Here is a 56,554-nt window from a genome sequence, read left to right as displayed (position 1 = left end):
AAGCGCTTTCGTGCTGCCTGCCCAGATATCGAGTTGCATCTGGTCAACTCGGACCGCGACATCAGCCGGCTGGATACCCCATTCGATATCGCCATCCGGCGCGGGCCCGGCGACTGGCCCGGCCATATTGCCAAGCCTTTTCTGGACGAATGGGAGTTGCCCTTGTGCCATCCCGACCTGTTAGGCAGCCATGCTATCCACAGCCCGGCCGATCTGGCCCGCCACACCCTGCTTTATGCCGACACCCGTCCGACCGCCTGGCAGCGCTGGCTGACCCTTGCCGGCGTACCCGAGCTTAAAGCGGCCCATACCTTGCACTTCGACCGCTTTTCTTTTGCCCTGCAAGCGGCCGCAGAGGGCCTGGGCATTGTGCTTGGGCCACGCCCGATGGCCGAGCGGCTGATCGCGCAAGGCACGCTGATCGCCCCGCTTAATGGCCCCGCCGTACCTGTACGTGGTTACTGCTGGGTCGCTCCGCGCGCCGCCATCAGCGACATGGCCATCAACGCCTTCTGCCAGTGGCTGGAACAGGAAGCGCAAACACCAAGCCCCTGATCTTTGACGCAGCAGGCATTCTGGCGCTCTAGACTATGAGTCATAGCGTCCAGATCGACCGACCCCAGGAGCCTGCCATGCGCCACCCCTACGCTGCGACCCGCCAAACCCTGCCTCTGAGTGACGGGCGGGCTCTCGACTATTTCAGCCTGCTCTCACTGGAAGCTGCCGGCATCGGGCCGGTGTCCACCCTGCCAATTTCCATCCGCATCGTGTTGGAATCGGTACTGCGCCACTGCGACGGTCTGAAAGTCACGCCTGAACACGTCAGGGCGCTGGCCAACTGGCAGCCAGCGGCCGAGCGTCACGGCGAGATTCCGTTTACCGTGGCGCGCGTTATTTTGCAGGATTTTACCGGCGTGCCGCTTCTGGCAGATCTGGCCGCCATGCGTAGCGTCGCCACCGAAATGAGGCTAGACCCCAGGCGCATCGAGCCTTTGGTGCCGGTCGACCTGGTGGTGGATCATTCGGTGATGGTTGACGAGTTCGCCAGCCCCCAGGCGCTCAGACACAATATGGAACACGAGTTTGCCCGCAACCGCGAGCGCTACCAGTTTATGAAGTGGGGCATGCAGGCCTTCAATACCTTTAAGGTTGTGCCGCCGGGCATAGGCATCGTGCACCAGGTCAATCTGGAGTATCTGTTTCACGGTTTGCGCGAGCACGACGGCGTGGTCTTTCCCGACACGCTGGTCGGTACCGACAGCCATACCACCATGATCAATGGCGCGGGCGTAGTCGGCTGGGGCGTAGGCGGGATAGAGGCCGAAGCGGCCATGCTGGGACAACCGGTCTATTTATTGACACCCGACGTGGTCGGCGTCGAGCTTGATGGCCAGTTAGCCGAAGGCATCACTGCCACCGACCTGGTGCTCACACTGACCCAGATGCTGCGCCACGAAAAAGTCGTCGGCTGCTTTGTCGAGTTTTTTGGCGCGGGTAGCGCCAGCCTGTCGGTCACCGACCGTGCCACCATCGCCAATATGGCGCCGGAGTACGGCGCCACCATGGGCTTCTTTCCGGTAGACGACAATACGCTGACCTATATGCGCGGCACCGGTCGCCGCGAGGCCGACATTCTGGCTTTCGAAAGCTACTTCAAGGCACAAGGGCTATTCGGCATGCCAAAATCCGGGGATATCGCTTACAGCCGCACCCTGCAGCTGGATCTGGCAAGCGTCACACCCAGCCTTGCCGGCCCCAAGCGCCCGCAAGACCGTATCGGCCTTGCCGCGATGAGGGACAATTTCACCCACTTGTTTTCTACACCAACAGCGGAAAACGGCTTTAACAAAGCACCAGCCGATCTCGCCAGACGCTACCCGCTGTCACTACACGGAAATGGACAAAGCGCAGACAGTAGCCAGCGCCTGCAAGGCAAAAGCCTGGCGCGCGATGTTGTGGAAATGGTCGACAACCGCCCGACCCCGGACCATACCCCCTACACAAACGGACAAGACGATCTGGGGCACGGCGACATTCTGATTGCCGCCATCACCAGCTGCACCAACACCTCCAACCCCGGCGTAATGCTGGCCGCCGGCTTGTTGGCGCAAAAAGCGGTGACCAAGGGCCTGCAGGTCAATCCGCGCATCAAGACCAGTCTGGCACCGGGCTCGCGCGTCGTCACCGCCTATCTGGAAGCTGCCGGCCTGCTTGCACCCTTGGCCAAGCTGGGCTTTGCGCTGGCGGCCTATGGCTGCACTACCTGCATAGGCAACGCCGGGGACCTTTCCCCCGAACTCAACAACACCATCAGCCGGTATGATCTGGTATGCGCGGCGGTATTGTCCGGCAACCGCAATTTTGAAGCGCGCATCCACCCCAATTTGCGTGCCAACTATCTGGCCTCGCCGCCCCTGGTGGTCGCTTTCGCCATCGCCGGGCGCGTCAATATCGACCTCACACGCGAACCCTTGGGCACAGGCAAGGACAGCCAGCCGGTTTACCTCAGGGACATCTGGCCGGAATCTGGCGAAATTGCGGCATTGATGGCTACCGCCTTCGACCCGGACACCTTCCGCCGGCTTTACGCCGATTTCACCCGCGACCACGACCTATGGAATGAAATCAGCGCGCCGCAAGGCGAAACCTATCCCTGGCCTGCCAGCAGCTATATCGCCCGCCCGCCTTTTTTCGACGGCTTTTCCATGCAGGAAAAACCCGTCACCGACATCCGCAACGCCCGCGCCCTGCTGCTGCTGGGCGACTCGGTCACCACCGACCATATCTCGCCGGCCGGTTCATTCGGCGAAACCACACCCGCCGGGCAATACCTATTGTCTCTGGGTCTTAAGCGTGCCGACTTCAATAGCTACGGCAGCCGGCGCGGCAACCATGAAGTGATGCTGCGCGGCACCTTTGCCAATGTACGCATCAAAAACATGATGCTGCCGGCCAAAGACGACGGCAGCCGGACCGAGGGCGGCTACACCTTGCTGGATGGCATGCAAACCAGCGTCTACGAGGCAGCCATGGCCTGGCAGCAACGCGGCATCGCAACCCTGGTTTTTGCCGGCGAAGAATACGGCACCGGTTCCAGCCGCGACTGGGCGGCCAAGGGCAGCCAGCTTCTGGGCATACGCGCCGTCATTGCCCGCAGTTTCGAGCGCATACACCGCAGCAATCTGGTCGGCATGGGAGTACTGCCCTTGCAGTTTACCGGTGACGACAGCTGGCAAAGCCTGGGGATACAGGGCGATGAAAGCTTTACCATTGAGGGCATTGCCCAAGGCCTCGCGCCGCAACAGATGCTCAGCCTGATCATGACCCGGCCAGACGGCAGCAGCGCCCATATTCCGCTACGCTGCCGCATCGACACGCCTATCGAAGTGGATTACTACCGCGCAGGCGGCATTCTGCCCTTTGTGCTCAGGGGCTTGCTGAGCAACTGATGCACGCGCCGCGCCCGGACATCCGGCGCGGCTTCACTGCAAGACAGCCATCATCCCGCACGGGTATAATCTCACGCAAAGCTAACCTGTCATCGTTAAAACACCCGAGGTTTTCATGAGCCGCACCTCCCTTTCCCGCTTCCTGATCGAACAACAACGCAAGGCCGGCACGCTGCCGCCGGATCTCAGGCACCTGATAGAAACCGTCGCCCGCGCCTGCAAGGCGATCTCGCATTCGGTCAACAAGGGTGCACTGGCCGGCATCCTGGGCGAAGCCGGCACCGGCAATGTGCAGGGCGAGGCGCAGAAAAAGCTGGATGTGATCGCAAATGATGTCTTGCTCGAAGCCAATGAATGGGGCGGCAATCTGGCAGCGATGGCCTCCGAAGAGATGGAGTTGCCGTATTCGATTCCGGACGGTCTGCCGCGCGGACGCTATCTGATGCTGTTTGACCCGCTGGATGGCTCATCCAATATCGACGTCAATATCTCGGTCGGCACCATCTTCTCGGTACTGGAATGCGACGAATCGGTCACCGGCCACCCGACCGAAGCCGACTTCCTGCAACCGGGCACGCGTCAGGTTGCGGCCGGCTACACCGTCTACGGCCCGCAGACCATGCTGGTGCTGACCTTCGGTAACGGCGTATACGGCTTTACCCTGGACAGGGAAAACGGCAGCTTCGTATTGACCCATCCCGAGATGAAAATCCCGGAGAGCACAGGCGAGTTCGCCATCAATATGTCGAACATGCGCCACTGGGAAGCGCCGGTGCAACGCTATGTGGGCGAACTCTTGGCCGGCAAGACCGGGCCTTTGGCCAAGGATTACAATATGCGCTGGGTTGCGTCCATGGTGGCTGAAGTTCACCGCATTCTGGTTCGCGGCGGCGTGTTTATGTATCCGAAAGATGCGCGCAACCCAGCCAAGCCGGGCAAGCTGCGCCTGATGTATGAAGGCAACCCGATGGCCTTTATCGTCGAGCAAGCCGGCGGCATGGCAACCAATGGCCACCAGCGTATTCTGGACATTCAGCCGGCCGCCCTGCATGAACGCGTCGCAGTATTCTTAGGCTCGAAAGAAGAAGTCGCACGCGTTACCGCTTATCACAACTAAGCCCGCCCATACAAAGCCCCGTACGCCTTGCAGCGTACGGGGCTTTGTTGTTTCTGCGCTTAAGTCTTAGCCGCGCTTGAGTTTGGCGTTGGCCGCGATACGCATCCGCAGTGCATTCAGACGAATGAAACCGGCTGCATCGGCGTGATTGTAAGCACCGCCGTCTTCATCGAAAGTCGCGATATTCGGGTCGAATAAGGAGTCGGTCTTGGACTCGCGCCCGACCACCATCACATTGCCCTTGTACAGTTTCAGGCGTACCCAGCCGTTTACCGTCGCCTGCGACGCATCGATCATGGTTTGCATCATCGCGCGCTCAGGACTCCACCAGTAGCCGGTGTAAATCAGCTTGGCGTACTTGGGCATCAGCTCGTCCTTCAGATGCGCCACTTCACGATCCAGCGTGATCGACTCGATGGCGCGGTGCGCCTTGAGCATGATGGTGCCGCCCGGGGTTTCATAGCAGCCACGCGACTTCATGCCGACATAGCGGTTTTCGACAATGTCCAGACGGCCGATGCCGTGCTTGCCACCGATCTGGTTCAGCATAGTCAGCACCTGAGCCGGGCTCATGGCGACGCCGTTAATCGCGACGATATCGCCGTGCTGGTATTCAAGCTCCAGATATTCTGCCTGATCCGGTGCGCTCTCCGGCGAGTTGGACCACAGCCACATATCTTCTTCCGGCTCGGCAGCCGGATTTTCCAGCGCCAGGCCCTCATAGGAGATGTGCAGCAAGTTGGCATCCATCGAGTAGGGGCTGGCACCGCTCTTGCGCTTGCTGATATCGATACCGTGGGTTTCGGCATAGGCCAGCAGCTTTTCACGCGAGAGCAGATCCCATTCGCGCCATGGGGCGATCACATGGATATTGGGCTGCAACGCGTAGTAGCCCAGTTCGAAACGCACCTGATCATTACCCTTGCCGGTGGCGCCATGGCTGACCGAATCGGCCCCCACCGCACGCGCAATTTCGATCTGGCGTTTGGCGATCAGCGGGCGGGCTATAGACGTGCCCAGCAGATACTCGCCTTCATAGACGGTATTGGCACGGAACATCGGGAACACGAAATCGCGTACGAATTCTTCGCGCAGATCATCGATATAGATGTTTTCCGGCTTGATCCCCAGCGCAATGGCTTTCTGGCGCGCCGGTTCAACTTCCTCGCCCTGGCCGATATCGGCGGTAAAGGTCACGACTTCACACTGGTAAGTGTCCTGCAGCCATTTCAGGATAACGGACGTATCCAGGCCGCCGGAGTAAGCGAGTACCACTTTTTTGATGCTGTTCATTGTCTTGTCTTTCAGAAGTCTTGGCTGTTTGCGCCTTGTGCGGCAGGCAAACAAAACCCGGTTGGATGAAGCTATTCCCTGTGTCCCGGCAGGCGCATAGGCGACTTACCGGTCACGCAAGGTGTCAGGCCGAATTTTTGCCGAATACCATGGGCGCACCCTGACCCGGCAGCGGACGATAGAGTTCGCCCGCGATGCTTCGTCGTCGCAGTAGCCCGACCCGTTCGCAAGCACCAAGGCCTGCGGCAGATAAAGGGGTACTGGATTTCAGGTACTGCCATGGTTCTTTCATCAGATCTTCCAAAAAACGGCAGTCGTGCCAGCACGCGGCAGGTCACGACGGCACTTTGCGATACGCAAGATTCAAGTTGTTCACGTCCAAATGCCGACAACCCCAAACAATGCATTGGCATGTTTTATAGAATTGCGACAGTTATATATGTATCCCAATTCATAAGGCGTGGCAAGCACTCATGACATATTTATATTGCAGTGCACCCTGGAAAGATCTTCCTCACCGAGCACCCGGATGGCCATTTCCCCTTGCAAATCAGCGAGTCCATGCATCTCTATCCCTTTTTGCGCCTTCATCAGGCGCGCAAGGTAGGTCAGCACGCTTTCATCTATCAGCTGGCCGGGCACCAGCACCGGTATACCCGGCGGATAAGGCACGATCTGATCGCAGGCAACACGACCGATCAAGGCACTATTCGGACGCCCCTCGTCGTCAAACAGCGCCAGACGCTCTCCGGCTTCGTAATAGGCATCGCGCGGCAAGCAGGCCAGACGGGTAAAGCGCGGTATCTCGGGCAGACGCACCAGCGGGCGCGGCGGTTTTTGAGCACGCGCCAGACGCAGCATGGCATCCATCAGGCGCGACACCTTGCTCTTGGTCGTCCCTATGGTCAGCAAGAGCGTCAGGGTGTTGAACGTCGACTTTTCAACCTGAATATTGAAACGCTCGAATAATTCGCGCTGCAATTCCCCGGCACCATAACCCGAGCGCGAGATATCGATGGTCAGCTTGGTCGGATCCAGCCGGACACCATCACCCTTCACCTCCTCCGGCAGCAACTCGTCCAGCCCCAGCACCCGGAACACACCCGTGGCATCAATTTTAAGGCGCAGCTCCTCCGCCAGCTTCAGCGTACGCGCCAGCAGGCGGTAACCCTCCATCTGTGCCTGCTTACGCGCCACATCCAGACTGGCAATCAGGTTGTACTGCGGGCTGGTCGAGGCGTGCATATTGAAGTTTTCGCGAAACAGATGCGCATCAAAGTCCGGGTCGTTGACATGGATCATGCTGGCCTGCGAAAACGCCGACAGGACCTTGTGCGTACTTTGCGTCGCGTAATCGGCACCCGCCTCCATCGCGGTCGGACGCAAAGCGGGGTGAAAACGCGCATGTCCGTACCAGGCTTCATCGATAATCACCTTGATACCGGCCGCGTGTGCGGCCTCGATGATGGGTGCCAGGTCATAACGCAGACCGTCGTAGGTACATGAAGTCAGGATCAGTACCCGCGCATCCGGATTGTCAGCCAACGCCTGAAAAATGGTGGCCTTGGGCACGGGCCCGAAGATGCCGTACTGGCGATTGACTGAAGAATCGAGATAAACCGGTCGTGCGCCGGACAGGATGACGCCGTGGTGTACCGATTTGTGGCAGTTACGGTCCAGCAGCAGTTTGTCACCCGGTGCCAGCAACGTCTGGAAGATGACCTTATTCGAAGTCGACGTGCCGTTGGTGGCAAAATAGGTTTCGCGCGCACCAAACGCCTTGGCCGCCAGCGCTTGCGCTTCGGCAATCACCCCGGTCGGGTGCATCAGCGAGTCCAGCATGGGCACCGACACCGACAAATCGGCACGCAGCATGTTTTCGCCGACAAACTCGTGAAAATCTCCGACCCACGGACTGCCGCGCAAGGATTCACCGCCACAGTGGCCCGGCGTATGCCAGGAGTCCTTGGCCATGGAAACATAGCGCCGTAAAGCGTCGTAAAAAGGCGTAGCCGATTTTTCGGCAAGCTCGGCACTCAGGATGCGAAACCACCCCGGATAATCTGCCTCGTCCCGATAGAAATAGCCGCTCAGCGCATGACTGGCCAGCTCGTCTATCTGCAGCTTTTCGTCCTCGTCCCCCAGCAAGACATAACACGACAACTCCGGGCGGTACTCGCCGATCGCATTAAGCAGCGCCACCACATCACCATAGGAGCCGCCGCTCTGCAGATAACGGTCAACCAAAACCATCTGCAGCTCGCCATCCGCAGCAATATCCGCCAGCGCATTTTGTGGCGACGCCGCCGTGGAAAAACACAGGCCAAAAGGGTTGGAAAGCGTCTGTGCGGCCAGTTGCAGCCCCTTGCTCATGGCGCGGGCCAGCACCGCATCGTGACTGACGATCAACACGCGACTTACGGGATTCATTCCGCTTCTCCTGCGAACGTAGGCGGCAGCAGCCGCACCATCTCGTCCGGCTTCATTATTGTGACAATCAATGCCGTTTGGCTATCGTATCCAGTTGTGGGCGCGCCGTCATTTTGCGACCGCACATAGCCCCCATACGTTACAATCGCGCCATGCTTACCGATGCCGAAAAAGACGCGATCCGCGACCACTACAAAACCCTGTCCGACAACCTGCCCGGATTCCGTCCACGCGCTGCCCAGCGCCGCATGCTGGCTGAAATTGCCAACGCTTTCTCGCGTAGCAAAAGCATAGAAGACGGGGAGTTGCCGGAGCGCAAAGGGGAAAGCATCGTCGTGGTCGAGGGGCCGACCGGTGTCGGCAAGAGTCTGGCCTATTTGCTGGCCGGCGGCGTCATGGCGAAGATGCGCGGCAAAAAACTGGTGGTCACCAGTGCCACCATTACCCTGCAGGAGCAACTAGTTAACCGCGACCTGCCTTTTGTCATCGAGAACAGCGGGCTGCCGCTCACTTTTGCGCTGGCCAAGGGGCGTGGCCGCTACCTGTGCCCGTACCGGCTATATGGTCTGACGGCCGAACACGCACAGGATGCGCTGTTTGCGCCCGACCCTGCGTTGGCGCTATGGGACAAAAAACCGGAACAGGCGGAACTGGACACGCTCAACATCCTGTCTTCGGCCTTTCATCAGCGCCAGTGGAATGGCGACCGTGACAGCTGGCCGACCATCATCGACGACAACCTGTGGTTTCGCGTCACCAACGACAGGCATGGCTGCCTCAAAACCAGTTGCCCCAACCGTGCCGAATGCCCGTTCTACCTGGCCCGCGACACACTGGAAAACGTCGATGTAGTGGTGGCCAACCACGACCTGATGCTGGCCGACATCGCCATGGGCGGCGGCGTGATTTTGCCGGCACCGGACGACAGTTTTTACTGCATAGACGAAGCGCACCATCTGGCCAAAAAAGCGGTCAATCAATTCGCAGCCGAACACAGCCTGGCGCAAGCCATGGGCTGGCTGGAAAAAGTCGCTGCACTATCGGCGCGTATCGAGACCCATATTGCCAAGCCCGAGCTATGCAATGACGCGATCGAAGCAGCGGCGGCCTGCATGGAGACACTGACCGAATGGCTGTGGCTCTTGGGCGGCGAGCCTGCTCTGTCGGCCTCGGACGGCAACCCCGAGCCGACCTGGCTATTGGAAGACGGCTGCCTGCCCGAGCACCTGAAGCAGCCGGCCGGCAATATGGCACTGGCAGCACGCATGCTGTACAAGCACATTTCCGGCATGAGCGACGCATTGGCCGAAGTGCGGCGCGACAAACCGCAAGAAGCGCCCGCACTGGACAAGGCTTCAACCGATCTGGGCTTTATCGTTGCGCGTAGCGAGCAGCTCAACGCGGTATGGGATTTGTTCGAAAAGGAAAGCGACGAAAATGCGCCACCGATTGCCAAGTGGGTGTCGCGCAAGCTCGACGGCAAGGGCGACTACCAGTTCTGCGCCTCGCCAGTCAGCGCTGCCGCCAGTCTGGCCGCCACCTTGTGGCGCCGCGCCGCCGCCGCGCTATTGACCTCGGCGACCTTGCGCTCCCTGGGCGAGTTTGAGCTATTGCTGTCGCAAACCGGCCTGAAGTGGCTGCCTGAAGTAAGCTGCATTGCACTGGATTCGCCATTCAATTTCAACGAACAAGGCGAACTCTATCTGCCACCGCTGTCGGCCAGCCCCAAAGACCCGGCGGCACATACGCGCGAAATCGCCGACTGGCTACCCAAGCTGATAGATGAAACCCAGGCAGTCGGCACGCTGGTGCTGTTTTCTTCGCGCCGCCAGATGCAGGAAGTCGCCAGCGCCCTGCCCGACACCTTGCGCGCCACGGTACAGGTACAGGGCGAGCTACCCAAAAGCAGGTTGCTGGAAAACCATTACCAGCGCATCAAGGATGGCAAGGCCAGCGTGATTTTCGGGCTGGACTCATTCTCGGAAGGACTGGATCTGCCGGGCGAAGCCTGCGTACACGTCATCATCGCCAAACTGCCGTTTGCCATGCCGGATGATCCGGTAGGCAAAACACTGGCGCGCTGGATAGAAAAGCGTGGAGGCAACCCGTTTATCGAAGTCACGGTCCCCGAAGCATCAATCAAGCTGATTCAGGCAGTAGGACGCCTGATCCGCACCGAGCAGGACTGGGGGCGGGTCACCATACTCGACAACCGCATCACCCGTCAGCGCTATGGAAAAAAGCTGCTGTCTTCACTCCCCCCATTCAAGCGCATCTGAAACTAGGATAGAATGGCGGAATAACTCTCCGGCATGCTGCGACCACCCGCGCAGCATGCCGGATATAAGAGACAACCACCCTGCAAGGCAAGCGCCGCCATCATGATCTGCAATCCCTACGAAATCGTTATCCAAGGCATTACCGAGGAAGGCCGCACCTTCCGCCCCAGCGACTGGGCCGAACGACTGTCCGGCATCATGTCCTCCTTCGGCGAGGACCAGAAACTGGCTTACCACCAGTTTGTCCGTCCCATGCTGCTCGATGGCGTACGCTGCGTCGCCATCGACAAGAAGCTGGAAAAAATCCATCCGTCCATCTTCACCTTCCTGATGGACTTCGCCCGCGACAACCAGTTGCGCATTGTCGACTGCCGAACCCTGATCGACGAGATCTATCCCAACAAATTTTTGGCGTAAAAACAACACCTAGGGTTAACCCTAGGTGGTTTTTTACCCATTTTGCAACATAAGCGCAACGTTTCGTTGCTAAATTAGCACACGCAACGCGCCGCCACAGAAGCGGCCGGTATGCCTAAATAATTTAGCCCTCTCGAAACGGAGCACTGCAAGCATGCAAAAGAAAACCCTCGCCATCGCCCTGGCCACCCTGTTCGCCCTGCCGGTTGTCGCCCACGCCGACGTCGTAATCTATGGTTTCATGGCTGGCAGCGTTGAATCGGCCAAGGCCAGCGGCGGTGACAAACCAGTTGCCAGCACCACCCGTGTCAATTCCGACAATGCGCGCATCGGCTTCAAGGGTAACGAAGATCTGGGTAACGGCCTGAAGGCCGTTTGGCAGGTTGAAAACTCGCTGGACCGCTATGACGTTGGCGGCACCGACGGCACCCGCACCAATACCTGGGCACAGCGCAACAGCTTCGTTGGTCTGTCCGACGCGACCCTCGGCACCATACTACTGGGTCAATACGACTCCGCCTACAAGCGCCTGACCGATACCGGCCAGGACCTGATGGTCAACACCACCGCCGGCAACCAAGGTGCCAGCCAGATCTTCAGCCGTGGTGAAGCCCGTTACAAGAACAGCATCAGCTATACCACCAGCAATCTGAGCGGCCTGGTTCTGGGCGCATCCTTTGCAGCAGATGAAGCCAGCACCAGCAACAACCGCTGGTCGGTCGCAGCCCAGTACACGCTGGACGGCCTGAAAATCGGTGCCGGTTACGACCAGCAAAAAAACCCGGAAGCAGGCACCGACAAAAAAGAATTCTACAAGCTGAGCGCCTCCTACAAGATCGCCGATACCCTGCTGATCGGCGGCTACGAATGGGCACGCGCAGACCAGGCAGTCGGCAACGACCTGAAGCAGAACGACTGGACTCTGGGCGTACAGCAGAACATCGGCGCAGGCTCGGTTCGTCTGTCCTACGGCGCGCTGGGCAAGGCGGATGGCAAGTCCAACGCTGACGACTACAAGGCTTCGCAGTGGATTCTGGGCGGCACTTACAACCTGTCCAAACTGACTCAGGCTTACGCTTACGCCACCAAGATCAACAACAATGCCAAACAAAAAGCCAGCTTCGCGATCAACCCGCTGACCGGCCTGGAAGCTGGCAGCGATCCGCAAGCTATCGGTGCAGGCATTCGCGTCAACTTCTGATCGGCTTTAACACTTTGAAACGCAACGGGTACCTTAGGGTGCCCGTTTTTGTTACCATGGCGTGTTATCACACTCTTTGCGACACCGCCATGAGCATCGTCATCAAGACTCCGCAGGACATCGAAAAAATGCGTATCGCTGGACGCCTGGCGTCCGAGGTGCTGGATTACATCACGCCCTTTGTTAAACCCGGCGTCACCACCGAAGAACTGGACCGCCTGTGCCACGACTACATGGTCAACGTACAGGGCACCATTCCGGCACCGCTCAACTACGCGCCTGATGGCGGCACGCCCTACCCCAAATCCATCTGCAGTTCGGTTGGCCCGGTCATCTGCCACGGCATTCCCAACGACAAGCCGCTCAAAAACGGCGAGATCGTCAACCTCGACATTACAGTCATCAAGGACGGTTACCACGGCGACAGCAGCCGCATGTATTACGTCGGCGAAGTCGGCGAGCACGCCCGCCGCCTGTGCCGCGTGACTTACGAGTGCATGTGGAAAGGGATAGAAAAGGTCAAGCCGGGCGCGCGCCTGGGTGATATCGGTTACGCCATCCAGCAGCATGCGGAAAAAGCGGGTTATAGCGTGGTGCAGGAATTCTGCGGCCACGGCATCGGCACCAAATTCCACGAAGAGCCACAGGTGTTGCACTACGGCCGCCCGGGTACCGGCGTCGAAATTCAGGCCGGCATGATTTTCACCATCGAACCCATGATCAACCAGGGCAAACGCCACCTGCGCATGCTGGCTGACAACTGGACCGTAGTCACCAAGGACCGAAGCCTGTCGGCACAATGGGAGCATACCCTGCTCGTCACCGACACCGGCTACGAGATCCTGACCGTATCCGAAGGCACCCCACCCAAGCCGGTGTGGAAATAAACCCGGCCATCGTTTTAGCGAATGCCGGTTTGCCAGTGCAACGCCGGCGTTACTACCACACAAGATGATGACGCGCCACCCTGCCGGCATGGCAAGGTGGCAATATTGCAGCCGCTTTGGCTGTCGCAAGCGATACCCGCCTTTTAACGCATACAACACCCGCCGGTCGGCACTCTCCATGATTATTTTGAAAAACGTGGCCTTGCGTCGCGGCACCAAAGTCCTGCTGGACAACACCTCGGTCACACTCACCCCCGGCGAAAAAGTCGGCCTGGTCGGGCGCAATGGCGCGGGCAAATCCTCCCTGTTTGCCATGCTCAACGGCACGCTGCACGAAGACAGCGGCGAATTTTCCATTCCCAACCAGTGGCGGATGGCACAGGTAGCACAGGACATGCCGGAAACCGCGCAAAGCGCGACCGAATTCGTGATCGAGGGCGATACCGTCCTGCTGGCGGCACGCGCCGAGGTCATGGAAGCCGAAGCCGGCGATGACGGCATGGCCATGGCTCATGCCTATATGGCGCTGAACGACGCCGGCGAGCACGATGCTGCCGCGCGCGCGCAATCGCTGATTCTGGGGCTGGGCTTCAAGGTGGCCGAACTGGAGTTGCCGGTCAACAGTTTCTCCGGCGGTTGGCGCATGCGCCTGCAACTGGCGCGCGCGCTGATGTGCCCGTCCGACCTGCTGCTACTGGACGAGCCGACCAACCACCTTGACCTTGATGCGCTGGTCTGGCTGGAAGCCTGGCTGAAGAACTATGGCGGCACCATGGTGGTGATCAGCCATGACCGTGAATTTCTCGATGCCGTTACCAATGTGACGCTGCATATCGACCATGGCCAGCTGGTGCGCTACGGCGGCAACTACAGCAAGTTTGAAGACATGCGGGCCGAGCAGATGCTGTTGCAACAGGCGGCACAGGCCAAGCAGCAGGAAAAGATGGCCCACCTGCAAAAGTTCATCGACCGCTTCAAGGCCAAAGCCAGCAAGGCCAAGCAGGCACAAAGCCGCGTCAAGGCACTGGAGCGCATGGAAAAGATCGCTCCGGTACTGGCCGATGCCGACTTCCAGTTCGAGTTCAAGGAGCCGATGAGCCTGCCCAACCCGATGCTGACCATCGCCGAAGCCGCCTTCGGTTATCCGCCGGCGGAAGGCAGCGCCGAGGGCACGCCACCGACCACCATCGTCCAGCAGGTCAGCCGCTCGGTACTGGCAGGCCAGCGCATCGGTATTCTGGGCGCCAACGGCCAGGGCAAGTCGACGCTGGTCAAAACCGTTGCCGGCGCGCTCAACCCGATTTCCGGCGAAATCATCCGCGGCAAGGGACTGAATATCGGTTACTTTTCGCAGCAGGAACTGGATGTGCTACGCCCCGAAGACAACCCGCTGGAACATATGTTCCGCCTGGCGCGCGACATTCCGGCCGCCATCCGCCCCAATGCGGCCGATTGCCGCGAGCAGGGTCTGCGCAACTTCCTCGGCACCTTCAATTTCAGTGGCGACATGGTCAAGCAGGCGGTGGGCAGCATGAGCGGCGGCGAAAAAGCGCGGCTGGTACTGTGCATGCTGGTCTGGCAGCGCCCCAACCTCTTGCTGCTGGATGAACCGACCAACCATCTGGATCTGGCCACCCGCGAGGCGCTCAGCGTCGCGCTCAACGAGTTTGAAGGTTCGGTGATGCTGGTCAGCCACGACCGCGCCTTGCTGCGCGCGGTATGCGACGAGTTCTGGCTGGTTTCGCGTGGTGGGGTACAGGACTTCGATGGTGATCTGGACGACTATCAGGTCTATCTGCTGGAAGAAGCACGCCGCCGGCGCTCGGAGTAAACACCAGCGCCTGCGCATGCTTAGGCAAACGCAGGCGTCAGTCTTCGCGCGACACCGCGCTACGCTTGAGCAAAACCAGAAGCGCACCATCACCGCCATCGCGGGCGTTGGAGGTGCAAAAAGCGAGGACTTGCGGGTGGTGCATCAGCCAGTGGCGCACCATGCGCGGCAGCACCGGCGTGCCGCGCGAGCCATAGCCCATGCCGTGGATCACGCGTACACAGTTGCCCTGTGCGCGGGCGCGATGCAGAAATAGCGCCAGCAGGCTATGTGCCTCATAGCGGTTGGTGCCATGCAGATCCAGCGTGGCCACCACCGGCCAGTGCCCGCCGCGCAGTTTTTTCAGCGTACCCGATGGCAGCCCGTTCCCCAAAAAACTCCCCGCCTGCTCGTCGCGTTCGAACCAGCCGCTCATCTCATGCAGCAGATGTTCGTCCAGCGCGTCGCTGCTGCCATGATTGTCCTTGCCATGGCGGGGCCAGTGCGGTGGTTTGGGGCGAGTATCGGGTGCGCGAGCTGCATGCTTAAGCGGTTTGACATCGGCAAACAGCCGGGCAAAGTCGGGGTCTTCGTTTTCTTCAGGCACTGGCGCTGAACGCACAACAGGCAAGGCCTTGGGCCTTACCTGTTGTTTGAGCTTTTTGAGCTCGGCCTTGTAAGCCTTCAAGATTTACTTCAGCTGATCAAGGTAGCGCTCGGCATCCAGCGCGGCCTGACAGCCCGAGGCAGCACTGGTCACCGCCTGACGGTAGATATGATCCTGCACGTCGCCGGCCGCGAATACACCCGCTACGCTGGTGGCGGTCGCGTTACCGTCGCGGCCACCCTGCGTGACTAGGTAGCCGGTGGCATCCATCTCGAGTTGACCCTTGAAAATATCGGTGTTCGGCTTGTGGCCGATCGCGATAAACACGCCCATCAGCTTGATGTCTTCCAGCGAACCGTCGTTGCCACGCAGACGGGCACCGGTTACGCCGCTGGCGTCGCCCAGCACTTCGTCCAGATTGGCATTGAGCTTGAGCGTGATCTTGCCTTCGGCGACGCGCGCCATCAGCTTGTCGACCAGAATCTTCTCTGCACGGAAGGTGTCGCGACGATGAACCAGCGTCACATGGCGTGCGATATTGGCCAGATACAGCGCTTCTTCCACTGCAGTATTGCCGCCACCAATTACCGCAACATCCTGGTTGCGATAGAAGAAACCGTCGCAAGTGGCGCAGGCGGATACCCCCTTGCCGGAAAAGGCTTCTTCCGAAGGCAGGCCCAGATACTGGGCCGACGCGCCAGTGGCAATAATCAGGGCGTCGCAGGTGTACTCACCGGCATCGCCTACCAGACGGATAGGCTTTTCCTGCACATAGGTGGTGTGGATCTGGTCGAAAATCATTTCGGTGCCGAAGCGTTCGGCGTGCTGCTGGAAACGCTGCATCAGATCCGGCCCCATCACGCCTTCGGCATCGGCCGGCCAGTTGTCCACATCGGTGGTCGTCATCAGCTGGCCGCCTTGCGCCATGCCGGTAATCAGCACCGGCTTCAGGTTGGCACGCGCCGCGTAAACGGCAGCAGTGTAGCCGGCAGGGCCGGAACCCAGAATCAGCAGCGGACTGTGGCGAGTTGCACTCATGATGGTTATTCCTGTGGGCGATTGATGGCGGGCATTTTATCAGCTTGCCGCACGGGATGTGATTAAACCGGTGTATTCTGCCATAGTTCATCACTATCGGGAGAGGGTCATGGAAGCCATCAGCCAAATGCAACAGGCGCAGGTACAGCAAAGCGTGCAGATCACCATGCTGAAAAAAGCCACACAGATAGAGGCTCAAGGGGCGTTGGCCCTGCTGCAAAGCGTGCCGGTGCCGGCCCAGCTTAATAACCCTGCCCATCTGGGCCAAAGCGTTGACACCAAGGCTTGAGAGCCAAGAGCCCAAGGCCAATTAGCAGCATCCCCATCGCAAACAACAAGAGGATATTTTATGGACGGCCAAACCTGCCCCGACTTCACCCTGCCCGCCACCTCCGGCCTGAGCTTTACCCTGTCCTCGGCTCAAAAGCCGCTGGTGCTGTATTTCTACCCAAAGGACAACACCCCGGGCTGCAGCAATGAGGCAGCCGCCTTCCGTGACCTGTATAGTGAATTTCAGGCCGCAGGCGCCGACATTGCCGGCATTTCGCGCGACAGCCTCAAGTCGCACGAGAACTTCAAGACCAAGTTCAGTCTGCCTTTTGCCTTGCTGTCGGACAGCGAAGAAGTGGCCTGCGGCTTGTTTGACGTGATCAAGCAAAAGAAAATGTACGGTAAAGAAGTGCGCGGCATCGAGCGCAGTACTTTCGTGATTGGTGCCGACAACCAGGTTCTCAAAAGCTGGCGCGGCGTCAAGGTGGCCGAACACGCCACCGAGGTTCTCGCCTATATCAAGGGGCTGTAAACCGGGCCGGGCAAGCCGGTCGATCCTGTTAAGGAGCACCATCATGACGACACGCAAGAAAGTGCCAGCACGTAAGCTCTTCGTGCTTGACACCAATGTGCTGCTGCATGACCCGACCAGCTTGTTCCGTTTTCAGGAACACGACGTTTTCATTCCCATCATTACGCTGGAAGAGCTGGACATGCACAAAAGCGGCATGTCCGAAGTGGCGCGCAATGCGCGCCAGACCAGCCGTTTTCTCGATGAAATCCTGCGCAGCAGCGATAGCCCGATCGAACTGGGCATTCCGCTACAGAGTTCCAGCAAGGGCGCAGCCAGCGGCCATTTACTACTGCAAACGCAGATCATCCATAGTGTTTTGCCGGCGTCCATGCCGACAGGAAAAGCCGACAACCAGATCCTCGGCATTGTTCGCGCACTCAAGGAGCTGCACCCCGAACGGCCGGTGGTTCTGGTATCCAAAGACATCAATATGCGCATCAAGGCACGCGCACTGTCGCTGGATGCCGAAGACTACTTTAACGACAAGGTGCTGGAAGACAGCGACCTGCTCTACACCGGCAGCCGTGAGATCGATACCGGTTTCTGGGAGCGCAACGGCAATGATGTCCAGTCATGGACCGAGCACGGCCGCAGCTACTACAAGATCAACGGGCCGGACGTGGCCGCGCTTTACCGCAACCAGCTCTTGTTCCAACAAGGCGAACAGCCCTTGCTGCTGCGGGTGATCCGGCTTGAAGGACTGGAAGCCACGCTGGAAACACTGAAGGACTACAGCCACAACAAGAACAATATCTGGGGCATTACTGCACGCAACCGCGAACAAAGCTTCGCGCTCAATCTGCTGATGGACCCCGAGATCGACTTTGTCAGCCTGCTGGGGCAGGCCGGCACCGGCAAGACCCTGCTGACGCTGGCCGCCGGTCTTGCCCAGACGCTGGAAGACAAACGCTATAGCGAAATCATCATGACCCGCGTCACCATCCCAGTCGGAGAAGATATCGGCTTTTTGCCCGGCACCGAAGAGGAAAAAATGGCTCCCTGGATGGGTGCGCTGGAAGACAACCTCGATGTACTGGGCCATAGCGAAGACGATGGCGGCGACTGGGGGCGCGCCGCAACCCGCGATCTGATCCGCTCGCGCATCAAGGTCAAGAGTCTGAACTTCATGCGCGGTCGCACCTTCCTCAACAAATACCTGATCATAGACGAGGCACAAAACCTCACCCCCAAGCAGATGAAGACACTGATTACCCGCGCCGGCCCCGGCACCAAGGTGGTATGCTTAGGAAATATTTCGCAGATAGACACGCCTTATCTGACCGAAGGCAGTTCCGGACTGACTTACGTCGTCGACCGTTTCAAGGGCTGGGCTTATGCCGGTCATATCACCTTGCAGCGCGGCGAACGCTCGCGCCTGGCCGATTATGCAACCGAAATCCTGTAAATGCCCGCAAAACTAGAACTGCTCCATAGCCCTGCCAGCGGCGCGCCCAAAGGGCCGCCGCTTTTATTTGTCCATGGTGCTTTCAGTGGTGCCTGGTGCTGGCAACGCCATTTTATGCCGTGGTTCAACGCCCAAGGCTACGACTGTCTGGCGCTGAGTCTGGAAGGTCATGCATCAAGCGAAGGCAAATTCTATCTGGCCGCCATCAGCATTCAGGACTATGTCGACAATCTGACCCGCACGATTGCCGCTCTAGAGTGCGCCCCCATCGTCATCGCCCACTCCATGGGCGGCTTTGTGCTGCAGCAATACCTGACCCGCCATACCCTGCCTGGTGCCGCATTCTTAGCCTCGGTCTCCCCGCTGGGGCTGACGGCCTCCGCCCTGAATATGCTGACTTATACCCCAGAGTTGCTGCTGGCGTTAAACCGCTATCAGGCAAGCCCGGGACCGATGGCAAGCCGTTATCTGGCAGAAATACGCGCGCTGCTGTTTTCGGATACGGCACAAGAGGAGGATGTCGCACTGCTGGCACAGCGCTCGCAACAGGAAAGCCAGCGCGCGATTATGGACATGACCTTGGTCAACCCGCTGTGGCAGCGCCGTTTGCATGGCACGCCGGCGCTGGTGCTGGGCGCAGGTCAAGACAAAATCATCACGCTCTCAGATGTTGCCAGTTGTGCCACACGACTGGGGGTAGATGCAGAAATATTGCCGGAACTCGCCCATATGATGATGCTGGACGCAGGCTGGGAAAGTGTAGCCCAGCGCATTGCCCGCTGGCTCGCGACACTCGCGCCCTAGCTGTCTGCTAGATGGATGTGAGGCAGACATCGGTCATGCAGACAGCCCCCTAGCCATAAGGGCATACACCGGCAAGCCGGCTACAGGATTTCAGCGACGCTTTTTGCCGCGCGGCGGGCATCAAGGAAGATCAGGCCAAGCTTGGCTTCCTTGCGGGCAATCACCGTCAACACGGCGTCGCGCCCGGCATAGCTCATCAAGATATAACCCTCCTCCCCCTTGATCATCACCTGCTCCAGCGTGCCGCGTGCCAGCTCGCGTGCGGTACGCTCGCCCAGCGACAGCATCGCGGCGGCCATCGCACCGACACGGTCCTCATCCACGCTCTGTGGCAGCAAAGCTGCCATGGTCAGCCCGTCGGCCGAAATAATCGCAGAAGCCTCGATATCGGCGCTGGCGCCGTTCAGGTCGCTGAGTATCGATTTGAGCATTTGTTCACGCATGGGTTTTTCTCCGGGAATTCCTTGGGTCAGGTATAACGGCGGCAAAGCGCCTCGATCAGGTCGACCAGTGCCGACGAATTCAATCTGGGGGCGCCCCCGATCACCAGCATAAACGGCTGCTCACCAATCAAAATGGGGTGAAAGCTAAGTTCAGCCTGACCATCTGGTGCCGTCAGTGCCCACGCCTGACTCGCCAGCTGTAAATTATTGTGCAGCAGCCGATGGTGACGATGGGTCAGCTGAATCAGATCGCCACCCAATGCCGACAATTCTTCGGCCGTTTCGTGGGCAAACCCTGAATTGGCGTAACACAAGCCATTATCATCAGCCAGCAAGGCGCGGCCACTTTCCGACAACAGGCTTAGCCATGGCGGCAGCAGCACTTCCAGACGGGTATCTTGCGGCGGCTGCGGTGTCAGCTGCGCCTCAACGAACTCCAGTTTTTGCAGGCGGTACAGGCGTTCGGCCAACACCTCGGGCGCATCATCCGGGAACCAGCGACTCAAGGTGGCACCATCCAGCGGCACCCGTGCGCCATCGCGCAGGATATGCAGCATCATATTGCGCCCCGGATCTTGACGCGTCGTTGTCGCGGCATAGTAGGCCCCACCCGGCGTTGCTCTGGCATAGTAGGGACCGCATAACTGGTAGCTCCCTTGCATCTCAGCCCTCCAGCCCTGGATCAATGGTAAAAAGCAAGGCCATCAGCAACTGGCGAACCTCGTCGCCATTGCGCGGATCAACCTCAAGAATCGGCGGATGCAGACCAAATTTTTCCAGCAAGGTCGCGTAGACCTCAACGGAAGGTTGTGGCGCCTGATCCGTCTTGGTCACGCCGATCACCAGCGGCGCATGCGTACGCAGCGTCTTGAATGCGTTCAGAAAGAACTGCAGATCGCCACTGGGATTGGGCCGACTGTTATCGATCAGGACAATCAGACCAATCGCCCCCTTGCTGATGATCTCCCACATAAAGTCAAAGCGTTCCTGCCCCGGCGTGCCGTACAGGTGAACGCGCACGCCATCGCCCAGTTGCATCAGTCCATAGTCGAGCGCGATGGTGGTCTCGCCTTTGCGATTAAGCGTCATGTCACTGGCCTGCACATCCGTACTGACCGGGCTAATCTCGCTGATACTGCCAATGGCCGTTGTCTTGCCGGCACCGACAGGGCCGGTAAAGATGATCTTGTTATCCTGTTGACGCATATCGATTCCTGGTCTTAAGCCCCGCGCAAACGCACGAGCAAGCGGGAAAGCAGGCCACGACGCGCGACGTCGGGCAAAGGTTGCACCATGGGCGGCGGGCTACATGCGGCCGCAGACAAGCGGGCATCGAGCAAGTCAATAGCCAGACATGCCGCAATGAAATTGCACAGATCGGACGCTTGCAGCCCCAACATGCGCTGCGCCATACATGCGCTAGCCGGCGTGCGCGTCCAGAATGCAGCCATGCGCATCGCATCGGGAATGGCGGCCAGCCGGGTCAGGTTGGGCCAGTGCCGTAAACGCAGCTGGCTATTACCGTCAAGCCCGCGGGGCATGCGCCCGCGGGCGGTCCATAACGCAACTTGCCATAGCACCGCATGTGCGCTTGGGGCATCGGGTCGCGCACTCTCCTGCCCGTCCGGCAACACGGCCAGACGTAACTCACTCTTGGGCGCTGCGCACAGCTGAACCAATAGCGCCAGATCGGCAAGCAGCTCACACTTTTCCTGAGCCGGATAAAAGTGCAGCACAACCTTGCCATGAGCCAGCACCGCAGCACTGCGCCGTTTGCGGTACAAGGTGCGCAGCACACCATACAAGCCGGCATTCGGGTCAAAACTGCCCATGGCCTGCGGCCATACCGCAACCGCCCTGGGCAATACCTGAGGTACCGCATCCGCCTTCTGCGCCACCGGAATAACAGGATCATCCTGCTGGCCATCGCAGTCTGACGCAGGCATGGCTGCCGTCATCTCGAGCGCTGGCACGGCAGTACCGGAAGAAACCGGCTCGGCTATTGCATGGGAAATAACGGCAACACGCGGTGCTTCAGCCAGCGCAACCTCCGCCTGCGCAGCGACAAGCGGGCTGCGCTCTGCCACGACCGGCTTATCCACCAGCAACTGTTGCAAGGCGGGGAACAGGGTCTCGACGCGGATAGGCTTAGGCAACACCGGCGCGGGCGCATCCGTGATCGCAAAAGAGGAAACAATCAATGCAGGCAAGGCGGGATGCGCAGCCCGAAAGCCATCCCAGACTGCCCAGCCTTGCGGACTGTCAACATCGACAATGGCCAGTACCGGCACATCATGAGCGGATTCGGACAGTTGGTACCGTATCGCCTTGTGCATGCGAAAAGCCATGCGCAAAATGGCCAGCTTGCGTACATCCATCCCTAGCGCCAGCACCATCAGGGTGTGGGCATCGACCGTGGTCATCATCTATCAGGCCACCTCGGCAGGCCTTTGCAGGCGCCGGATAAGAGTGTTGATCATCACTGCGCCTTCATCCGGCAGCGCCTGTGTGCCATGCAGCAAGGTGTGTTGCAGCGCGAGCAATCCGGGCAAGTCTTCCATTTTTTCATACAAGGCCAGTAAGGGCGGATAGAGCTCAAGCTGCGCCGGCGTGCTGGCAATACTGCGCTCAAGCAGCTCCAACGCTGCCTCCAGCTGGCCGAAAGTCAGGTAGGCATCCGCTTCTTCCAGCACACTCGCCGCCATCGGTCTGCCAGCGTCTGCCACCTTCTCGACCAGCCACAGCTTCGCTTTAGCAAGCGGACGGCTACGGACAAAACCGTAGCGCTGCCCTATTGCTTCGAGCACCATGCGGCTGTCAGCCTGTGCCAGCTCGGCGAACGCGGGGTGGTAACCCAAGGCCAGCCCGTGATGCAGCAGTTTTTCACGCAAGCTTGCCCCCGCTTCCCCCATTGCGACAAACAGCTGCCACAAGGCCAATGCATAAGCATCGATATTGCGGTGCTGGTAATGCACTTGCAGCAGGTCGATCAACAGGGAAGGTTTGCCGGGTGTTTCGCGTAATGCTTCGCGTAGCGCCGGCAAAGCATGGTCACTATCATTAGCCGCCAGCAACAGGCGCACACGACGCTGCGCCGGCACAAACAAGCAAATGACCCGCGTCTCATCTGGCTCCAGTGAACGCAGCACCGCCCCCGCCCCGTCAATCAGGCATACACCTGCGGGTACGGCATCAGCCTGCACTGCCGTGGTCGCGACTGCGGCGGCAGGCATGGGGGACGACATCCGACCTGTCTTGTCGTCAGCGGGTATATCGACAGGCGTAAATGCCTCCGGCCCCATCTGCAGCGCCTCATCGGCCAGCACTCTCAGCCCCAAATGATTGCGGTCAAGCGCCAATCCGGCACGCACTGCCATTTCCAGTGCTGCAGGCGTTAACTGGCGCAGCGGCAGGATGTCGCAATAGCCGTCCAGCTCACCTAATTCCAGATAAAGCCGGCACAGTATTTCCAGTACTTCCTGGTTAACGGCCCCATCCCTCTCGACGCAGGCACGCAGGGTATCGGCGGCGCGCTGGGTGTAGCCGAAGGAAAGATAGACCTGTGCTTCGGTCAATGGCTCAACGGTATGGACATCGATCTGATCGCTAGGCTGCTCGCCATCGCCCTGTACCGGTGGCACGCCCGGCTCGACAGCTGCGCACACTGGCGGCGGCACCATCACATCGGATGCCAAGCGGCGCTGCCATAGCCGGACAAACCACAACAGCAGCACCAGGCCCAGCGCCGACAACAACAAAGCCAGGTCCGACATATCAGCACACCGTCACAGGTGGGGGCGGGAAATCGGATGGCGTCAGCAAATCGGTACCGCACTCCAAAGTCTCGAACCAGTCAAGGAAGCGGCCGACCATTTCCTTGCCGCGAAACGAGCTGCCATGCTGGGGAACAATCCACTCGACGTCCATCTGGCGCACCATTTGCACCCACAGCCGGCAGGCCTTGTTATTGCTCATATAGCGGCGGTGAAAAGCCTGCATATGCGCGTCCTGCAAGTGGCGCTCGAAGTCTTCGACCGGGCTTGCCGCATCAGCACCACTGACCAGCGACGCACCAATGTCACCGGAAAACAGGATCTTGCTGATCGGGTCATACACCTGAAAAAAGCCGACTGTATGTAAATAGTGGGCGGGAATGATATCGAGGCTGGCACCGCCCAGACTGACCCGCATGCCACGCGGCGGGATGGCAATGAGACGGCCTTCTGTCACGCCCTTGACACAGAAGTGCGGCAGAAAACGGGTCCACTCTTCGGCAATCAGGATCTGGGCATCGGTAATCAGCAACCAGCCGTTAGCCGATGCGATAATGTCAGGATCCTGATGCGATGCGAAAATATAACGGGTATGCGAAGGTAGGAAGAAACTCGCCATCTCGGCGATCAGGTGCTTATAGGTCAGGTTGCCACCCGGGTCGAGCAACATCCCCTCGCCGTTATTGACGATTGCAAACTGGTTAGCCTGAATGCCTTCACCCTGAACAAGCTCGGTAAAACCGATGCATTTATGGATGCCATCATCGTATAGGGTGACTGCCATACTAAGCCTGTGCGGACGTTGAAGACATCCAATCATGACCCACATGGGATATAAACGACTTGATACGCGTCAATATTCAGTCTATTTGACTATTTCAACTTATTTTATTAACCCAAAAGCATTAATCGAGGCCTGGCCGCCTGTCTGATTAGCCCCTCTCTGGCGGGCGCGCCAGCGCCATGGCGGCTCGGCCTGATGCCGCCACAAACCGATATGCGCTTGTCGCGCCTGCATCTCCGCCATCTGGTAGCGCGTGTAGTCGCTGGCGGCTTGCCTGCCCTTGGCGTATTGCAGGTAATGCCAGGCCTGGCCACTATCGACCAGCGCCAGATTGATATCGCGCCCGTCCAGCCAGACTTGGCCTACGCTGCGCCCATACTGATCCTGCTCCAGCACAAGCACCCGGACTTCGCGCCCGCTCACCCAGGATTTCAAGACATCCCGTGCCGCATTGCCCCCCGCTTGGGCACGCTCCGGCGCATCAATAAAAGCCAGACGTATCTTGTGCGTCTGGCCGGCACCATCCAGCACCGTCAGCGTGTCGCCATCGGCCACCTGGGTCACCCTGCCATGCACTTCACCTGTCGGTGCCGGCCCCTGCCATAAAACAAAAACCGCCACCAGGATAAACAAGGCAGCGGCAATTTTGCGGTGCAAGGGCGCGGCAGAAAACAAGGTCGCCAGCGCATTGAGCAACTGGCGGGGCTGGCGGCGCGCGCGCATTCCCCTAGCCTCGCTCAGGCATCGCCATAACGGTGCGGCTGCCACAAAACATCGGTTACACCCGCATCGCGGTTCAAGACCCGTGCCAGCACGAACATCAGATCGGACAGCCGGTTCAGATACTGGCATGCAGCTTGGGATACATCTTCTTCACGGGCCAGCAAGACCAGCGCGCGCTCGGCGCGCCGGCAAACGGATCGCACCTGATGTGCCAGCGCAGCCTGACGCGAACCACCGGGCAAGATGAACTCCTTAAGCATGGGCAGCGCCGCATTACATTCAGTCAAAAACTGCTCAAGCCTGGCTACATGCCCCTCTTTTAGCGCGCTATAGCCTGGCACGGCCAGCTCTGAACCCAGATCAAACAAATCATGCTGCACTGCGCCTAAAAAAACGGCCACATGCTCGGGCAAGGGTTCCGCCAGCAACAAACCCATGCAGCAGTTAAGTTCATCCACATCACCCAATGCGGCAATGCGCGGCGACTCCTTACCCAGACGGCTGCCGTCGCCCAAGCCGGTAGTGCCATCGTCACCGGTACGGGTCATGATCTTGGACAGGCGGTTACCCATGGTTGTCATCCTTGCATTGTTCATTCTGGCCAATATCGGCAATGGCCTGGCGCACGCTTTCCCGCAGCGTCTCACCAAACAGCATGTCGTAATCTTCCTTCATCTGCTGCATCACGCCGGCGAGCATATGCTTGCTCTGCACCTCGATTGCGTCCTGCAGCCACAAGGTCAGCTCGACTTTCATGCGCGGCACAATGCGCTGGTAAACCGCATCCAGCAACGCCGCCTCATCCACTACGGCAATGTTTTGCTTTCTTGCCGGAGGCTCGATCGAACTGGCGACAGCCTGTGTCTGATCAAGTAATGGCATCACCGCGCACGCAGCCCCTACCGCCAGTGCCGGCATTACGACAGGCTCGGGCACTTCCATCAGCGCTGGCATCACGACAGGCTCGGGCTCTTCCATCAGCGCTGGCATCACGACAGGCTCGGGCTCTTCCATCAGCGCTGGCATCACGACAGGCTCGGGCTCTTCCATCAGCGCTGGCATCACGACAGGCTCGGGCTCTTCCATCAGCGCTGGCATCACGACAGGCTCGGGTTCTTCCATCAGCGCTGGCATCACGACAGGCTCAGGCTCTTCCATCAGAGCTGGCATCACCACAGGCTCGGGCACCTCCTCAAACACAGGTACACCGGCCACTTCAATCTCTGGCTGAAGCGGCAATCCATGCCCGGTTTCCGCCTCAAAAGCAGGCGGCTGCGATGCAGGACTAAAATCGAAACGTGCATCGACGGCCGGCAAACCGGTGGCGTCTGGCAAAGGCTGCATGTCCTCAAGGGGGGTATCTGGCACCAGACTCGCCAGATCCAGATCAGGCACATCAGACTGCCAAGAGGAGGATGGCGCTGTTGCGGACAGCGCCAATGCCGGATCTGGGGCATCGAAGGCAAAGTCGAAGTCTTCCAGCAGACTATCGACCGAGGCCGGTGGCGTAGTGTGATCAAGCCAGATATCGGCAGGCGCCAGTTCGGAAAAAAGCGCCTCGTCTTTTGCTGTTTGATGCGCTGACCCTGCACCCAGCTCAAGATCGATGGCAGGCAGCGACTCGAACAAGGCATCGCCCGGCGTAACATCCAGCACAGGGGGCAGCGCCTGCGTTAACGCCGGCGGCAAATCCAGCGGCGCACCGAAGTGCTGGCTGGCGAAAGGCTCCGCCTCAGAAAAAGAGCCGGAAACCGGCAACTCGGTTTCGACCACCTCGGTCAGGACGGGCAGGTTGTCGGGCAAAGCTTGTCCATGCGGTGCAATAACGGTCATGTTTGGCGATGGCGCATATCATGGTGCTCAATGGCAAGCCCCAGAGAACGATAAAAGCGAAAACGGGTCCGCGCCATGGCTAGCGCGTCCTCATCAACACCGATAATTTCCAGAATACGGGAAAAGGCCGCGGGATCGGCCGGCGGCTCCCCGCCCAGATTCAACAACACCCTATCCTCGCTACAGGCAGCCAGCGACAACCCCAGCCAGACCGGCGTCTGACTGGCGATGGCATCATCGGCCTTGCAATGCGGAATAAACGCCGTTTCGGACAAGCTCCACAAGCGCGCACTAAAGCGCTCAAGCGCAGCCGCATCCGGCAACAGCACAAACAGCTTGGCCCCCTTGCGGTAGGCAGTTGCCGCCAATTTGCAGGCAAAGGCCGGTGCATCGGCCACACCGGTATAAAAATCAATCTGCGTCATGCTGATCCGGCGCTTCCGTCACCTCGCGTCGCGGACGGCCACGACGCACGACATTGCCCAGTGCGATATCGGCACGGTCTTGCAGGTATTGCACCAGCAGCGGCACGGGTCGACCGGTCGAGCCCTTGTCTTTGCCGCTCTTCCAGGCGGTACCGGCAATATCCAGATGTGCCCAGTCATAGGCCTTGGCAAAGCGCGACAGGAAACAGGCGGCGCTGATGCTGCCACCGGCACGGCCACCGATATTGGCCATATCGGCAAACGGGCTCTTCAGCAACTCCTGATACTCCTCCCATAGAGGCATATGCCAGGCACGATCACCGACCTCTTCGCCAGCCGCGACCAGATCACGTGCCAACGAGTCTTGCGAGCTGTAAAGCCCGGTCGCCACATGACCCAGCGCAATGATGCACGCACCGGTCAGGGTCGCCACATCGATAACGGCAGCCGGCTCGAAACGCTCGGCATAAGTCAGTGCATCACACAGAATCAGGCGGCCTTCGGCATCGGTATTCAACACTTCAATAGTCTGGCCCGACATGGAGGTGACAATATCACCCGGCTTGAGCGCCCGTCCGGACGGCATGTTTTCGCAGGTCGGAATCAGCACCACGATATTCAGGGGCAGCTTCATCTCGACTGCCGCGCGGAAGGTACCCAATACGGCAGCGGCACCGCCCATATCGTACTTCATCTCGTCCATGGCTTCGCCCGGCTTGAGCGAGATACCGCCGGAATCAAAAGTGATGCCTTTACCGACCAGTACAAACGGCTTGTCGGCCTTGTCCTTGGCACCGAAGTAGCGCAGCACGATAAAGCGCGGCTCCAGCTCACTGCCCTTGGCCACCGCCAGAAAAGACCCCATGCCTGCCTCTTCTATCGCCGCCTTGTCCAGAATCTCGGCTTCGGCACCAAAGGACTCGGCAATCGCGCGCGCCTGATGCGCCAGATAGTCCGGTGTGCAGACATTGCCCGGCGCATTGCCCAGATCCTTGGTCAGCTTCATGCCGGCTGCGATTGCCTGACCGCGCGCCAGACCTCGCTCGCCATCGGCCAGATCACTGCGCCGTGGCACCGCCAGGGTAAATTTACGCGGCTCGCGCACGCTCTCGTCCTGACGCGACTTGTATGTATCGCAGCGGTACAAGGTATCCAGCGTCACCACACAGGCTTGCTCGACCATCCATTCTACGTCATGTTTTTTCACACTTAGCTCGGACAGATAGCTGACCACTTCGCTGGACGACGTTTGCGTCAGCGCACGGGCAGAAGTGCGTATCGCTTCACGGTATTCCTTGGCGCGGAACTCGCGCTCCTTGCCCAGTCCCACCAAAAGAACACGGTCGCACAAGGTATGCGGCACCGAATGCAGCAGCAAGGTGCTGCCCAGCTTGCCTTCCATATCGCCACGGCGCAACACATCGCCGATAAAGCCGTTGGAGATGCGATCCAGCAAATCAGCCGCCAGCGTCAGCTTGCGCGACTCGTAAACACCGACGACTACGCAGGCTACGCGCTGCTTCTCCGGACTTCCACTTTTAATGTTAAACTCCATGAGCCTGCTCCCGATGCATTACGTATCATTAAGAGAGCCGCCAGAAACCGACAGGCTCCGGCGGGCGACGCCCCGGCGCGGGGCGAAAAATCCATAAGACTGGCCCTTGACGGGCTTTTTCTCATTATCTATACGCTTTTGACAAATTGTCAAAAACAGGCGCATCTTCCCATGGTTTTTCGAAAAAGTCTGACACGTGAACTGACAGTCACCAGTATCGGCGTGTTTCTTGTACTGTTCGCCATCTTGCTGACCACCCAGACCATCAATATGCTGGGCCGGGCGGCGCAAGGCCGTGTTGCCAACGAAGCGGTCGCGGCCCTGATCGGCTTCTGGGCACTGGGCTTTTTCCCGGTTTTGCTGATCCTCACCATTTTCATCACCGTCATGGTGGTACTGGGCCGTGCCTGGCGCGATCATGAAATGGCGGTATGGTTTTCTTCCGGCATGTCGCTGACCCGCTGGATTGCACCGGTGCTGCGTTTCACCCTGCCCTTTACCCTGCTGATCATTATCGGCACTTCGTTTATCGGACCGTGGGCGCAATACCGCAGCAAGGAATACGCGCAAAACCTCAAGCAGCGCGAAGAAATATCGGCACTGGCCCCCGGTGTATTCAAGGAAGCCCAAGGCGGCAAGCGCATCTACTTTATCGAAAGTTACAGCCCCGAAGACGGGGCCTCGCGCAATCTGTTTGTGCAGTCCATCGAAAAAGACGAGGTTTCGACCATTTTCGCCGAGCAAGGCAAGCTAAGCGTCAATAACAAGGGCGTGCGCGAACTGGTATTGGATAACGGTCACCGTTATATAGGCGAAGCAGGGTCGGGCGAGTTCGAGATCGGCCAGTTCAAACGCTATAGCGTCAGGATGGGGGAAAGCCCGCGCCTGATAGAGCCTGCCAGCGACTCGGAAACACGCTCCACGCTAGAATTATTCGCCGGCCACACCGCATCGGATCGCGCCGAACTGGCCTGGCGCCTGTCCATGCCGTTAAGTTCGCTCATTCTCGCGCTGCTCGCCATTCCCTTGGCCTATTACAATCCGCGTAGCGGCCATGCTTATAACCTGGTGATGGCGCTGGGTGCTTACCTGCTGTACCAGAATGGCTTGTGGCTGCTGCGCGACTGGATTGCCCATGACAAAATTTCTTCGGCATTGGGCATTCTCCCCATCCATCTTTTGATGCTGGGTATCGCGCTGGGCCTGATCTGGTACCGCAACCGGCCAACCGGCTTTGTTGCGGCGGCATGGAATGCACGTAGACAACAAAATCGCACAAAGACCCGCGCATGAAACAGATTCGCAACTATCTGCTGGCCAGCTTTCTCTCGGCCAGCCTGTTTACCCTGATAGCCCTGATCGGCTTGTATGCATTTTTTGACGTCATCAAGGAGTTACCGCGCATAGGCCGGGGCAGCTACGACATTGTCGCCATGCTGGGCTATGTCGCACTGCTGATGCCGGGCCACGCCTACGAACTGATGCCGCTGGCGGTATTGATCGGTTGCATGGTGGCCATGACCCAGCTCTCGGCCAGCTCCGAGTACACCGCCATCCGCACCTCGGGGGTTTCGCTGGGGCAAATCGCCCGGACCATGCTGCTTTTCGGCAGCGGCTGCGCGCTGATGGCGCTGTTGCTGGGCGAGTTTATTTCGCCCTGGTCGGAGCAGACCGCCGAGAAATTCAAGCTGGACAACACCCGCTCGGTTGTTGCCCAGGAATTCCGCTCGGGACTGTGGGCCAAGGATGACAATAACTTCATCAATATCGGTGAAATGCTGCCGGACACGACCTTGCTGAATATCCGCGTCTACACCTACGACAAAGAATTCAAGCTGACGCGCTCGCGTTTCGCCCAGCGCGGCAGCTACGAGGGCAACGGCTACTGGAAACTGGAAGGTGTACGCGACTCAAACATCGAGCCGGACCGTATCCGCGTGGAAACCTTCTCCTCCTTGCAATGGAAATCGGTACTGCAGCCAGACATTCTATCGGTACTGCTGGTGGTACCGGAGCAGATGTCGGCTTACAACCTCAAGGCCTATATCGATCATCTGAGAGCCAACCACCAGAAAACCCAGCGCTATGAGATCGCCTTGTGGAGCAAGCTGTTCTATCCGCTGGCCTGCATCTCGATGGCGCTGGTGGCACTGGCCTTTACCCCGGTTTCTCGCCGCCAGGGTGAAATGGGCGTCAAGCTGTTTACCGGAATTTGTCTCGGCATCGCCTTTCACTTTACCAACCGCCTGTTCGGCCATCTGGGACTGCTTTACGAGTGGAATCCGGTCTTTTCGGCAACCGCCCCTACCTTGCTGTTTTTACTGGCCGGCCTCTGGGCCATAGCCCATCAGGAAAGGCGTTAAATCATGCAGCCTTGCGACGACTTTTTAGCGTGTCAAACATGGCGTCGCGAGCTGCAGACCGAACGCCAGTCATTAGCACAGCGCTACCGCCACGATGGCCGGGCGCGCGACTATCTGAACCGCCACAGCCTGCTGATAGACGGCTACATCCGCACCATTTGGGATGCACTGGCGCTTGAGCAGCAAGCCAGCTTGCTGGCCGTCGGTGGCTATGGCCGCGGCCAGCTCTTCCCCTGCTCCGATATCGACCTGCTGATTCTATTGCCAGCGGCGCCGGATGCTTTACTCACCGACACACTCACCCGCTTTGTCGGCCTGCTATGGGATATCGGGCTGGAAGTCGGCCACAGCGTACGCACGGTGGCCGAATGTCTGAGCGAGAGCCAGGCCGACCTGACCGTAGAAACCACGCTACTGGAAAACCGGCTGCTATGCGGCAACCCGGTGCTGTTTACCGAACTGAATCAGGCCACCGCCCGGGTGCGCGACCCGCTGCGTTTTCTCGAAGGCAAGCTGATCGAGCAAACGCAACGCCATAACCGGCTGTTTTCCGGCACCAGCAATCTGGAGCCCAATCTCAAAGACAGCCCGGGCGGTCTGCGCGACCTGCACACGATTATCTGGCTGGCACGCGCCATCGGTCTTGGCAGCAGCTGGGATATGCTGGTGCAAAAAGATATTCTGACGCCGACCGAAGCGCGCATGTTGCGCATCAGCGAGCGCCAGCTGGAGAAACTGCGCATTGAGCTGCACCTGCAGGCCAAACGGCGTGAAGACCGGCTGATCTTCGATCTGCAACAGCAAACCGCGCTGGCCATGGGGTATGCCGATGCACCACAGCGCCGCGCCAGCGAAGAGATGATGCAGGCCTACTACAAGGCCTCGCGCATGGTCAGCCAGCTCTCCGGCATCCTGCTGCCCAATATCCGCGCCCTGCTGTTTTGCCCCCTGCCCCGCGTCACCATTGATATCGATAGCCGTTTTTACCGCGTCAACGATATGCTGGGCATACACGGCAATGATGTCTTCGAGGACGACCCTGGCGCGATACTGGAAGCCTTCTTGCACATGCAGCGCCATCCGGAGCTGACCGGCATGGCACCGCGCACCTTGCGCGCCCTGTGGCGCGCGCGCCGCCATATCAACGAGCGCTTTCGCCGCAACCGGCACAACCGTGCCCTGTTTTTGCAGATGTTCCGTGAAAACGGGCTGACCCACACCCTGCGCCGGATGAATCTGTATGGCGTACTGGGCAAGTATCTGCCGGCATTCGGCCGTATTATCGGGCGCATGCAGCACGACCTGTTCCATGTATATACCGTGGAAGAACACATCCTGATGGTGGTGCGCAATCTGCGCCGCTTTGCCGTACCCGCCTTCAATCACGAATACCCCTTGCTCAGCCGCCTGATTACCAGTTTCGAGCGACCGGAAGTACTGTATATCGCCGGCCTGTTCCACGATATCGCCAAGGGGCGCGGCGGCGATCATTCCCAGCTGGGCACGGTGGATGCGGCCGAATTCTGCCAGACCCACGGCTTGTCGTTTGAAGATAGGGAGCTGATCGTCTGGCTGGTACGCGAACACCTGAGCATGTCGACCGTGGCGCAAAAGCAAGATATTTACGACCCGGAAACCGTACTGCATTTTGCTGAGACCGTCGGCAACCCGCGCAGGCTGGCGGCGCTTTATCTGCTGACTGTTGCCGACATTCGCGGCACCAGCCCCAAGATCTGGAACGGCTGGAAAGCCAAGCTGCTGGAAGACCTGTATCACGCGACCTTGCGGGTACTGGAAAGCGGGGGGGAGGTTGACTGCCAGTCGGTGATCAGCGAACGTCAGGCGCAGGCACGCGCCGAATTGCGCCTGAATGCCCTGCCCGAAGGTGTGGAAATGCGCTTATGGCAGCAACTGGATACGGTTTATTTCCTGCGCCACGACGTGCGCACCATTGCCTGGCATGCCCGCGTACTTAACCGTCTGGTCGATAGCCCCACGCCCATTGTCAAGGCACGCATGAGCGAGTCGCGCGAAGGCATCGAAGTCCTGGTCTACACCCCCGACCAGAGCACGCTGTTTTCGCGCATCTGCGCATTTTTCGGACGTACCCACTACAGCATCGCCGATGCCCGCGTGCACACCACCCGCCATGGCTACGCACTCGACACTTTCCATGTGTTCATTCCCGAGCATCATGCCGACGACTACCGCGCCATGATCAACTTTATCGAGTTTGAACTGGCCCAGCGCCTGCTGTCGGGCGAGACAGCCGCCGTCACGAAATCCGGGCGCATAGACCGCCATCTCAAGCACTTCCCCATCCAGCCGCAAGTATCGCTGCATCCGGACGACAAGGCGCTTTACTATGTACTGTCCATCGTGGCCGGCGACCGCCCCGGCCTGCTGGCACGCATCAGCCAGGTTCTGGCCGAGCACCGCTTCGGTGTGCACTCAGCCAAGATCATGACGCTAGGCAGCCGGGTAGAAGACTCCTTCTTGCTGTCGGCCGATGGTGGCAGTGACGACAAGTCCCTGCTGGCGCTGGAGTCGGCGCTCACTCAGGCACTGCAGCTCTAAGCTGCCGTGCCTATTGCCTCAGCGCGGTACGCGTATCATCTCGACGTCGCGCAGGGCAGCCAGATCGCGGCCACCGGCATAGCTGACCGAGGACTGCAGGTCTTCCTGCAATTCAAGCAGCAGCTTGTCGATGCGACCCTTGTACTCGACCAGAATCTTCTTGCCCTCGACGTTGACGTAAGCACCTTTGTTGAACTGCGAGGCGCTGCCGAAATATTCCTTGTACAGCTTGCCGCTGATCTCGACGATCTCGCCAGCCGACTCGTCAAAACCGGCAAACAGCGAACCCGCCATCACCATGGTCGCGCCACACACCAGCGCCTTGGCAATATCGCCATGCTCGACGATGCCGCCATCGGCAATCACCGGTACGCTTACCGCCGCAGCGCAATCCTGCACCGTCGAAATCATCGGACGATGAAAACCGGTTTTGTTCTTGGTAATGCAGACGCGGCCACCGGCAATGCCGGCCTTGATTGCATCACAGCCCCAGGCTTCCAGTTCGCGCGCGGCCTCGGCCGTGGCAATATTGCCGCCGATGATAAAGCTGCCCGGAAAGCTGGCCTTCAGATGCTTGATCATGCGCTCGGCCTTGACGCACCAGGCGTTGGCCACATCCAGCGTGATGTACTCGGGGGTCAGGCCGGCGGCCTGAAGATCGCTCACCTGCTGGTAGGAGTCCTCGTTCACGCCCATGCTGATGGAGGCAAACAGACCTTTTTGCTGCATGTCGGCAACAAATTCAACCACACTCACATTGAAGCGGTGCATGGTGTAAAACCAGCCCAGGCGCGCGAAGTACTCGCAGGATGCGGCATTGACCACGCTTTTCATGTTCGAAGGGTAAACCGGCATGGTAAAACGGCGCGGACCGAAGGCGACCGAGGTATCGCATTCCTTGCGGCTGTCGACCACGGTTTTCTTGGGAACGAGATAAACATCGCCATAGTTGATTTCGGTGCTGATCATGCTGTGCCTCACGGGAATTTACGGGATTAAAAACAGGGGGCCCCATAAAAAAAGGGAACCGTCGCCGGCTCCCGTTTGCACTTTCCCCGCAGCGGCGTTTGGCGCGCTGCACGTCAGTTCGGCTACACATTAGCGTGTGACACTTGCTGGCGTCAACCCTTTTATCTCGACATAAAACTACTTACGCAGGCAGCATGACTAGCCGCCAAAGGAATCGCCATCGTGCATATCGACGACCCCGCCCAGACTATCAAGCAAGTGCCGGCGCAGCGTATCGGCCTGCGCCAGCGGCAGGCTGACCCTCAGGCGCACCTGCTCAGCGTAACAGGCTTGCACGATGGCAAGATCGTGCTGCACACACCAGTGGCGCAGGCTGTTTTCGTGGGCAAAACCGCACACCAGCCACCAGGAAGCCAGCGCGACAACTGGCGTTTTTTCTGCGGCATCCAGCGCCGCCACCGCCGCCTGGCTATAGGCACGCATCAGGCCGCCTGCACCCAGCTTGATCCCGCCAAAATAACGCACCACCACCAGCAAGACATTCTGCAACTGCCGGTGCACCAGCACATTGTAAATCGGCCGTGCCGCCGTACCGGAAGGCTCGCCATCGTCGTCCATACCCGAATCGCCGGCGCACAGTAAAACCCAGCACACATGGCGTGCAGACGGGTGCTCGCTACGGATGCGAGCCAGTTCGCGCTGCGCCTGTGCCCGCTCGCTGACCGGCAGCGCCATGGCGATAAAACGGCTCTTGCGGATGTCTGTTTCGGCTTGTGCCGCTTGCTTGATCTGATACATGGGCGCGAGTCTAGCGCCGGACGCGGCCAAAGGTAAGGGCAAATACCGCATTGCCCTTACCTGCCTAAACACCGACAATGCAATATCGCCATAAATATCTGGAGCTTGCCATGACAGCCGGCATCTGGCTCAGCCTGGCACTGGCTGCGCTGATAGGTGAATTTTTAAGCGGCACGTTTTATCTGCTGGTTTTCAGCGCGTCCTTTGCCATCGCATCGCTCGCCAGCTTCTTTGGCGCCGCACCCGCCGTGCAACTGATACTGGCCAGTATCAGCGCCCTTGTTGGTGTTGCCTTTTTGCGCCGCCACCGCAAACGCCTCAACACACAAACACGCGCCCGCGTGGATGACCCGGATCTGGGGCAGCGCGTCGAAATATTGCATATAGACGAAGCACGCCAGGCCCGGGTGCAATACCGTGGCACCTGTTGGGATGCCGAAGTCAGGTCACCCAGGCTCACCGAAGGGCAGCACGCCTATATTGTCGGTCGTGACGGCAACCGCCTGATCGTCGACACCACCCCACCGGAGGAAAACGCATGATTTCCACACTCGTTTTATTCGCCGCCGCACTGGTATTCGTACTGCAGGCTGTCCGCGTCGTGCCGCAGCAAAGCGCGCTGGTGGTCGAGCGCCTTGGCCGCTTCCATGCCGTACTCAAGCCCGGCCTCAATATCATCATTCCCTTTGTCGACCGAGTCGCCTACCGCCACAGCCTGAAAGAGATTCCGCTGGATGTACCCAGCCAGATCTGCATCACGCGCGACAACACCCAGCTCAAGGTCGACGGCATCCTGTACTTTCAGGTGACCGACCCGCAGCGCGCAAGCTACGGCTCCAGCGACTACATCATGGCGATTACCCAGCTGGCGCAAACCACCTTGCGTTCGGTTATCGGCAAGATGGAACTGGACAAGACTTTCGAAGAGCGCGACGAAATCAACACCTCGGTCGTCGCCGCACTGGACGAAGCCGCCTCCAGCTGGGGGGTAAAGGTTTTACGCTACGAAATCAAGGACTTGGTACCACCACAGGAAATCCTGCATGCCATGCAGTCGCAGATTACCGCCGAGCGCGAGAAGCGCGCGCTGATTGCAGCATCCGAGGGGCGCAAGCAGGAACAGATCAATATCGCCGCCGGCCAGCGTGAAGCCTCCATCCAGAAGTCCGAAGGTGAAATGCAGGCGGCCATCAATACCGCGCAAGGCGAAGCCGAAGCCCTGCGTCTGGTCGCCGACGCCAATGCCCACGCGCTGCGTGCCGTAGCGCAAGCCATTGCCGAACCTTCCGGCATCGAGGCAGTCAACCTCAAAGTGGCCGAGCAATATGTCGAAGCCTTCGCCAAACTGGCCAAGACCGGCAATACCCTGATTCTGCCGGCCAATGCAGGCGATGTAGCCGGACTGGTCGCCACCGCCTTATCCGTAGTCAAACAGGCACCGAAAAGCTAAACTGCATGGCCGCGCTTGTCTTGGCGCGGCCAAGCCCACATAATTCCCCGCATGAAAATACTGACCGACCTCCTCCCCGTCCTGCTGTTTTTTGCCACTTACTGGTTTACCCGCGATATTTTCTCGGCCACCGCTGTTGCCATCGTCGCCACCGCCGCCATGGTTGCCTTTGCCTGGGTACGCCACCGCAAGGTCGACACCATGCAATGGGTCAGCCTGGCGCTGATCGTGGTACTGGGCGGCGCCACCCTGCTGTTTCACGACAAGCAGTTCATTATGTGGAAACCCACCTTGCTGTACTGGGCCATGGGCGCCGGTCTGCTGATCGGCGAGATGGCCGGCAAGAACGGCATCAAGGCCATGATGAAAGAGCAGGTTGCCCTGCCCGACCCCGTCTGGCGCAAGCTTAATTTTGCCTGGGTCGCTTTCTTTGCCTTTATGGGTGCGCTCAATCTGTATGTGGCCATGAGCTTCAGCGAAGAAATCTGGGTCAACTTCAAGCTGTTCGGCGGCATGGGGTTGATGCTGGCCTTCGTGGTTGCGCAAAGCCTGTATCTGTCACGCTTTATCGAGGAAAAACCGTAATGCTGTACGTTATTCAGGGTGAAGACGTGGCAGGCTCGCTGCCGCAACGTCTGGCCGCCCGCCCCGCCCATCTTGCGCGCCTGCAAGCCTTGCAGGACGCAGGCCGCCTGCTGCTGGCCGGTCCTTTTCCAGCCATTGATGCCATAGATCCGGGCCCGGCCGGCTTTTCCGGCAGCCTGATCGTGGCCGAGTTCGCCTCGCTCGCCGACGCGCAGGCATGGGCCGCAGCCGACCCTTATGTCGATGCCGGCGTTTATGCCCAGGTAACGGTCAAACCCTTTCGCAAGGTGCTGCCGGCATGAGCGATACCATCCGCCTGATGCAGGACAAGCTGGCTACCCTGGCGCCGCAACATATCGATATCCGTGACGACAGTGCCAAGCATGCGGGTCATGCCGGTGCACGCGCAGGTGGCGGCCATTACCAGCTCTACATCGTCAGCGACGCCTTTGCCGGCCTGACAACGCTGGCGCGCCACCGTCTGGTCTACGACACACTGGGTGAGATGATGCAGGTGCGCATACACGCACTGAGCATCAGCGCCAAGACTGCACAAGAATCCTGAACCCGAACTTGCCCGAGCAAGCACGCCATTTCGACCAAGAAAGCAGAAAACCAGATGAAGAAACTGACCCTAGTGACCGCCGCAGTGCTGTCGGCCTTTTCCTTTGCCGCCCAGGCCGCCTCGGTCAACGGCCAGGCCATTTCCCAGCAGCGCATCGACGCTGTCGTCAAAATGATGCAGGCACAAGGCCAGCAGCAGGTATCGCCGGCCATGGCGAGCGAGCAGATCATTACCGCCGAAATCCTGCGTCAGGAGGCGGTTAAGCGCGGCCTGGACAAGTCGCCAGCCGTACGCGCCCAGTTGCAGAACCTGGAAGCCATGACCCTGGCCGACGAGTTGCTGCGCGACCATGTACGCCGCAACCCGATAACCGATGCCAAACTGCTGGCTGAATACAATGCGCTGAAAGCGCAAATGCCCGCCAAGAAGAGCTACCGCGCGCGCCACATCCTGGTGAAAACCGAAGCCGAAGCCCAGGCCATTATTGCCGCGCTGAAAAAAGGCAAGCCGTTTGCCCAGCTGGCCAAGGAAAAATCGCAAGATCCGGGTAGTGCAGTACAAGGCGGGGATCTGGGCTGGAGCGAACCGGGTGCGTATGTGCCACCATTTGCCGAAGCACTGGGTAAACTGTCCAAGGGTCAGGTGACCGCCGTTCCGGTGAAAACCGATTTCGGCTGGCACATTATCCAGCTGGAAGACAGCAAGAGCGAAAGCCTGCCGCCACTGGACAGCATCCGTCCACAACTGACCCAGCGCGTACAGGGCATGATGGTCGAGGACTATATCAAGTCGCTCAAGAGCAAGGCACAGATCCAGCCTTAAGCCCTGATGGACACGGATTCAGCGAGCCCCGCCAATGTGCGGGGCTTTTTTCTGGCCGCAACATTTATGCCGAACACCCAAGCCCGGCAAATTGACAAAGCATAGTGCGTAAACCATACCTCCAGAGCAACGCTTTCAAGGAGAAACCTATGCGCCGCTTTGCTCCCGCCCTCCTCTTTGCCCTTGCCAGCCCGGTGTTTGCCGCCTCCCCCATGCAGCCCGGGTTATGGGAAATCACCACCACCATCCAGATTCCCGGCGTCAAGACAGACACCCCCCCCGTGACAGCCCGCCAGTGCTTTAGCCCAGCCCAGCTCAAAGAAACCGGACACCCGCTTCCGGCCAGTCCAGGCTGCACCATCACGGACAGCAAACACAGCGGCGAGATCACCCGCTGGCAGATGCAGTGCAAGATGGAAAACAGCGTCATGAATGCCACAGGCGAGATCCATTACAGCGCCCAGTCCTATCAGGGCAGTGCCCGCTTTAGTGACAGCAGCGGCAAGAAAACCGAAACGGTCGTGCACCGCTATAGCGGCAAACGCTTGGGTGCATGCCCCTGAGTCTGCGCAATTTCGCGCCACAAACCGGTATCCCAATTCAAATGTTTCAGGCAAATACGGAATACATGCGCCATAACAAGACGGTGCAAGCTGCCTTTGCCGGCAGCTTGTTTTTCACAAGCACGCAGCTCGCCATGCCGTAACGCGCCAATCCTGACATTGCGGCATGCTGCGGGCGGATAGCAAAACAGGAGATGTGCATGTACCTCATCAACACCGGCGACACCGCCTTTATCATTTTATGTACGGCGCTGGTCTGCCTGATGACCCCGGGGCTCGCATTGTTTTACGGCGGTCTGGTTCGCAGCCGCAGCATGCTGTCCATCATGATGCAAAACTTCATTTCCATGGGCGTGATTACCGTGGTGTGGATTTTTGGCGGCTTCAGTCTGGCTTTTGGCCCTGATGTCGGCGGCGTGATCGGCGATTTAAGCTACTTCGGCTTCAGTGGTGTCGGCGCCATGCCGCATCCGCACTATGCGCCCTCCATCCCCTTTATCATGTTCTTTGCCTACCAGATGATGTTTGCCATCATCACGCCGGCACTGATCACTGGTGCTTTTGCCGAGCGCTTTGATTTCAAGGCATACCTGAAATTCATCGTACTGTGGATGCTGCTGATCTATGTACCGGTCGCCCACTGGATCTGGGGGGGCGGCTTTCTGGCCAGACTGGGTGCGATCGACTTCGCTGGCGGCATCGTGGTGCATACCACCGCAGGCTTTGCCGCGCTGGCAACCGTAATGTTCCTGGGCAAGCGCGACATTGAGCCCGGCGACAAGCCCGAGCCTAGCAATCTGCCACTGGTGGCCATCGGTGCCGGCCTGTTGTGGTTCGGCTGGTTCGGCTTTAATGCCGGTGGCGCTTATGCAGCCAACGCACTGGCCGCCTACGCCTTTGTCAACACGGCGGTAGCGGGTGCCGTCGCCATGGTGGTGTGGCTGCTGCTGGCCTGGCGCTTTGAAGCCAAACCCAGCTTCTCCGGCGTACTGGTTGGCGGCGTAGCGGGTCTGGCCACCATTACCCCGACCGCCGGCTATGTCGAGCCCTGGGCGGCGGTATTGATCGGAGCTATCGGTGCGACCGTGTGCTACTTCGCCAAGGTGCTGCAGGCACGCTTCAAATACGATGACGCGCTGGAAGTATTCCGTGCCCACGGTGTGGGTGGCGTCACCGGCTCCTTGCTGGTCGGCCTGCTGGCCAACCGTGCCATCGACGACGTCAGCGGCGGCCTGCACCAGTTCGCCATCCAGCTTCTGGCCGTGGTGATTGTTGCCGTGTACTCCTTTGGTGTGACCTGGATGATCATGAAGCTGATCCACAAACCGCGCGTCAGCCGCGCCGAAGAGGAAGAAGGGCTGGACGAAGCCCTGCACGGCGAACACGCCTACCATTTCGACAAGAACAACTAAACCGCAGCGATGTCAAAGACGGCACAAACCGGCAGAAATAGCCGGTTTGTGCCGTCTTTGTGCAGCTGAACACCCGCACAGGGCTTATATGAAAACGCCGATTGCCCTATTATCGCAGCCCCGATGCCTGAAAGCCCCGACTTGCACCCTATGACTGCCACCACCTCCGACCCGTTTGAAACCTCGGCCCTGACCGATTACCTGCAGGTGCACAAAGCCAGCCTGATTACTTCGGACGGCAGCTATGCCGTATCGGTGCAAGGCGAAATCTGTCTGGGCAAGCGCGTCATTTCCTACCATCTGGTGCCGGACGAAGGCTTTCTGGGCAAGAGTGCCAAGTGGCGGCGCATGGACAACACCGCCAAGCTCGCCCTGCTGCGCGAGCGCTGGAACGAAAACACCCGCGCCCAACTGGAAACCAAGCTGAGCGCCTGCGCGCAGCAAGTCATCGCGCTGGCGGCCGAGTTCGAGCTGGACCCGACCCGCGCGCTGGGCGCCTTCAAGGCCAAGTACGAGCGTGCCAGCACCCGCGTCACACTGGCACTGGACCGCATCAAGGAGTTGGCCAGCACGCTGGACGCCGAGCGTCAGGCCAAAAAGACCCGCGATGCCGTCAACCTGTCGCTCTACCCCGAGTCCTTTACCATGGCGCAAGGCATGGCGCGCCATTTCATCGCAGTACTTGGGCCGACCAACTCGGGCAAGACCCACGGCGCGATGGAGCATCTGGCCAGCGCGAAAAGCGGTGCCTATCTGGCGCCCTTGCGCTTGCTGGCCATCGAAAACTACCAGCGCCTTCTGGATGCCGGCGTTGCGGTCAGCCTGATTACCGGCGAGCAGCGCAAGCTGCACCCAGGCGCGACCCACGTCGCCAGCACCGTGGAGATGCTCAACCCGAACAAGATGATCGAGGTCGCGGTCATTGACGAAATCCAGCTGCTGGATGACCCGGACCGTGGCGCGGCCTGGACCGCTGCCGTGTGCGGCGTACCGGCCAAAACGGTGTATCTGTTGGGCGCGCTGGAAGCGCGTGGCGCAATCGAGTCGCTGGTCAAACGCGTAGGCGGCACGCTGGAAGTGCGCGAACTGCAACGCATGTCGCCACTGGAAATGGAAAAAGCGCCCCTGGGCTCGCTGAAAAACCTCAAGCCGGGCGATGTACTGATCGCATTTTCGCGCCGCGAAGTGCTCAACTGGCGCGACCAGGCCATCGAGCAGGGTTTTGCCGTGTCGGCCATTTATGGCAATCTGTCGCCCGAAGTGCGTCAGGCGCAGGCCGAACGCTTTATCAGCGGTGAAACCAGCATCGTGGTCGGCACCGACGCCATCGGTATGGGCTTGAATACGCCGGCGCGGCGCGTCATTTTCACCACGGCCAACAAATGGGACGGCTACGCCGAAGGGATGATCAGCGCGTCGCTGGCCAAACAGATTGCCGGTCGCGCCGGGCGCTTTGGCCAGCACGAGGCCGGCTTTGTCGCGGGCCTGGATGGGCGCACGCACAAGGCGATTGCCGCCTTGCTGCTGGAAAAATCCGACCCGTTGCCCACCAGCGGCTTTTACGTCGCACCCAACCTCGACTATCTGGAGCAGATCGCCGCCGCCACCGGGCAGGACAAGCTGGAGCCGCTGCTGGAATTGTTTACCAAGCACATCAATGTGCATGACGAATTTTTTCTGCCGGCCAACTTGTCCGAACAAATGGCCAAGGCGCGCTGGCTGGATGCGCTGCCGCTAAGCCTGCCCGATCGCGTCACCTTCAGCCTTTGCCCAGTCTCGACCAAGATTCCCATGCTGGAAAACGCCTTGCATGACTGGGCCGAATGCCGCGCCAAAAAGCGCAGCGCCTCGCTGTTGCGCATGGAAGGCACAGGAGGACGCCAGCGTCTGCAATATCTGGAAGACACCTGCAAGCTGTATGCCGCCTATGCCTGGCTGGGCTATCGCATGCCGGACACCTTCCCGCACGGCGAGATGGCACAAAGCCTGATGCAATCGACCTCGGAAGAAATCGATACCTTGCTGCAGCGCCAGAACAGCCAGTTGCGCCACCCGAAAAAGCCGCAAAACAGCCGCCGAGGGCCGCCTTCAGGCAATCGCTCGCGTCGCGGCTGATTCAGGACGGCTATGCTGTCCTTGTCAAACGACAGGGGCAGCACATGAAAAGCCAGCGTACCGAATACGATTCCATGGGGCCGGTCGAAATCGCAGACGGCCGGCTATGGGGGGCGCAGACCCAGCGCGCCCTCGCCCACTTTGCCATTGGCGAAACGCCGATGCCGCATGCGCTGTTAAGCGCTTATGCGCGCCTGAAAAAAGCCTGTGCGCTGGCCAATAGCGAGCTTGGGCAATTGACAGCGGCGCAAAGCGCACTGATCTGTCAGGTGTGCGACGAAATACTGGCAGGCCGGCACGACGCGCAATTTCCACTGCCGCCATGGACAAGCGGCAGCGGCACCCAGTTCAACATGAACGTCAATGAAGTCATCGCCAATCGCGCAAGCGAGCTTGCCGGCGAAGCGCCAGGCAGCCACCAGCCGCTACACCCCAACGACCACGTCAACCGCTCCACCTCCAGCAACGACACCTTCCCCACGGCCATGCATATCGCGGCAGCGCTGGCCACCCATCAGCACGTGTTGCCGGCTCTTGCCCGCCTGCAACACGGCTGCGCCGACAAAGGCCGCGAGTGGAATGGGCTGCTCAAGGTCGGGCGCACCCATCTGATGGACGCGGTGCCGATGCGCATGGGGCAGGAATGGCAAGCCTTTGCCAGCCAGCTGCTGGCCGCGCATGCCGACATCAGCCATGCACTGGCCGGTGTGATGCAGCTGGCGCTAGGCGGCACGGCAGTGGGCAGCGGCCTTGGCGCGCCACCGGGCTTTGCCCGCGCCGCCATCCTGCATCTGGCCAACTTCACCGGCCTGCCCTTTCGCGAGGCGGATGATCATTTTTCCGCCCAGGGCGCGCACGACGCCCTCGCCCGCCTGTCCGCCTCACTCAAGACGCTCGCCGGCATCCTGTTCAAGATCGCCAACGATGTGCGCCTGCTGGCCAGTGGCCCGCGCTGCGGCCTGGCCGAGCTGAAACTGCCGGACAACGAACCGGGCTCGTCCATCATGCCGGGCAAGGTCAACCCCACTCAGTGCGAGATGCTGGCCATGGTGGCATTGCAGATCATGGCCAACGATCAGGCGGTGACGCTTGGCAACGCTGGCGGCATGCTGCAGATGAATGTGTACAAGCCGCTGATCATACGCAACCTGCTGGAGTCCTTGCGCCTGGCTGGCGATGCAATGGACAGCTTTAACCGGCATCTTGTCGCAAACTGCCAGCCAGACAGCGCCCGCCTTGCGCGCGATGTCGAGAATACGCTGATGCGCGTGACCGCACTGGCGCCGGTCATAGGCTATGAACAGGCGGCCAGAATCGCACAACGGGCGCTGGCACAAGATGTGCCGCTACGGGTAGCGGCCTTGCAAATGGGGGTGGAAGCGGCGCTATTCGATAAGCTATGCGATGCCGGAGAAATGGCCGGCCCTGCCAGGCAGACAGGCCGGGACTAAGCAGCGCAGCGCGTAAGTCCGCTTGTCGCCAAAAGCTGCAAGGCCGCCCCCAGCATCACCGTCTGGGCAGCCAAGGCGCCTGCGGTAGCCTCGACATTGATATACGGGATCGCGTGAGCTGCAGCATAAACAGACAAGGAGCCATCGTCCGGCGCGTCCTTGTCTTGCAGCACCACATTGAAACCCTGCGCGGCCAGCGGCAAGAACAGCCGCTTTTCGCTCACCAGTAAAAACTGGTCGGGCGAAACACCCGGCACCAATGACACTTCAGCGGCGCTACTGGCTAGCGCGCCGCCGGGCAGATAGCTGGCGGCCGAATAGCCGCCGGGATGGTTATTGTGCAGGCTGATGATGGCACTGGCGCTATCTAGCGCCAGTTGCGCAAGCAAAGCCTCGGTAAAACCGGCCAGCGCGAGGCGCGCGGCCGCGCTGTTCGAACCGTAGTGCTCCAGTGTTGCCGCAAGCCCTGCCCGGCTGAAGATACGGTTGGGATCGGCGCGTGCATCATCGCCATTCACCCCAAAGCGCAACAGGCGCCCGCCGCCATGGTGCAAACTCAGCAAACGTCCGCCATAGCGCGGCAGCAAGGCGCCACCGGCAGCCAAGGCCGTGCGTTCATTCTCGTGCACATTCAGCAGCAGTACGCAGGACGTGCCACTGCGACGCTCGGCCAACAGCACGGCACCGTCTCCCAGCGCCAGACGGGTGAGCTTGCTGCCCGGCTCGATAGCGGTGGTGGCTGGCGGTATAAAAAGTGGCTGCGGCCGGCCGGCACAGCCACTCAACAGGACAAGCAGCAGAGCCGACAGCAGGCGCAGGGCAAGATCAGGCCGTCGTCCGTGCCGCGACATATTGCTGGTACTCTTCTTCGCTGAAGACATCATCCTGGTGCTCGACCCGGTCAAGAAACACCAGCCCGTCCAGATGATCCAGTTCATGCTGGAAAATGCGCGCAACAAAACCGTCCAGCACCTGCCGGCAACACTGGCCGTGGCGGTCGGTATATTCAACCTCGATGCTCTGGTGGCGCGGCACCAGAGCACGCAAGCCGCCAACGCTCAGGCAGCCTTCCCAGTCCTTGACCTTTTCGCTGCCATAGCACAGCACGCGCGGGTTGATCATGGCGGTCGGCGCCATATCGGGCGCATACGGGTAGCGCACGCTGGGACGGGAAGCCACGACAAACAGGCGTAGCGAAGAAGCAATCTGCGGGGCGGCAATGCCGACCCCGTTTGCCTCCTTGACGCTGGCAATCAGTGTATCAATCAGCGATTGAACGGCTGGCGCATGAATATCGGCCACAGGCTGCGCCACCTGGCGCAGTACAGGGTGGCCTAGCTGGATAATGGGGGTGTCGGCAGGCACGGCAGAACTCCGGAAACGGATGGCAGTTCCAGATCATAGCAGAGCACGGTGTCGCCCTTTAGAAGGGAGATGAATCAAGGACGCTTGGCGCCGACGGGCTTTGTAGTTTGTGTCCGCTGCGCGGACACACCCCAAACCAGACTTTTCCGGCATCGCCTTTAGAAACGGCAGAGAAAAGTCACCAGAAACGGCACCGACAGATCCACGGCAAAGCCGTGCAGCATGGCGACAAAAATCCAGTCACGCCCGCACACGCGGCTGATCACCGGCAAGGTCGTGTCCATAGTGGTGGCGCCACCGGCGGCAATCGGCGCCAGCTTGCCGAAAGCCTTGAATAGCAGCGGCGCCATCAATAGCGCGAAAATTTCACGGAATACATTGGACACCAGCGCGATGGTGCCAAGCTCGGCGCCCTTGTACTGGGTGATAAAGATGGAAGACAGCGAGTAGTAGCCGAAGCCCGAACCGATCGCCATCGACTCGGTGGCCGACACATTATCCAGCGCAAAACTGATGGCAAAGCTGCCCAGCAAGGTGCCGACTATGGTGGCCAGCGGAATCAGCAGGATCTTGGGCTGCATGCGCGCGATGGTGCGGCGCAGGGTGTCGTCGGCCCCGACCGATACGCCAACGCAAAACAGCAAGAAAAACAGCGCATACAGGGTAAAGTCGCTCTCGCTCAGCCACAGCGGCAAAGCGCCCGACCAGCCCAGCATCACCCCGAGCACGAAAAAAGCAATAATCGTCAGCGCGCCCTTCATGCTTCATCCTTGCGGAAAAAGCGCACATAGACCCACCACGACGCCAGTACGCTGCCCATGGTCGACGCCAGCGAAATCACCACACCGGTCACGCCTATGGTCGACAGATTGGACAGGATCGCCTCATTGCCGCCCACCGACAGGCCAAGCAGAAACAGCAGCAGGAAAATGGCCAGCGAAATCAGCCGGCCGATATGGCGCACATGACGCCAGTCGCGCAGCAAATGGCCGGCGACAATACCTGCCAGCAGACAGGCAATCACACTGAACATGGGAACTCCGCAAACAGGATGCGCGCCGGCGCAAAGCCGGACACAGCTAAACAGGACCCATCATGTTTACCATGCGCCGCAACATTGCTCAACCCGTTCCGGATACTGTATTTGATTTTTAAATGACAAAGCCGGCATTCACCGGCCCCGCACGCTATGCCTCGGCCACTTCCCCCTGCTGCTGCAAGGCCCACATCTCGGCATAGCGCCCGCCTTTTTCCACCAGCGCACGGTGCGTGCCCTGCTCCAGTACGCGCCCGTGCTCCAGCACCACAATCTCGTCGGCGTCGACCACGGTAGACAGGCGATGCGCAATCACCAGCGTGGTGCGGTTGGCCGAGATGGCCGCCAACTCCTGCTGGATGGATTTTTCGGTGCGCGAATCCAGCGCACTGGTGGCCTCATCGAAAATCAGGATGGGCGGATTCTTGAGAATGGTGCGGGCAATGGCTACGCGCTGTTTTTCGCCGCCGGAAAGCTTGAGGCCGCGCTCGCCGACCATGGTGTCGTAGCCATCGGGCAGGCTGACGACAAAATCGTGGATATGCGCGCTTTTGGCGGCCTCCACCACCTCGGCCTGGCTGGCACCGGGGCGGCCATAGGCGATGTTGTAGCCGATGGTGTCGTTGAACAGCACCGTATCCTGCGGCACGATGCCGATATGGGCGCGCAGGCTGTCTTGCGTCAGTGCGCGGATATCACGGCCATTGATGCTGATGCGGCCATGGCTGACATCGTAAAAGCGGAACAGCAGGCGCGACAGCGTCGATTTGCCGGCACCGGACGAGCCGACCACCGCCAGTGTCTTGCCCTCGGGAATAGTCAGGCTGACGCCATGCAGAATCTGGCGTTTGCTGTCGTAGCCGAAATCGACGCTATCAAAGCGCACGCTGGCGCTACGCGTATCCAGCACCTCTGCATTGGCCGCATCATCCACCTCGGCGCCTTCATCCAGCAGGGAAAACATGCGCTCCATATCGGCCAGCGAGTGGCGGATTTCGCGATAGACAAAACCGAGAAAATGCAGCGGCGACCATAACTGGGTCAGGAAGGCCGACACCAGCACCACATCGCCCACGCTCATGGTGCCGCCCACCACGCCTTGCGCCGCCATCACCATCACCGCCGTCACGCCAAAGGCGATAATCACGCCTTGACCGGCATTCAGCATGGACAGCGATACCTGGTTTTTCACCGCCGATTTTTCCCATGCCGCCAGACCCGCATCGTAGCGCGCGGCTTCTACGCCTTCGTTGCCGAAATACTTCACCGTCTCGTAATTGATCAGCGCATCGATTGCCTTGCTATTGGCCTTGGAGTCCAGTTCGTTCATCGAGCGGCGAAACACCGTGCGCCACTCGGTCACCAGCAAGGTGAAGGTGATATAGACGGCGATGGTGGCAAAGCTGACGATGGCAAACCACACATCGTAGCGCGCCAGCAAAATGCCGATCACCAGTGCAATCTCGATCAGCGTCGGCAGGATATTGAACACGGTGAAGTTGAGCAAAAAGCCGATGCCCTTGGTGCCACGCTCGATATCACGGCTCATGCCGCCTGTCTGGCGGTTAAGGTGAAAGCGCAAGGACAGGCGGAACAGATGGTTGAATATCTGCCGCGCCACCTGACGGATCGCACCCTGAATCACCCGCGCAAACACCGCGTCGCGCATTTCGCCCAGCACGCTGGACAGCAAGCGGGCAATACCGAAGCCGGCCAGTGCCATCACCGGCACCGCCAGCGCACTTGCCGGCACCGACAAAGCGTCAACAATATCCTTGAGGTAAAGCGGCACGGTCACGGTCGCGACCTTGGCCAGAATCAGGCAGGACAGCGCCAGCACCAGACGGAATTTGAACTGCATCAGATAAGGCAGCAGCGTTTTTAAGGTCTTGACGTCGTTGCGGTTGCTTGGCGCCGGGCCGGTATGGGTAAATCTCATGACAAAAACTTGCCTATTGGTGACAGTTTGACCAAGAGTGAATAAAACACCCAAGGCCAAACTTATGTGGATTTTATTGCTGGAAGCGCTGTTCGCCCTGTTGCTGGGCGGCTTTATCGTCTGGTGGACCTGGCCACGGGGTTAGGAAAATACCCGACACCCCACGTCACATCCTCAATGCAGCATCCGCGGCAGGACCAGATGGAACTCGGGAATGTCGGCATCAAAACGCTGGCCATCGTCCGCCTGCATCTGGTAGCTGCCGCGCATCTGGCCCCACGGCGTCGTCAGCTGAGCCCAGCTGCTGTACTCGAACACCTGGCCGGGCGCCAGATGAGGCTGCTCGCCGATCACGCCCTGGCCCCGCACCTCCTGCAGCGCGCCATGTGCATCGCTGATCAGCCAGTGGCGACTGATCAGCGTCGCGCCGATATTACCCAGATTGCGGATACGCACCTGATAGCCAAAAGCGTACTGGTCATGGGCAATATCCGATTGCTCCTCGATAAAAAAAGCACTGACCTCAACCTCAATTCGATACTGCTCGCTCATATCCCGTCCCTGTGTCTGTCCCGACAATGGTTGCATCATAACCTGTCCCGGCTAGCTTGCCTGCAACAAGGATCATCCCGCCCTGACACCCCACCTTAGGCAATTGACATTGCGATGGCGAATGGCGAGAATCAGCCGCCGCCCTGTAGCGGTTTTCCTTGCCTTTGCCCATGTCCGAGCACACCTCCCGCCTGAAACTGCCTTCACGCAAACATGCCGCCATTGGCGCCGGCTTAGTGCTACTGGCCATTATCGTTGCCACCTTGCTGTCGTCAGGCGGGCAGACCCTGCCCGGCGCGCAAAACGGGCCGGAACTGCTCGCGCCGTATACGCCTTCATCCAATGAAGACAGCGTCAGCGCCTATACGCCCAAACCCCACTCCAATACCGTGACCATCCTGCCACGGGCCACGAGTGTGCGTACCACCCAGCCCGATCAGGCCGCCAGCGATGCGCTCGCCACCTTGGCAGAAGAAGTCACCATCGTGGAGGAGGCGGCCCCGCCAAGCGCGGAGCCCGCTGACACCCCCGCCGCCGAGCTCACGCACTGATACGGCAATCCGCCATGGCAGCTCAGGAACAGGGGCGTTACAATAACGGCCCCATCCTACCCTGCCGACATCATGAATTTCCGTATCGCACCCAGCCTGCTTTCCGCCGACTTTGCCCGTCTGGGCGATGAAGTCAAAGATGTCATCGCCGCTGGCGCCGACATCATCCACTTCGACGTGATGGACAACCACTACGTCCCCAACCTGACCATAGGCCCGCTGGTCTGCGAAGCCATCCGCCCGCACACCACCGCACCCATCGACGTGCACCTGATGGTCAAACCGGTCGACGCGCTGGCGGCGATGTTTGCCAAGGCCGGTGCCGATATCATCACCTTCCATCCGGAAGGCTCCGAACACATCGACCGCACGCTGGGCCTGATCCGCGATGCCGGCTGCAAGGCCGGCCTGGTGTTCAACCCGGCAACCAGCCTGTCCTACCTTGACCATGTAATGGACAAGGTAGACATGATCCTGATCATGTCGGTCAACCCCGGCTTCGGCGGTCAGAGCTTTATTCCCGAGGCGCTGAACAAAATCCGCGCCGCACGCACGCGCATCGACGAATACACGGCAAAAACCGGGCGCGAAATCTGGCTGGAAGTTGACGGCGGGGTCAAGGTCGACAATATCCGCGCCATCGCAGAGGCCGGTGCCGACACCTTTGTCGCCGGCTCCGCCATCTATGGCCAGCCCGACTACAAAGCCGTCATCGACGCCATGCGCGCCGAGCTTTCCCAGGCAGGTCGCTAATGCGTCACGGCATCCTGCTCACCGGCGCCTCGCGCGGTCTGGGCGCTGCCCTTGCGCGCACGCTCGCGACAAAAGACAGCGATCTTGTCTGTATCGCGCGCCAAAGCGATGAGACCCTCACGCTGCCCGAGGGCGCGCGCCTGGCCTGGGTGCAGGCGGATCTGGCCGACAGTGCCCTGCTGGAACTGGTGGCAGAGCGCGCGCTGGCGGCACTGGGGACAGGCCCGTTTGCCACGCTGACGCTGATCAATAACGCCGGCACCGTTGCGCCCATCGCCCCGTGCGGCCACTACCCGCAAAGCGGCGTCGAGCACGCACTGGCGCTTAACACGCTCGCCCCCATGCTGTTATGCAATGCGTTTCTGGCCTGGGCGGCAGGGCGCGGCGCGCAGGTGCGCATACTCAATATCTCGTCCGGCGCGGCCGCTTCGGCCATCGCCGGCTGGAGCGTGTATGGCGCGAGCAAGGCAGCGCTGGACCATTTCAGCCGCTGCGTGGCGGCCGAGCAGGCAAGCTTGCAAGATGGCGCACGCGTGGTTTCGCTCTACCCCGGCGTGATCGATACCGCCATGCAGGGCGAAATCCGCGCTGCCGACATCGGCCACTTCCCGTCGCGTGCCCGCTTTGATGCGCTCAAGGCCGATGGCGCGCTCAGCACGCCCGAGGCGGTCGCACAGCGCATCGCGGATTTTCTGGACAGCCCGGCCTTCGGCAGCGAGCCGGTGGCTGACATCCGTAAACTTTAAACTGGCTGGAACACACCATGGATTTAAAACACATCAAGGCCGTTGCCTTTGATCTGGACGGCACGCTGTGCGACTCCATCCCCGATCTGGCGATCGCCGCCAACAAGATGCGCGAGCATCTGGGACTGGCACCGCTGGCCGAAATGCGCATTCAGGAACATGTCGGTGACGGCATCGCCAGCCTGGTACACCGCGCGCTGACCGATGAGCGCGACGCGCAGGCAGAGCCTGCACTGTGGGAGGCGGGCTATAGCTATTTCATCCGCTATTACCGCGACCATCTGGCCGACCACACCTTGCTCTACCCCGGCGTAAAAGACGGCCTGGCCCTGCTGAAGGTGCTGCGCCTGCCGCTGGTGGTGATCACCAACAAATCCGAACGCCTCGCCGTACCGCTGCTGGAACAGCTGGAGCTGGGCGACTTGTTCTCGCTGGTCATCGGGGGCGACACCCTGAGCGAGAAAAAGCCGTCGGCCATGCCGCTGCAACACACCGCCATGGTGCTGAACCTCAAGACCGAAGAAATCGCCATGGTCGGCGACTCGATCAACGACATCCTGTCGGCCCGCGCCGCCGGCAGCCCGGCCATCGCGGTGAGCTACGGTTATGCCGATGCCGCCAATCTGGGCGCAGATATCGTGCTCGACAGCCTTGCCGAACTATACGATTTAATGAAAAATGGGTGACAATGGAAACTATTTAATGAAAAGAAGTTAAATCATGCATTCACTCCCGGTTTTCCGGCGCGGCCGATGGCGTAGCTCACAGCCCTGACCCACGCCTTATTCCACCGCCGTTTTCCAACCGGGAGCTTGACATGCAACACGAAGAATTCAGCCGCCTCGCGGCCCAAGGCTATAACCGCATCCCCGTCACCCTCGAGCTGTTCGCCGACCTCGACACCCCCTTGTCGGTCTACCTGAAGCTCGCCAACGCACCCTATTCCTATCTGCTCGAATCGGTAGTCGGCGGCGAGCGCTTCGGCCGCTACTCGTTTATCGGCCTGCCCGCCACCACGCGCTTGCGCGTCAACGGCCAGCGCGTGCAGGTCGAGTACGGCGACAAGGTGATTGAACACCACGATGGCGACCCGCTGGCCTTTATCGAGGCGTTCCAGACGCGCTTTCGCACCCCGCCGCTGGACGCGCTGCCGCGCTTTACCGGCGGCCTGGTCGGCTACTTCGGCTACGACACCATACGCTACGTCGAAAAACGGCTGGCGGCGGCGAAAAAGCCCGACCCGGCCGGCACACCCGACATCCTGCTGATGCTGTCCGAAGAGCTGGCCGTGGTCGACAACCTGTCGGGCAAGCTCTATCTGGTGGTGTACGCCGACCCGGCCATGCCCAATGCGCTGGCCAAGGCCCAGGCGCGCCTGGCCCAGCTGCGCGCCAAACTGCGCGAGCCGGCACCGATGCCGCTGTCGCTGCCGTCCGCCCCCACCAGCGCCCGCTCCGAATTCGGCCAGGCCGCGTTCAAGGACGCGGTCGAGTCGGCCAAACGCTATATCGTCGACGGCGACATCATGCAGGTGGTGCTGTCGCAGCGCATGGCGATGCCGTTCAGCGACTCGCCCTTGTCGCTGTACCGCGCGCTCAGAAGCCTCAACCCGTCGCCGTATATGTTCTTCTACCATTTCGACGACTTCCACGTGGTCGGCGCCTCGCCCGAAATCCTGGTGCGGCGCGAACACGACAGCGTCACCGTGCGCCCGATCGCCGGCACCCGCGTGCGCGGCAAGACCCGCGACGAGGACGAGGCACTGGCCGCTGACCTGCTGGCCGACCCCAAGGAAATCGCCGAGCACGTGATGCTGATGGATCTGGGCCGCAACGACATCGGCCGCGTCGCAGAAACCGGCAGCGTGCGCGTCACCGACAATATGGTGATCGAGCGCTACTCGCACGTGATGCACATCGTCTCCAGCGTCGAAGGCACGGTCGGGCCCGAAGTCTCCAATATCGCCATCCTGAAAGCCACCTTCCCCGCCGGCACCCTGTCCGGCGCGCCCAAGGTGCGGGCGATGGAAATCATCGACGAGTACGAGCCGACCGGGCGCGGCGTCTACGGCGGCGCCGTCGGCTACCTCGGCTTCTCCGGCGACATGGACCTGGCCATCGCCATCCGCACCGCAGTGATCAAGAACGACACCCTGTACGTACAGTCCGGCGCCGGCATCGTCGCCGACTCGGTGCCCGAATCGGAATGGCAGGAAACGCAAAACAAGGCGCGCGCGGTGATCCGCGCGGCGGAGTTGGTTCAGGCGGGGTTGGATGGGTGAGGGTAATAGCGATGCGCCAAAATACTAGAAGATAACGTCTAAAGTTTCCGTCAATAATTATATTTATTGTTTTATATATGAATAGGCAATTTTTGCCGCCGCACTGGGCGAATGGCCAAAATAGTTTTTAAACTCGCGACTGAATTGCGATGTACTCTTGTACCCAACTTTTTTTAATACGGTGCTTATTGGTAAACGCTCATGAACCAGAAGGCTTTTGGCTTTATTTAGTCTGATCTCTTTTAGGTAGCGCAAAGGGGAAGAGCCAGTTACTGCTTTAAACGTACGATGAAATACGGAAGGGCTCATATTGGCAATACAAGCCAACTTCTCGACTGAAAGGTTTTTTTCATAGTGGTGATGTATGAAAGAAATAGCTTTGCCGGTGCCATTGTGTCGTGATTGCACGGCAAGCTTCGCAAGCATGGCCCCGTGCGGCCCCTTTAAAACATGATAAATCAACTCCCTCACTAATTCTCTTCCAATTACGCGGCAGTCTTCAGCGTTTTGCAGGCACGCTATTAATCGATCAACGCATGCCTGCATTGATCCACTTACTACAGCTGGAGCCACTCCACACAAACTCTCGGACAATGGTGGCGTAGGGGTGTAAACCTCTAGTAAATTACCCAAAACTACCGGTTCGATATCGACAATAATTCCGAGCAGGGGATTTTCAGGTGTCGCGAAGGTTTCGCACTCGAAAGGTGTAGGCAAGGCAACCACGAGATAATTGTTTTCGTTATAATTAAATATCGATTCACCCAAATAACCCGTTTTACTACCTTGCCCGACAAGCACGATACTGGCTGGGTAAACCAGAGGCGTACGTGCCACATGCTGCTCCCCCCAAAAAAATCGAACGGATGGAATAAGTGTTTGTTCGACCCCTTGAGACCGACCTCCAGCTAAACTCGCCCTAATTTCATGCAATGGTTGAATATACATATGAGCCTCAAATAGATTTCAAGATTGCGGTCGTTTGCCTTTCTATTGTAGATAACAGATATCACATAATAAATAGTTGACAATTTTTATAGATGCATTGTATTTGCTGCAAATATAAAAGGTCAGGCAGGATCGGGCAACAAATGAATAGGATTTGGCATATCACCATTTTTTTATACATCCTACTCTGAGCTTGAGGTAACTGGCCTCGTACAGATGATCAGGAGCTAACATGGCGCAGAGTAGTGAAATTTTCGTGACGGCGCAGTTTCGAGTCCAACCAGGGCAGGAGGAGGCAATGCGCAGCTTGTTGAGCAAGCTGGCAGAAGCTACGCGTACGGAGGCTGGTTGTCTTTCATATCGATATTGCCAATCAACCAGCGAACCGCTTTGCCTGACATCAATCGAGCACTGGCAAGATGGTGCTGCGGAGGCTGCACACTGGAAAACACCGCATCTGCAGGAAGCACTGGCCGCGCTGGGTAGTCTAATGGATGGCGAGGCAGAGGTGCATCGCTATCGGCCGTTTGAATAAGTATGCATGGAGCACAAGGAGACAAGAAATGGCGAAAAAAATTCTGATCACAGGCGCTGGCTCTGGGCTTGGCAAGGGTTGCGCTCTGGGCTTGGCTACAGAGGGGCATCAGGTGATTGCTGCTGTCGAGTTGTGGAGTCAAGTAACTTTGCTAAGAGCCGAGGCTCAGGCTGCAGGTCTGAATACCATGAATGTAATTAAACTAGATGTATGTGACGAAAGTGACCGCACTTATGTGGAACGCTTTGATATAGACATTCTAGTAAACAATGCAGGAATTGGAGAGACGGGACCAATTGCAGAAATACCTCATGAGAGGATACGAAAGGTGTTCGAGGTGAATGTGTTTGGGTCACTAGCTCTGGCTCAACTGTTTGCCAAGAAATTTGTAAAGCGAGGATCAGGAAAAATCGTATTTGTTTCGTCGATGGCAGGGGTTTCAACTTATCCATACCTTGGCCCTTATAATGCATCCAAGCATGCCCTTGAAGCCATAGCACAGTGCATGGCAAGCGAACTGAAAGAGTTTGGAGTACAAGTTTGCACAATCAATCCAGGAGCATATCGGACAGGATTCAATGATCGAATGTATGAGACATTTGAGCATTGGTATGATCCGGCGAGAAATTTTACGCCTGAAAAACCATTACGTGAAATTCAGGCTGCCATCGCGGCTCCAGTCGGACAGGAAGACCCTCAGACAATGATCGATCTGATGGTGAAGACAATCCCGGCTGAGCACCATAAATTTCGCACTATGATTCCGGCTTCGGTGGAGCAGTGGTGTAAAGACTATCAGGCCCGCATCTGGGATGACGAAATTTGAGGGCAGCCATGGCTATTGAAGAAATTCTGGAGCTAGTTGCCAAAACTGAAACTCCGCAAACTCACGCGGGGGATCACCAGCACTTCAACGACATATGGATCGTTGAAACCGAAGCGCGTAGGGTGGATTAGGCCGCAGGTCGTAACCCACCAACTGTTTGCACGGCGTAATACCTCTGTGGGTTACGCCGCCGCTGGCGGCTAACCCACCCTTGTATCTGTTGTCTCGTGGTGAT

Annotated in this window: 56 protein-coding genes and 1 pseudogene (1 of these 57 cut by a window edge); 32 read left to right on the top strand and 25 right to left on the bottom strand. The window is 59.3% G+C overall.

Annotated elements, in window-relative coordinates:
• The 3 genes from gcvA to GQF02_RS12690 all read left to right on the top strand — a co-directional run.
• On the top strand, positions 1 to 555 hold the 3' portion of the coding sequence (gcvA, locus tag GQF02_RS12700) for a transcriptional regulator GcvA (protein WP_124736171.1). Its footprint begins 336 nt before the window's first position; only the last 555 of its 891 coding nucleotides appear in the window; its start codon lies off the left edge, out of view; it ends in the stop codon at positions 553 to 555.
• 77 nt (positions 556 to 632) lie between these two features.
• Positions 633 to 3,449 (top strand): aconitate hydratase AcnA, encoded by a 2,817-nt coding sequence (gene acnA / locus GQF02_RS12695; RefSeq protein ID WP_160797651.1) that lies wholly within the window; start codon positions 633 to 635, stop codon positions 3,447 to 3,449.
• 115 nt (positions 3,450 to 3,564) lie between these two features.
• Positions 3,565 to 4,566 carry a class 1 fructose-bisphosphatase gene (locus GQF02_RS12690; protein ID WP_160797649.1) on the top strand — a complete coding sequence of 334 codons (1,002 nt, stop codon included), beginning with the start codon at positions 3,565 to 3,567 and terminating at the stop codon, positions 4,564 to 4,566.
• A gap of 66 nt (positions 4,567 to 4,632) precedes the next feature.
• On the opposite strand, the gene GQF02_RS12685 is transcribed toward GQF02_RS12690, so the two are convergent.
• From GQF02_RS12685 to GQF02_RS12675, 3 genes are all read right to left on the bottom strand, one after another.
• Positions 4,633 to 5,859: an argininosuccinate synthase gene (locus GQF02_RS12685; RefSeq protein ID WP_124736168.1), complete on the bottom strand. Its 1,227-nt coding sequence runs from the start codon at positions 5,857 to 5,859 to the stop codon at positions 4,633 to 4,635.
• Between the two features lie 124 nt (positions 5,860 to 5,983).
• Positions 5,984 to 6,151 carry a hypothetical protein gene (locus GQF02_RS12680; RefSeq protein WP_160797647.1) on the bottom strand — a complete coding sequence of 56 codons (168 nt, stop codon included), beginning with the start codon at positions 6,149 to 6,151 and terminating at the stop codon, positions 5,984 to 5,986.
• Between the two features lie 179 nt (positions 6,152 to 6,330).
• Complete coding sequence (locus GQF02_RS12675) at positions 6,331 to 8,289, bottom strand: aminotransferase class I/II-fold pyridoxal phosphate-dependent enzyme (protein ID WP_160797645.1); 1,959 nt, start codon at positions 8,287 to 8,289, stop codon at positions 6,331 to 6,333.
• 152 nt (positions 8,290 to 8,441) lie between these two features.
• On the opposite strand from GQF02_RS12675, the gene dinG reads away from it, so the two are divergent.
• The 5 genes and pseudogenes from dinG (at position 8,442) to GQF02_RS12650 (ending at position 14,904) form a co-directional block, all read left to right on the top strand.
• Positions 8,442 to 10,568, top strand: coding sequence for an ATP-dependent DNA helicase DinG (gene dinG / locus GQF02_RS12670; RefSeq protein ID WP_160797643.1), 2,127 nt, complete (start codon positions 8,442 to 8,444; stop codon positions 10,566 to 10,568).
• A 99-nt stretch (positions 10,569 to 10,667) separates the two neighbouring features.
• A pseudogene (locus tag GQF02_RS12665) lies at positions 10,668 to 10,958 on the top strand (DUF3579 domain-containing protein); the annotation flags it as partial.
• Positions 10,959 to 11,139: 181 nt separating this feature from the next.
• Positions 11,140 to 12,186 carry a porin gene (locus GQF02_RS12660; RefSeq protein WP_160797641.1) on the top strand — a complete coding sequence of 349 codons (1,047 nt, stop codon included), beginning with the start codon at positions 11,140 to 11,142 and terminating at the stop codon, positions 12,184 to 12,186.
• An 89-nt stretch (positions 12,187 to 12,275) separates the two neighbouring features.
• Positions 12,276 to 13,073 carry a type I methionyl aminopeptidase gene (gene map, locus GQF02_RS12655; RefSeq protein ID WP_124736163.1) on the top strand — a complete coding sequence of 266 codons (798 nt, stop codon included), beginning with the start codon at positions 12,276 to 12,278 and terminating at the stop codon, positions 13,071 to 13,073.
• A gap of 178 nt (positions 13,074 to 13,251) precedes the next feature.
• Positions 13,252 to 14,904 (top strand): ABC-F family ATP-binding cassette domain-containing protein, encoded by a 1,653-nt coding sequence (locus tag GQF02_RS12650; RefSeq protein WP_160797639.1) that lies wholly within the window; start codon positions 13,252 to 13,254, stop codon positions 14,902 to 14,904.
• Positions 14,905 to 14,941: 37 nt separating this feature from the next.
• On the opposite strand, the gene GQF02_RS12645 is transcribed toward GQF02_RS12650, so the two are convergent.
• Positions 14,942 to 15,571, bottom strand: a complete 630-nt coding sequence (locus GQF02_RS12645; protein WP_160797637.1) for a Smr/MutS family protein — start codon at positions 15,569 to 15,571, stop codon at positions 14,942 to 14,944.
• Positions 15,572 to 15,574: 3 nt separating this feature from the next.
• Entirely contained in the window at positions 15,575 to 16,528 is a 954-nt protein-coding gene (gene trxB, locus GQF02_RS12640; protein ID WP_124736160.1) for a thioredoxin-disulfide reductase, read from the bottom strand.
• Positions 16,529 to 16,637: 109 nt separating this feature from the next.
• Here trxB and GQF02_RS12635 point away from each other — a divergent pair, with 109 nt between their 5' ends.
• The 4 genes from GQF02_RS12635 to GQF02_RS12620 are packed head-to-tail and all read left to right on the top strand — an operon-like array spanning position 16,638 to position 19,581.
• Positions 16,638 to 16,817, top strand: a complete 180-nt coding sequence (locus GQF02_RS12635; RefSeq protein ID WP_160797635.1) for a putative motility protein — start codon at positions 16,638 to 16,640, stop codon at positions 16,815 to 16,817.
• A 60-nt stretch (positions 16,818 to 16,877) separates the two neighbouring features.
• Positions 16,878 to 17,330: a peroxiredoxin gene (locus GQF02_RS12630; protein ID WP_160797633.1), complete on the top strand. Its 453-nt coding sequence runs from the start codon at positions 16,878 to 16,880 to the stop codon at positions 17,328 to 17,330.
• Between the two features lie 43 nt (positions 17,331 to 17,373).
• Positions 17,374 to 18,777, top strand: a complete 1,404-nt coding sequence (locus GQF02_RS12625) for a PhoH family protein (protein WP_160797631.1) — start codon at positions 17,374 to 17,376, stop codon at positions 18,775 to 18,777.
• Positions 18,778 to 19,581, top strand: coding sequence for an alpha/beta hydrolase (locus GQF02_RS12620; RefSeq protein WP_160797629.1), 804 nt, complete (start codon positions 18,778 to 18,780; stop codon positions 19,579 to 19,581).
• A gap of 80 nt (positions 19,582 to 19,661) precedes the next feature.
• Here the strand turns inward: GQF02_RS12620 and GQF02_RS12615 are convergent, their stop codons facing one another.
• The 11 genes from GQF02_RS12615 to GQF02_RS12565 form a co-directional block, all read right to left on the bottom strand.
• Positions 19,662 to 20,024, bottom strand: coding sequence for a roadblock/LC7 domain-containing protein (locus GQF02_RS12615; protein WP_124736155.1), 363 nt, complete (start codon positions 20,022 to 20,024; stop codon positions 19,662 to 19,664).
• Positions 20,025 to 20,050: 26 nt separating this feature from the next.
• Complete coding sequence (locus GQF02_RS12610; RefSeq protein WP_124736154.1) at positions 20,051 to 20,686, bottom strand: roadblock/LC7 domain-containing protein; 636 nt, start codon at positions 20,684 to 20,686, stop codon at positions 20,051 to 20,053.
• Position 20,687: 1 nt separating this feature from the next.
• Positions 20,688 to 21,230 carry a GTP-binding protein gene (locus GQF02_RS12605; RefSeq protein ID WP_160797627.1) on the bottom strand — a complete coding sequence of 181 codons (543 nt, stop codon included), beginning with the start codon at positions 21,228 to 21,230 and terminating at the stop codon, positions 20,688 to 20,690.
• Between the two features lie 14 nt (positions 21,231 to 21,244).
• Entirely contained in the window at positions 21,245 to 22,450 is a 1,206-nt protein-coding gene (locus tag GQF02_RS12600; RefSeq protein WP_160797625.1) for a hypothetical protein, read from the bottom strand.
• A gap of 3 nt (positions 22,451 to 22,453) precedes the next feature.
• A complete protein-coding gene (locus GQF02_RS12595) occupies positions 22,454 to 23,797 on the bottom strand; it encodes a tetratricopeptide repeat protein (protein ID WP_160797623.1) in 1,344 nt (447 codons plus the stop codon).
• A gap of 1 nt (position 23,798) precedes the next feature.
• Complete coding sequence (locus GQF02_RS12590; protein WP_160797621.1) at positions 23,799 to 24,581, bottom strand: oxygen-binding di-iron domain-containing protein; 783 nt, start codon at positions 24,579 to 24,581, stop codon at positions 23,799 to 23,801.
• Positions 24,582 to 24,680: 99 nt separating this feature from the next.
• A complete protein-coding gene (locus GQF02_RS12585) occupies positions 24,681 to 25,304 on the bottom strand; it encodes a thermonuclease family protein (RefSeq protein ID WP_160797619.1) in 624 nt (207 codons plus the stop codon).
• A 14-nt stretch (positions 25,305 to 25,318) separates the two neighbouring features.
• Complete coding sequence (locus tag GQF02_RS12580) at positions 25,319 to 25,876, bottom strand: cob(I)yrinic acid a,c-diamide adenosyltransferase (RefSeq protein ID WP_160797617.1); 558 nt, start codon at positions 25,874 to 25,876, stop codon at positions 25,319 to 25,321.
• Entirely contained in the window at positions 25,869 to 27,137 is a 1,269-nt protein-coding gene (locus GQF02_RS12575) for a hypothetical protein (protein ID WP_160797615.1), read from the bottom strand. Before GQF02_RS12575 ends, GQF02_RS12580 begins: the two co-directional genes overlap by 8 nt.
• Positions 27,134 to 27,562 (bottom strand): DNA polymerase III subunit chi, encoded by a 429-nt coding sequence (locus tag GQF02_RS12570; RefSeq protein WP_124736146.1) that lies wholly within the window; start codon positions 27,560 to 27,562, stop codon positions 27,134 to 27,136. The genes GQF02_RS12575 and GQF02_RS12570 overlap by 4 nt, the downstream gene beginning before the upstream one ends.
• Complete coding sequence (locus GQF02_RS12565) at positions 27,549 to 29,117, bottom strand: leucyl aminopeptidase (protein WP_160797613.1); 1,569 nt, start codon at positions 29,115 to 29,117, stop codon at positions 27,549 to 27,551. Before GQF02_RS12565 ends, GQF02_RS12570 begins: the two co-directional genes overlap by 14 nt.
• A 171-nt stretch (positions 29,118 to 29,288) precedes the next feature.
• Here GQF02_RS12565 and lptF point away from each other — a divergent pair, with 171 nt between their 5' ends.
• Genes lptF through GQF02_RS12550 form a run of 3 tightly spaced genes read left to right on the top strand, consistent with a single transcriptional unit; the run spans position 29,289 to position 34,057 of the window.
• Positions 29,289 to 30,410: an LPS export ABC transporter permease LptF gene (lptF, locus tag GQF02_RS12560; protein ID WP_160797611.1), complete on the top strand. Its 1,122-nt coding sequence runs from the start codon at positions 29,289 to 29,291 to the stop codon at positions 30,408 to 30,410.
• Positions 30,407 to 31,480 (top strand): LPS export ABC transporter permease LptG, encoded by a 1,074-nt coding sequence (gene lptG / locus GQF02_RS12555; protein WP_160797609.1) that lies wholly within the window; start codon positions 30,407 to 30,409, stop codon positions 31,478 to 31,480. Before lptF ends, lptG begins: the two co-directional genes overlap by 4 nt.
• 3 nt (positions 31,481 to 31,483) lie before the next feature.
• The gene (locus GQF02_RS12550; protein WP_160797607.1) at positions 31,484 to 34,057 is read left to right on the top strand and encodes a [protein-PII] uridylyltransferase; all 2,574 of its coding nucleotides are present in this window, start codon (positions 31,484 to 31,486) and stop codon (positions 34,055 to 34,057) included.
• 18 nt (positions 34,058 to 34,075) lie between these two features.
• On the opposite strand, the gene GQF02_RS12545 is transcribed toward GQF02_RS12550, so the two are convergent.
• Together GQF02_RS12545 and GQF02_RS12540 are read right to left on the bottom strand one after the other, a co-directional pair.
• Entirely contained in the window at positions 34,076 to 35,026 is a 951-nt protein-coding gene (locus GQF02_RS12545) for a GMP reductase (RefSeq protein WP_160797605.1), read from the bottom strand.
• 198 nt (positions 35,027 to 35,224) lie between these two features.
• Entirely contained in the window at positions 35,225 to 35,824 is a 600-nt protein-coding gene (locus GQF02_RS12540) for an IMPACT family protein (RefSeq protein WP_160797603.1), read from the bottom strand.
• 110 nt (positions 35,825 to 35,934) lie between these two features.
• Here GQF02_RS12540 and GQF02_RS12535 point away from each other — a divergent pair, with 110 nt between their 5' ends.
• The 10 genes from GQF02_RS12535 (at position 35,935) to GQF02_RS12490 (ending at position 44,787) form a co-directional block, all read left to right on the top strand.
• A complete protein-coding gene (locus GQF02_RS12535) occupies positions 35,935 to 36,366 on the top strand; it encodes an NfeD family protein (RefSeq protein WP_160797601.1) in 432 nt (143 codons plus the stop codon).
• Positions 36,363 to 37,274 (top strand): SPFH domain-containing protein, encoded by a 912-nt coding sequence (locus GQF02_RS12530; RefSeq protein ID WP_160797599.1) that lies wholly within the window; start codon positions 36,363 to 36,365, stop codon positions 37,272 to 37,274. Before GQF02_RS12535 ends, GQF02_RS12530 begins: the two co-directional genes overlap by 4 nt.
• Before the next feature lie 51 nt (positions 37,275 to 37,325).
• Entirely contained in the window at positions 37,326 to 37,859 is a 534-nt protein-coding gene (locus GQF02_RS12525; protein WP_124736137.1) for a septation protein A, read from the top strand.
• Positions 37,859 to 38,161: a YciI family protein gene (locus GQF02_RS12520; RefSeq protein ID WP_160797597.1), complete on the top strand. Its 303-nt coding sequence runs from the start codon at positions 37,859 to 37,861 to the stop codon at positions 38,159 to 38,161. Before GQF02_RS12525 ends, GQF02_RS12520 begins: the two co-directional genes overlap by 1 nt.
• Complete coding sequence (locus GQF02_RS12515; protein WP_160797595.1) at positions 38,158 to 38,424, top strand: BolA family protein; 267 nt, start codon at positions 38,158 to 38,160, stop codon at positions 38,422 to 38,424. Before GQF02_RS12520 ends, GQF02_RS12515 begins: the two co-directional genes overlap by 4 nt.
• Before the next feature lie 54 nt (positions 38,425 to 38,478).
• The gene (locus tag GQF02_RS12510; RefSeq protein WP_160797593.1) at positions 38,479 to 39,246 is read left to right on the top strand and encodes a peptidylprolyl isomerase; all 768 of its coding nucleotides are present in this window, start codon (positions 38,479 to 38,481) and stop codon (positions 39,244 to 39,246) included.
• 149 nt (positions 39,247 to 39,395) lie between these two features.
• A complete protein-coding gene (locus GQF02_RS12505) occupies positions 39,396 to 39,809 on the top strand; it encodes a DUF3617 domain-containing protein (RefSeq protein WP_160797591.1) in 414 nt (137 codons plus the stop codon).
• A 200-nt stretch (positions 39,810 to 40,009) separates the two neighbouring features.
• Positions 40,010 to 41,221, top strand: coding sequence for an ammonium transporter (locus tag GQF02_RS12500; RefSeq protein ID WP_160797589.1), 1,212 nt, complete (start codon positions 40,010 to 40,012; stop codon positions 41,219 to 41,221).
• A 123-nt stretch (positions 41,222 to 41,344) separates the two neighbouring features.
• Positions 41,345 to 43,336, top strand: coding sequence for a helicase-related protein (locus tag GQF02_RS12495; protein ID WP_235930185.1), 1,992 nt, complete (start codon positions 41,345 to 41,347; stop codon positions 43,334 to 43,336).
• Positions 43,337 to 43,380: 44 nt separating this feature from the next.
• The gene (locus tag GQF02_RS12490; RefSeq protein WP_160797587.1) at positions 43,381 to 44,787 is read left to right on the top strand and encodes a class II fumarate hydratase; all 1,407 of its coding nucleotides are present in this window, start codon (positions 43,381 to 43,383) and stop codon (positions 44,785 to 44,787) included.
• On the opposite strand, the gene GQF02_RS12485 is transcribed toward GQF02_RS12490, so the two are convergent.
• From GQF02_RS12485 to apaG, 6 genes are all read right to left on the bottom strand, one after another.
• A complete protein-coding gene (locus tag GQF02_RS12485) occupies positions 44,784 to 45,638 on the bottom strand; it encodes a hypothetical protein (RefSeq protein ID WP_160797585.1) in 855 nt (284 codons plus the stop codon). The genes GQF02_RS12490 and GQF02_RS12485 overlap by 4 nt on opposite strands.
• Positions 45,613 to 46,152: a peptide deformylase gene (gene def, locus GQF02_RS12480; RefSeq protein WP_160797583.1), complete on the bottom strand. Its 540-nt coding sequence runs from the start codon at positions 46,150 to 46,152 to the stop codon at positions 45,613 to 45,615. The genes GQF02_RS12485 and def overlap by 26 nt, the downstream gene beginning before the upstream one ends.
• Before the next feature lie 158 nt (positions 46,153 to 46,310).
• On the bottom strand, positions 46,311 to 46,913 hold the full coding sequence (locus tag GQF02_RS12475) for a lysine exporter LysO family protein (protein ID WP_124736128.1): 603 nt from the start codon (positions 46,911 to 46,913) through the stop codon (positions 46,311 to 46,313).
• A complete protein-coding gene (locus tag GQF02_RS12470; protein ID WP_124736127.1) occupies positions 46,910 to 47,185 on the bottom strand; it encodes a LysO family transporter in 276 nt (91 codons plus the stop codon). The genes GQF02_RS12475 and GQF02_RS12470 overlap by 4 nt, the downstream gene beginning before the upstream one ends.
• Positions 47,186 to 47,339: 154 nt before the next feature.
• Positions 47,340 to 49,127, bottom strand: coding sequence for an ABCB family ABC transporter ATP-binding protein/permease (locus GQF02_RS12465; protein ID WP_124736126.1), 1,788 nt, complete (start codon positions 49,125 to 49,127; stop codon positions 47,340 to 47,342).
• Positions 49,128 to 49,301: 174 nt separating this feature from the next.
• Positions 49,302 to 49,718, bottom strand: coding sequence for a Co2+/Mg2+ efflux protein ApaG (gene apaG / locus GQF02_RS12460; RefSeq protein WP_235930184.1), 417 nt, complete (start codon positions 49,716 to 49,718; stop codon positions 49,302 to 49,304).
• A gap of 131 nt (positions 49,719 to 49,849) precedes the next feature.
• On the opposite strand from apaG, the gene GQF02_RS12455 reads away from it, so the two are divergent.
• From GQF02_RS12455 to trpE, 5 genes are all read left to right on the top strand, one after another.
• Positions 49,850 to 50,230: a hypothetical protein gene (locus tag GQF02_RS12455; RefSeq protein ID WP_160797581.1), complete on the top strand. Its 381-nt coding sequence runs from the start codon at positions 49,850 to 49,852 to the stop codon at positions 50,228 to 50,230.
• A gap of 69 nt (positions 50,231 to 50,299) precedes the next feature.
• Complete coding sequence (rpe, locus tag GQF02_RS12450) at positions 50,300 to 50,983, top strand: ribulose-phosphate 3-epimerase (RefSeq protein WP_160797714.1); 684 nt, start codon at positions 50,300 to 50,302, stop codon at positions 50,981 to 50,983.
• Positions 50,983 to 51,729, top strand: a complete 747-nt coding sequence (locus tag GQF02_RS12445; RefSeq protein ID WP_160797579.1) for an SDR family NAD(P)-dependent oxidoreductase — start codon at positions 50,983 to 50,985, stop codon at positions 51,727 to 51,729. The genes rpe and GQF02_RS12445 overlap by 1 nt, the downstream gene beginning before the upstream one ends.
• A gap of 17 nt (positions 51,730 to 51,746) precedes the next feature.
• On the top strand, positions 51,747 to 52,415 hold the full coding sequence (locus GQF02_RS12440) for a phosphoglycolate phosphatase (protein WP_160797577.1): 669 nt from the start codon (positions 51,747 to 51,749) through the stop codon (positions 52,413 to 52,415).
• Positions 52,416 to 52,546: 131 nt separating this feature from the next.
• Positions 52,547 to 54,010 (top strand): anthranilate synthase component I, encoded by a 1,464-nt coding sequence (trpE, locus tag GQF02_RS12435; RefSeq protein ID WP_160797575.1) that lies wholly within the window; start codon positions 52,547 to 52,549, stop codon positions 54,008 to 54,010.
• A 63-nt stretch (positions 54,011 to 54,073) separates the two neighbouring features.
• Here the strand turns inward: trpE and GQF02_RS12430 are convergent, their stop codons facing one another.
• Positions 54,074 to 54,958 (bottom strand): AraC family transcriptional regulator, encoded by an 885-nt coding sequence (locus GQF02_RS12430; RefSeq protein WP_160797573.1) that lies wholly within the window; start codon positions 54,956 to 54,958, stop codon positions 54,074 to 54,076.
• Positions 54,959 to 55,190: 232 nt separating this feature from the next.
• Here GQF02_RS12430 and GQF02_RS12425 point away from each other — a divergent pair, with 232 nt between their 5' ends.
• Both GQF02_RS12425 and GQF02_RS12420 read left to right on the top strand, forming a co-directional pair.
• Positions 55,191 to 55,493, top strand: coding sequence for a putative quinol monooxygenase (locus GQF02_RS12425; RefSeq protein WP_160797571.1), 303 nt, complete (start codon positions 55,191 to 55,193; stop codon positions 55,491 to 55,493).
• A gap of 28 nt (positions 55,494 to 55,521) precedes the next feature.
• On the top strand, positions 55,522 to 56,319 hold the full coding sequence (locus GQF02_RS12420) for an SDR family oxidoreductase (RefSeq protein ID WP_160797569.1): 798 nt from the start codon (positions 55,522 to 55,524) through the stop codon (positions 56,317 to 56,319).
• The last annotated feature ends 235 nt before the right edge of the window (positions 56,320 to 56,554 follow it).

The organism is Craterilacuibacter sinensis (assembly GCF_009831765.1).
GTDB lineage: Bacteria > Pseudomonadota > Gammaproteobacteria > Burkholderiales > Chromobacteriaceae > Craterilacuibacter > Craterilacuibacter sinensis.
The sequence above is the reverse complement of the archived record's forward strand: the minus strand, read 5'-3'. Positions and strand labels throughout refer to the sequence as shown.

Bases quoted from the DNA above. Each gene is read 5' to 3' on its own strand.
- map (WP_124736163.1), top strand. From the start codon at position 12,276: ATGAGCATCGTCATCAAGACTCCGCAGGACATCGAAAAAATGCGTATC.
- GQF02_RS12690 (WP_160797649.1), top strand. From the start codon at position 3,565: ATGAGCCGCACCTCCCTTTCCCGCTTCCTGATCGAACAACAACGCAAG.
- GQF02_RS12575 (WP_160797615.1), bottom strand. From the start codon at position 27,137: ATGACCGTTATTGCACCGCATGGACAAGCTTTGCCCGACAACCTGCCC.
- GQF02_RS12525 (WP_124736137.1), top strand. From the start codon at position 37,326: ATGAAAATACTGACCGACCTCCTCCCCGTCCTGCTGTTTTTTGCCACT.
- GQF02_RS12515 (WP_160797595.1), top strand. From the start codon at position 38,158: ATGAGCGATACCATCCGCCTGATGCAGGACAAGCTGGCTACCCTGGCG.
- GQF02_RS12600 (WP_160797625.1), bottom strand. From the start codon at position 22,450: ATGATGACCACGGTCGATGCCCACACCCTGATGGTGCTGGCGCTAGGG.
- GQF02_RS12685 (WP_124736168.1), bottom strand. From the start codon at position 5,859: ATGAACAGCATCAAAAAAGTGGTACTCGCTTACTCCGGCGGCCTGGAT.
- GQF02_RS12455 (WP_160797581.1), top strand. From the start codon at position 49,850: ATGTCCGAGCACACCTCCCGCCTGAAACTGCCTTCACGCAAACATGCC.
- lptG (WP_160797609.1), top strand. From the start codon at position 30,407: ATGAAACAGATTCGCAACTATCTGCTGGCCAGCTTTCTCTCGGCCAGC.
- GQF02_RS12615 (WP_124736155.1), bottom strand. From the start codon at position 20,024: ATGCGTGAACAAATGCTCAAATCGATACTCAGCGACCTGAACGGCGCC.
- GQF02_RS12530 (WP_160797599.1), top strand. From the start codon at position 36,363: ATGATTTCCACACTCGTTTTATTCGCCGCCGCACTGGTATTCGTACTG.
- lptF (WP_160797611.1), top strand. From the start codon at position 29,289: ATGGTTTTTCGAAAAAGTCTGACACGTGAACTGACAGTCACCAGTATC.
- GQF02_RS12565 (WP_160797613.1), bottom strand. From the start codon at position 29,117: ATGGAGTTTAACATTAAAAGTGGAAGTCCGGAGAAGCAGCGCGTAGCC.
- GQF02_RS12485 (WP_160797585.1), bottom strand. From the start codon at position 45,638: ATGTCGCGGCACGGACGACGGCCTGATCTTGCCCTGCGCCTGCTGTCG.
- GQF02_RS12470 (WP_124736127.1), bottom strand. From the start codon at position 47,185: ATGTTCAGTGTGATTGCCTGTCTGCTGGCAGGTATTGTCGCCGGCCAT.
- GQF02_RS12490 (WP_160797587.1), top strand. From the start codon at position 43,381: ATGAAAAGCCAGCGTACCGAATACGATTCCATGGGGCCGGTCGAAATC.
- GQF02_RS12550 (WP_160797607.1), top strand. From the start codon at position 31,484: ATGCAGCCTTGCGACGACTTTTTAGCGTGTCAAACATGGCGTCGCGAG.
- GQF02_RS12430 (WP_160797573.1), bottom strand. From the start codon at position 54,958: ATGTATATTCAACCATTGCATGAAATTAGGGCGAGTTTAGCTGGAGGT.
- GQF02_RS12610 (WP_124736154.1), bottom strand. From the start codon at position 20,686: ATGCAAGGGAGCTACCAGTTATGCGGTCCCTACTATGCCAGAGCAACG.
- trpE (WP_160797575.1), top strand. From the start codon at position 52,547: ATGCAACACGAAGAATTCAGCCGCCTCGCGGCCCAAGGCTATAACCGC.
- GQF02_RS12680 (WP_160797647.1), bottom strand. From the start codon at position 6,151: ATGAAAGAACCATGGCAGTACCTGAAATCCAGTACCCCTTTATCTGCC.
- GQF02_RS12505 (WP_160797591.1), top strand. From the start codon at position 39,396: ATGCGCCGCTTTGCTCCCGCCCTCCTCTTTGCCCTTGCCAGCCCGGTG.
- GQF02_RS12495 (WP_235930185.1), top strand. From the start codon at position 41,345: ATGCCTGAAAGCCCCGACTTGCACCCTATGACTGCCACCACCTCCGAC.
- GQF02_RS12570 (WP_124736146.1), bottom strand. From the start codon at position 27,562: ATGACGCAGATTGATTTTTATACCGGTGTGGCCGATGCACCGGCCTTT.
- GQF02_RS12660 (WP_160797641.1), top strand. From the start codon at position 11,140: ATGCAAAAGAAAACCCTCGCCATCGCCCTGGCCACCCTGTTCGCCCTG.
- GQF02_RS12540 (WP_160797603.1), bottom strand. From the start codon at position 35,824: ATGTATCAGATCAAGCAAGCGGCACAAGCCGAAACAGACATCCGCAAG.
- GQF02_RS12475 (WP_124736128.1), bottom strand. From the start codon at position 46,913: ATGAAGGGCGCGCTGACGATTATTGCTTTTTTCGTGCTCGGGGTGATG.
- acnA (WP_160797651.1), top strand. From the start codon at position 633: ATGCGCCACCCCTACGCTGCGACCCGCCAAACCCTGCCTCTGAGTGAC.
- GQF02_RS12465 (WP_124736126.1), bottom strand. From the start codon at position 49,127: ATGAGATTTACCCATACCGGCCCGGCGCCAAGCAACCGCAACGACGTC.
- GQF02_RS12500 (WP_160797589.1), top strand. From the start codon at position 40,010: ATGTACCTCATCAACACCGGCGACACCGCCTTTATCATTTTATGTACG.
- GQF02_RS12590 (WP_160797621.1), bottom strand. From the start codon at position 24,581: ATGGCAGTCACCCTATACGATGATGGCATCCATAAATGCATCGGTTTT.
- GQF02_RS12535 (WP_160797601.1), top strand. From the start codon at position 35,935: ATGACAGCCGGCATCTGGCTCAGCCTGGCACTGGCTGCGCTGATAGGT.
- GQF02_RS12630 (WP_160797633.1), top strand. From the start codon at position 16,878: ATGGACGGCCAAACCTGCCCCGACTTCACCCTGCCCGCCACCTCCGGC.
- GQF02_RS12675 (WP_160797645.1), bottom strand. From the start codon at position 8,289: ATGAATCCCGTAAGTCGCGTGTTGATCGTCAGTCACGATGCGGTGCTG.
- trxB (WP_124736160.1), bottom strand. From the start codon at position 16,528: ATGAGTGCAACTCGCCACAGTCCGCTGCTGATTCTGGGTTCCGGCCCT.
- GQF02_RS12635 (WP_160797635.1), top strand. From the start codon at position 16,638: ATGGAAGCCATCAGCCAAATGCAACAGGCGCAGGTACAGCAAAGCGTG.
- GQF02_RS12545 (WP_160797605.1), bottom strand. From the start codon at position 35,026: ATGATCAGCACCGAAATCAACTATGGCGATGTTTATCTCGTTCCCAAG.
- GQF02_RS12585 (WP_160797619.1), bottom strand. From the start codon at position 25,304: ATGCGCGCGCGCCGCCAGCCCCGCCAGTTGCTCAATGCGCTGGCGACC.
- GQF02_RS12595 (WP_160797623.1), bottom strand. From the start codon at position 23,797: ATGTCGGACCTGGCTTTGTTGTTGTCGGCGCTGGGCCTGGTGCTGCTG.
- GQF02_RS12420 (WP_160797569.1), top strand. From the start codon at position 55,522: ATGGCGAAAAAAATTCTGATCACAGGCGCTGGCTCTGGGCTTGGCAAG.
- GQF02_RS12445 (WP_160797579.1), top strand. From the start codon at position 50,983: ATGCGTCACGGCATCCTGCTCACCGGCGCCTCGCGCGGTCTGGGCGCT.
- GQF02_RS12520 (WP_160797597.1), top strand. From the start codon at position 37,859: ATGCTGTACGTTATTCAGGGTGAAGACGTGGCAGGCTCGCTGCCGCAA.
- GQF02_RS12425 (WP_160797571.1), top strand. From the start codon at position 55,191: ATGGCGCAGAGTAGTGAAATTTTCGTGACGGCGCAGTTTCGAGTCCAA.
- dinG (WP_160797643.1), top strand. From the start codon at position 8,442: ATGCTTACCGATGCCGAAAAAGACGCGATCCGCGACCACTACAAAACC.
- GQF02_RS12605 (WP_160797627.1), bottom strand. From the start codon at position 21,230: ATGCGTCAACAGGATAACAAGATCATCTTTACCGGCCCTGTCGGTGCC.
- GQF02_RS12440 (WP_160797577.1), top strand. From the start codon at position 51,747: ATGGATTTAAAACACATCAAGGCCGTTGCCTTTGATCTGGACGGCACG.
- GQF02_RS12625 (WP_160797631.1), top strand. From the start codon at position 17,374: ATGACGACACGCAAGAAAGTGCCAGCACGTAAGCTCTTCGTGCTTGAC.
- GQF02_RS12510 (WP_160797593.1), top strand. From the start codon at position 38,479: ATGAAGAAACTGACCCTAGTGACCGCCGCAGTGCTGTCGGCCTTTTCC.
- apaG (WP_235930184.1), bottom strand. From the start codon at position 49,718: ATGATGCAACCATTGTCGGGACAGACACAGGGACGGGATATGAGCGAG.
- GQF02_RS12620 (WP_160797629.1), top strand. From the start codon at position 18,778: ATGCCCGCAAAACTAGAACTGCTCCATAGCCCTGCCAGCGGCGCGCCC.
- GQF02_RS12580 (WP_160797617.1), bottom strand. From the start codon at position 25,876: ATGGGTAACCGCCTGTCCAAGATCATGACCCGTACCGGTGACGATGGC.
- GQF02_RS12650 (WP_160797639.1), top strand. From the start codon at position 13,252: ATGATTATTTTGAAAAACGTGGCCTTGCGTCGCGGCACCAAAGTCCTG.